The organism is Chitinophaga skermanii (assembly GCF_003259335.1).
In the GTDB taxonomy this organism is placed as follows: domain Bacteria; phylum Bacteroidota; class Bacteroidia; order Chitinophagales; family Chitinophagaceae; genus Chitinophaga; species Chitinophaga skermanii.
On record NZ_QLLL01000006.1, the window covers coordinates 519,042 to 565,127 of the forward strand.

At 42.6% G+C, this 46,086-nt stretch carries 43 protein-coding genes (1 of these 43 cut by a window edge); 26 read left to right on the forward strand and 17 right to left on the reverse strand.

Annotation, left to right across the window (positions count from 1 at the left end):
• From LX64_RS17910 to LX64_RS17935, 6 genes are all read right to left on the reverse strand, one after another.
• On the reverse strand, positions 1 to 456 hold the start of the coding sequence (locus LX64_RS17910) for an HAL/PAL/TAL family ammonia-lyase (protein WP_111599046.1). The gene continues 1,080 nt to the left of window position 1, outside the view; only the first 456 of its 1,536 coding nucleotides appear in the window; the start codon lies at positions 454 to 456; its stop codon lies beyond the left edge, outside the window.
• A gap of 273 nt (positions 457 to 729) precedes the next feature.
• Positions 730 to 2,016 carry a hemolysin family protein gene (locus tag LX64_RS17915; RefSeq protein ID WP_111599047.1) on the reverse strand — a complete coding sequence of 429 codons (1,287 nt, stop codon included), beginning with the start codon at positions 2,014 to 2,016 and terminating at the stop codon, positions 730 to 732.
• Positions 2,017 to 2,042: 26 nt separating this feature from the next.
• Positions 2,043 to 2,774 carry a ZIP family metal transporter gene (locus LX64_RS17920; protein WP_111599048.1) on the reverse strand — a complete coding sequence of 244 codons (732 nt, stop codon included), beginning with the start codon at positions 2,772 to 2,774 and terminating at the stop codon, positions 2,043 to 2,045.
• Positions 2,771 to 3,349, reverse strand: a complete 579-nt coding sequence (locus LX64_RS17925; protein ID WP_111599049.1) for a phosphatase PAP2 family protein — start codon at positions 3,347 to 3,349, stop codon at positions 2,771 to 2,773. Before LX64_RS17925 ends, LX64_RS17920 begins: the two co-directional genes overlap by 4 nt.
• A gap of 6 nt (positions 3,350 to 3,355) precedes the next feature.
• On the reverse strand, positions 3,356 to 4,096 hold the full coding sequence (locus LX64_RS17930; protein WP_111599050.1) for a class I SAM-dependent methyltransferase: 741 nt from the start codon (positions 4,094 to 4,096) through the stop codon (positions 3,356 to 3,358).
• Between the two features lie 57 nt (positions 4,097 to 4,153).
• Positions 4,154 to 6,163, reverse strand: a complete 2,010-nt coding sequence (locus LX64_RS17935) for an LTA synthase family protein (protein ID WP_111599051.1) — start codon at positions 6,161 to 6,163, stop codon at positions 4,154 to 4,156.
• Between the two features lie 188 nt (positions 6,164 to 6,351).
• Here LX64_RS17935 and glmM point away from each other — a divergent pair, with 188 nt between their 5' ends.
• Complete coding sequence (glmM, locus tag LX64_RS17940; protein WP_111599052.1) at positions 6,352 to 7,737, forward strand: phosphoglucosamine mutase; 1,386 nt, start codon at positions 6,352 to 6,354, stop codon at positions 7,735 to 7,737.
• Between the two features lie 718 nt (positions 7,738 to 8,455).
• Positions 8,456 to 9,580 (forward strand): cysteine desulfurase family protein, encoded by a 1,125-nt coding sequence (locus LX64_RS17945; RefSeq protein WP_111599053.1) that lies wholly within the window; start codon positions 8,456 to 8,458, stop codon positions 9,578 to 9,580.
• A 527-nt stretch (positions 9,581 to 10,107) separates the two neighbouring features.
• Here LX64_RS17945 and LX64_RS17950 read toward each other — a convergent pair.
• From LX64_RS17950 to LX64_RS17965, 4 genes are all read right to left on the reverse strand, one after another.
• Positions 10,108 to 10,812 (reverse strand): LytR/AlgR family response regulator transcription factor, encoded by a 705-nt coding sequence (locus LX64_RS17950; RefSeq protein ID WP_111599054.1) that lies wholly within the window; start codon positions 10,810 to 10,812, stop codon positions 10,108 to 10,110.
• Positions 10,805 to 12,109: a sensor histidine kinase gene (locus LX64_RS17955; protein ID WP_158538663.1), complete on the reverse strand. Its 1,305-nt coding sequence runs from the start codon at positions 12,107 to 12,109 to the stop codon at positions 10,805 to 10,807. The genes LX64_RS17950 and LX64_RS17955 overlap by 8 nt, the downstream gene beginning before the upstream one ends.
• 150 nt (positions 12,110 to 12,259) lie before the next feature.
• Positions 12,260 to 12,604, reverse strand: coding sequence for a DUF4907 domain-containing protein (locus tag LX64_RS17960; protein ID WP_158538664.1), 345 nt, complete (start codon positions 12,602 to 12,604; stop codon positions 12,260 to 12,262).
• On the reverse strand, positions 12,597 to 13,586 hold the full coding sequence (locus LX64_RS17965; protein ID WP_158538665.1) for a Kelch repeat-containing protein: 990 nt from the start codon (positions 13,584 to 13,586) through the stop codon (positions 12,597 to 12,599). The genes LX64_RS17960 and LX64_RS17965 overlap by 8 nt, the downstream gene beginning before the upstream one ends.
• A 248-nt stretch (positions 13,587 to 13,834) precedes the next feature.
• Between LX64_RS17965 and LX64_RS17970 the strand changes: the two genes are divergently transcribed.
• Both LX64_RS17970 and LX64_RS17975 read left to right on the forward strand, forming a co-directional pair.
• A complete protein-coding gene (locus tag LX64_RS17970) occupies positions 13,835 to 15,169 on the forward strand; it encodes a DUF4270 family protein (protein ID WP_111599058.1) in 1,335 nt (444 codons plus the stop codon).
• Between the two features lie 25 nt (positions 15,170 to 15,194).
• Positions 15,195 to 16,439, forward strand: coding sequence for a hypothetical protein (locus tag LX64_RS17975; RefSeq protein WP_111599059.1), 1,245 nt, complete (start codon positions 15,195 to 15,197; stop codon positions 16,437 to 16,439).
• Positions 16,440 to 16,509: 70 nt separating this feature from the next.
• Here LX64_RS17975 and LX64_RS17980 read toward each other — a convergent pair whose 3' ends face one another.
• The 3 genes from LX64_RS17980 to LX64_RS17990 form a co-directional block, all read right to left on the reverse strand.
• On the reverse strand, positions 16,510 to 17,571 hold the full coding sequence (locus tag LX64_RS17980; RefSeq protein ID WP_148707367.1) for a serine hydrolase domain-containing protein: 1,062 nt from the start codon (positions 17,569 to 17,571) through the stop codon (positions 16,510 to 16,512).
• A gap of 112 nt (positions 17,572 to 17,683) precedes the next feature.
• Positions 17,684 to 17,923: a hypothetical protein gene (locus LX64_RS17985; RefSeq protein WP_111599061.1), complete on the reverse strand. Its 240-nt coding sequence runs from the start codon at positions 17,921 to 17,923 to the stop codon at positions 17,684 to 17,686.
• A 307-nt stretch (positions 17,924 to 18,230) separates the two neighbouring features.
• Positions 18,231 to 19,589: a GH1 family beta-glucosidase gene (locus tag LX64_RS17990; RefSeq protein ID WP_111599062.1), complete on the reverse strand. Its 1,359-nt coding sequence runs from the start codon at positions 19,587 to 19,589 to the stop codon at positions 18,231 to 18,233.
• A gap of 121 nt (positions 19,590 to 19,710) precedes the next feature.
• Here LX64_RS17990 and LX64_RS17995 point away from each other — a divergent pair, with 121 nt between their 5' ends.
• A complete protein-coding gene (locus tag LX64_RS17995) occupies positions 19,711 to 20,775 on the forward strand; it encodes a formylglycine-generating enzyme family protein (protein ID WP_245952721.1) in 1,065 nt (354 codons plus the stop codon).
• Between the two features lie 39 nt (positions 20,776 to 20,814).
• Positions 20,815 to 21,519, forward strand: a complete 705-nt coding sequence (locus LX64_RS18000) for a hypothetical protein (protein WP_148707368.1) — start codon at positions 20,815 to 20,817, stop codon at positions 21,517 to 21,519.
• 74 nt (positions 21,520 to 21,593) lie between these two features.
• On the opposite strand, the gene LX64_RS18005 is transcribed toward LX64_RS18000, so the two are convergent.
• The 4 genes from LX64_RS18005 to LX64_RS18020 all read right to left on the reverse strand — a co-directional run bounded on the left by LX64_RS18005 (position 21,594) and on the right by LX64_RS18020 (position 26,780).
• Positions 21,594 to 23,846, reverse strand: a complete 2,253-nt coding sequence (locus LX64_RS18005; RefSeq protein ID WP_111599064.1) for a M56 family metallopeptidase — start codon at positions 23,844 to 23,846, stop codon at positions 21,594 to 21,596.
• 6 nt (positions 23,847 to 23,852) lie between these two features.
• A complete protein-coding gene (locus LX64_RS18010) occupies positions 23,853 to 24,212 on the reverse strand; it encodes a BlaI/MecI/CopY family transcriptional regulator (RefSeq protein WP_111599065.1) in 360 nt (119 codons plus the stop codon).
• A gap of 28 nt (positions 24,213 to 24,240) precedes the next feature.
• Positions 24,241 to 25,440, reverse strand: a complete 1,200-nt coding sequence (locus LX64_RS18015; RefSeq protein WP_111599066.1) for a carboxypeptidase-like regulatory domain-containing protein — start codon at positions 25,438 to 25,440, stop codon at positions 24,241 to 24,243.
• 143 nt (positions 25,441 to 25,583) lie between these two features.
• Positions 25,584 to 26,780, reverse strand: a complete 1,197-nt coding sequence (locus LX64_RS18020; RefSeq protein ID WP_111599113.1) for an NAD(P)/FAD-dependent oxidoreductase — start codon at positions 26,778 to 26,780, stop codon at positions 25,584 to 25,586.
• Between the two features lie 286 nt (positions 26,781 to 27,066).
• Between LX64_RS18020 and LX64_RS18025 the strand changes: the two genes are divergently transcribed.
• From LX64_RS18025 to LX64_RS18125, 20 genes are all read left to right on the forward strand, one after another.
• The gene (locus LX64_RS18025) at positions 27,067 to 27,561 is read left to right on the forward strand and encodes a hypothetical protein (protein WP_111599067.1); all 495 of its coding nucleotides are present in this window, start codon (positions 27,067 to 27,069) and stop codon (positions 27,559 to 27,561) included.
• Positions 27,562 to 27,565: 4 nt separating this feature from the next.
• Positions 27,566 to 28,339, forward strand: a complete 774-nt coding sequence (locus tag LX64_RS18030; RefSeq protein WP_111599068.1) for an SOS response-associated peptidase — start codon at positions 27,566 to 27,568, stop codon at positions 28,337 to 28,339.
• Positions 28,340 to 28,611: 272 nt separating this feature from the next.
• The gene (gene hisG, locus LX64_RS18035; RefSeq protein WP_111599069.1) at positions 28,612 to 29,469 is read left to right on the forward strand and encodes an ATP phosphoribosyltransferase; all 858 of its coding nucleotides are present in this window, start codon (positions 28,612 to 28,614) and stop codon (positions 29,467 to 29,469) included.
• An 11-nt stretch (positions 29,470 to 29,480) separates the two neighbouring features.
• Complete coding sequence (gene hisD, locus LX64_RS18040; RefSeq protein ID WP_111599070.1) at positions 29,481 to 30,761, forward strand: histidinol dehydrogenase; 1,281 nt, start codon at positions 29,481 to 29,483, stop codon at positions 30,759 to 30,761.
• Between the two features lie 2 nt (positions 30,762 to 30,763).
• Positions 30,764 to 31,816: a histidinol-phosphate transaminase gene (hisC, locus tag LX64_RS18045; RefSeq protein ID WP_111599071.1), complete on the forward strand. Its 1,053-nt coding sequence runs from the start codon at positions 30,764 to 30,766 to the stop codon at positions 31,814 to 31,816.
• Between the two features lie 233 nt (positions 31,817 to 32,049).
• Positions 32,050 to 33,183 carry a bifunctional histidinol-phosphatase/imidazoleglycerol-phosphate dehydratase HisB gene (hisB, locus tag LX64_RS18055; protein WP_111599073.1) on the forward strand — a complete coding sequence of 378 codons (1,134 nt, stop codon included), beginning with the start codon at positions 32,050 to 32,052 and terminating at the stop codon, positions 33,181 to 33,183.
• Positions 33,184 to 33,556: 373 nt separating this feature from the next.
• A complete protein-coding gene (locus LX64_RS18060; protein WP_111599074.1) occupies positions 33,557 to 34,972 on the forward strand; it encodes an anthranilate synthase component I family protein in 1,416 nt (471 codons plus the stop codon).
• Entirely contained in the window at positions 34,969 to 35,538 is a 570-nt protein-coding gene (locus LX64_RS18065) for an anthranilate synthase component II (RefSeq protein WP_111599075.1), read from the forward strand. Before LX64_RS18060 ends, LX64_RS18065 begins: the two co-directional genes overlap by 4 nt.
• A gap of 52 nt (positions 35,539 to 35,590) precedes the next feature.
• The gene (trpD, locus tag LX64_RS18070) at positions 35,591 to 36,586 is read left to right on the forward strand and encodes an anthranilate phosphoribosyltransferase (protein ID WP_111599076.1); all 996 of its coding nucleotides are present in this window, start codon (positions 35,591 to 35,593) and stop codon (positions 36,584 to 36,586) included.
• Between the two features lie 13 nt (positions 36,587 to 36,599).
• Positions 36,600 to 37,403: an indole-3-glycerol phosphate synthase TrpC gene (gene trpC, locus LX64_RS18075; RefSeq protein WP_111599077.1), complete on the forward strand. Its 804-nt coding sequence runs from the start codon at positions 36,600 to 36,602 to the stop codon at positions 37,401 to 37,403.
• On the forward strand, positions 37,400 to 38,035 hold the full coding sequence (locus LX64_RS18080; protein ID WP_111599078.1) for a phosphoribosylanthranilate isomerase: 636 nt from the start codon (positions 37,400 to 37,402) through the stop codon (positions 38,033 to 38,035). The genes trpC and LX64_RS18080 overlap by 4 nt, the downstream gene beginning before the upstream one ends.
• Positions 38,036 to 38,046: 11 nt before the next feature.
• A complete protein-coding gene (gene trpB, locus LX64_RS18085) occupies positions 38,047 to 39,252 on the forward strand; it encodes a tryptophan synthase subunit beta (RefSeq protein ID WP_111599079.1) in 1,206 nt (401 codons plus the stop codon).
• Between the two features lie 4 nt (positions 39,253 to 39,256).
• Positions 39,257 to 40,042 carry a tryptophan synthase subunit alpha gene (gene trpA, locus LX64_RS18090; protein ID WP_111599080.1) on the forward strand — a complete coding sequence of 262 codons (786 nt, stop codon included), beginning with the start codon at positions 39,257 to 39,259 and terminating at the stop codon, positions 40,040 to 40,042.
• A 6-nt stretch (positions 40,043 to 40,048) separates the two neighbouring features.
• Positions 40,049 to 40,642, forward strand: a complete 594-nt coding sequence (gene hisH, locus LX64_RS18095) for an imidazole glycerol phosphate synthase subunit HisH (RefSeq protein ID WP_111599081.1) — start codon at positions 40,049 to 40,051, stop codon at positions 40,640 to 40,642.
• 1 nt (position 40,643) lies between these two features.
• Positions 40,644 to 41,813 (forward strand): 1-(5-phosphoribosyl)-5-[(5-phosphoribosylamino)methylideneamino]imidazole-4-carboxamide isomerase, encoded by a 1,170-nt coding sequence (hisA, locus tag LX64_RS18100; RefSeq protein WP_245952722.1) that lies wholly within the window; start codon positions 40,644 to 40,646, stop codon positions 41,811 to 41,813.
• 39 nt (positions 41,814 to 41,852) lie between these two features.
• On the forward strand, positions 41,853 to 42,608 hold the full coding sequence (gene hisF, locus LX64_RS18105; protein WP_111599082.1) for an imidazole glycerol phosphate synthase subunit HisF: 756 nt from the start codon (positions 41,853 to 41,855) through the stop codon (positions 42,606 to 42,608).
• 11 nt (positions 42,609 to 42,619) lie between these two features.
• Positions 42,620 to 43,216: a bifunctional phosphoribosyl-AMP cyclohydrolase/phosphoribosyl-ATP diphosphatase HisIE gene (gene hisIE, locus LX64_RS18110; RefSeq protein ID WP_111599083.1), complete on the forward strand. Its 597-nt coding sequence runs from the start codon at positions 42,620 to 42,622 to the stop codon at positions 43,214 to 43,216.
• A complete protein-coding gene (locus LX64_RS18115) occupies positions 43,216 to 44,313 on the forward strand; it encodes a TlpA disulfide reductase family protein (protein WP_111599084.1) in 1,098 nt (365 codons plus the stop codon). The genes hisIE and LX64_RS18115 overlap by 1 nt, the downstream gene beginning before the upstream one ends.
• A 78-nt stretch (positions 44,314 to 44,391) precedes the next feature.
• Positions 44,392 to 45,546 (forward strand): TlpA disulfide reductase family protein, encoded by a 1,155-nt coding sequence (locus tag LX64_RS18120; protein WP_111599085.1) that lies wholly within the window; start codon positions 44,392 to 44,394, stop codon positions 45,544 to 45,546.
• Between the two features lie 258 nt (positions 45,547 to 45,804).
• Positions 45,805 to 46,086, forward strand: a 282-nt coding sequence (locus tag LX64_RS18125) for a transposase (RefSeq protein WP_158538667.1), incomplete at its 3' end; no start/stop codon positions are given.

Sequence of the window (46,086 nt, forward strand, 5' to 3'; positions counted from 1 at the left end):
ATGCGCCAAATGGGCAAGTTGCACTAAATCGCCGCTGGCACCAACGCCACCGTGTTCAAACACGATGGGAAGAATATCGTGGTTGATCATACCTGCGAGTAATTCAACAGCATCGGGATGAATACCGGAAAAGCCTTGCATGAAGCTATTTAAGCGAGCAATCATTAACGCCTTTGCGAAAAGAGGAGCTAAAGGTTTACCTGCACCGGAGCTATGACTCCTAATGAGGTTATATTGGAGTTGTAATTTATCTTCTTCACTAATACGGTATTGCGCCATTGGCCCAAAACCGGTATTAATACCATAGATCAATTTTTTAGCAGAGAATGTCTCTAGGAATTCGAAATTATCTTTAACGTTCTGTACAGCGGTGGGGTCTAAAGTTAATTTTTCACCCCCGAACAATACCTTATGCACTTCATCTAAGGAAAGAACCTTACTTCCTAAAACAACCATTTTTTTATTCCGTGTTAAATGTGTAAGAAAAAAGCGCTCAAAATTAGTATAAAGATGGATTTATCCCATACCCCCTAAAAAAAATATTTTAGCGGTTCAGGATCAAGGTCTTGAACACCACGACTGATGTTTTGCAGTGCTTGTTGTAGGTCCTTTGTGTTAATCTGTTACACTTCTCCATTCCGGTTTTTAGCCGGGCGCTTATGCTATATCATGTGGGGAACTTCCCCCAAAGTTGGCTGTAATTACATGGTTTTGGGCCAACACAATCGATTAATCCTCGATTGTGCTGGGTGGATGTACAAGGATTTTATCGATCCTATGGGCATCCATATCAACTATTTCGAACGTAAAATCACGCCACTCGAACTTCTCCCCTGTTTGCGGGATATGTTCCAAGTTATGTAATATAAAACCTGCTAATGTATCGAATTCTTGTTCAAATTCCGCCATCCAGTCTTCTTTATCGAATTCGCTGAGGAAGTCGTAGAAAGGAATTTGGGCATCCACAAGATAAGATCCATCATCGCGGCGAACCATTTCATAATCGTCTTGCCCCGTTTCTGGCATATCGCCTACGATGGCTTCGAGGATATCGTTCAAGGTAATCATCCCGAGGAATGTACCATACTCATCCACGATGAAAGCTGCATGTACTTGGGTTTCTTTGAACTTTTCAAGTACTTGGTAAGCAGAGTTATTTTCGGGGATAAAGAGTGGCTTTCTCATTACATCGGCCAATTTCACATCGCTGCTAGCGGCGTATAGGTCTTTAATAAGAATGATCCCTTTTACATTATCGATTTGATTGCTGCACACCGGGTAAACGGAATGCACGCCATTCGATTTAATCTTTGGCTTGTACATGGAGGCATCTTCGTTAATGTCGAGCCACACAATATCAGTACGGTGCGTCATCAAAGAGGTAATATTTCTATCACCTAAGTGGAAAACGCGTTCGATAATTTCTTGTTCAGTTTCTTCGATGGCGCCGGAGTTGGTGCCTTCGTTGATAATGGCTTTGATCTCTTCCTCCGTTACCATCGTGTCCGATGTTTTTTTCAGGTTGAAGACCTTCACCAAGAAGTTGGTAGAAATGCTTAATAACCAAATGAACGGGAAGGTAACGCGACTTAAGAAGTGCATTGGACCTGCTACGTTTTTGGCAATAGTTTCAGGGTTGGCAAGACCGATCCTTTTGGGAACGAGTTCACCCAGGACGAGTGAAAGATAAGTAATGACAATTACGATCAGTGAAGTAGCAACAGCACTGCTGTATGGCCTTAACACTTCGAATTGACTAACGAAATCCTGGATATCTACTTTCAGTTTTTCACCGGAGTACACACCCGTTAAGATACCGATGAGGGTAATACCGATTTGAACCGTAGACAAGAATGTGTCTGGATTGTTTGCGAGCTTTAACGCAGTTTTTGCTTTCTCATCTCCTTTATTGGCTGCATTCTCCAGCCGCACTTTTCGTGCTGACACAAGGGCAATTTCCGACATCGAAAATATACCGTTGAGCAAAATAAGGATGAGGATAATGACGACTTCCATAATAATACAAGCCTAAAAATAAAAAATTATTCAAATATTAAAGTAAGAATTGCTAAGCCGATGCCTAAAGCAATGGCCGCTACCTTCTTTTTACTGAGTTCGTGGTGTTTAGTGCCACTTTCGTAGAAGATGGTAGTGGAAATATGCAAGAAGGCGCCGATGACCATCGCAACGATGTATAATAGTGCGTGGTTAACAGTTTCCGATTTATTACCTACAAAATACGCAATCACAGCCGATAAAGGCGTAATACATGCAAAGATGATTAAAATTCGCCATAAGCGAGCTTTGGGCAAATGGGCATGCATCATTACTGTCATTAATGTAAGTGCTTCAGGAATTTTGTGTGCGGCAACACCTATTACCAGCGAAGGCAAGGTGGATTGATCGTCGTAATGGAAGCTTAACGGGATACCTTCCATAAAAGCGTGCACCGACAAGCCAAAAACGAGCGGAAACACGGCAATATTGTGGTGGTGTTCTCCAGGGATATGGGTATGCCCGTGCTCCATCCCGTGCGACAATTGTTGCAGGAATACCTGTAAAAAGAACCCAATTACAATATACACCCCGGCTGTATGCCCTAAATCGTGGTATACTTCCGGCAAAAGGTGCGTAATGGTTACCCCGAACAGGAAGGCACCCGTGAAGGCCAGCAAATAAATGGAAAAGTTAGGCGATACTCGTTTCACGAACATCGGCACCAAACCGCCACCCAATGTGGCCAATAATACAATTAAGAGGAGAAACCAGTTCATGTTAAATTATCAAGTTCCAACCGAATATGGCGCTGAAATACGCCCGATGTTACCAAACCAATTGCGATGCCCAATACCGCGCCGCCTAATACGTCGCCGGGATAATGCACACCTACATATACTTGCGAATACCCAATAATCGCCGCCCATGCGAAGAATAGCCAGGTATATCCTTTAAAAATCTTCCGCATGGTAAAGAAACAAAACGTAGCCACGGAAAAGTGGTTCGCTGCATGGGAAGAAGTGAAACTACCGCTGCGTGGGCAGTAATTCACCAAAACACGTACATAGTCGGCAAGGAACGGGTCGCGGCAAGGACGGATTCGCTCAAAATAGTTCTTAAAGAACATACTGGTTTGATCGCTGATGGCGAACGTAATGAGGAAAAAAGCGATCCAGAAGAAGCCGCGCCATTTGTAGTTTAAGATCGGGAAAACGATCAAAAACAGGTATAATGGTGCCCAGAATAGCGGTTCACGCATCCAAGGCAAGAAATTATCGAAAAATGAGTTGGTCCATTGACCATTTATTCTAAAAAAGAGTTGTAAATCCAGTCTTTTGATTTGCTCTAGCATAGGCCATTATTTTTGGGCTACCAGGATCAGCCTGGGCGATTGTTTTTCATTGAATTCATTGAAGTGATAGTCGCCAAATACATCAATTATTTTCAAACCTTGCTTGGCAAACATTCTCTCAAAGTCCTCGCGGGTAAATGCATTTACGCTTTCCGTATACTGGCTGCGCTGCAATTTTACTTGGTCGAGGATATTGATTTCCTTCAAAAACTTCTTGTTACATACGGCCCTGTGAATATCAAACACCACCCCGTCTCTTTCTTTCACTTCGCTTTCCACGAGATGTTCGGTTACATACACGCTATTCAAATAATCGAGCACAACACGGCCGCCCGGCTTCATAGCTTGCGCTATCGTGCGTAAGGCATTGTCGTTCTCGCGTTGGGTGCTGAAGTAGCCAAAACTGGTGAAAAAGTTGAACACCACGTCGAAGTAGTTCACGTAAAATGGTAAACGCATATCGTGCTGGAAGAAATGGAGGTTATCCATTTCCATATGGCGAGCTTGGCGAATGCTTTCTTCAGACAGATCGATGCCTGTAACATCAAAACCCTTGTCGGCAAGGTATTTCGAATGCCTACCACGACCACAAGCTACATCTAACATCGATGCACCGGGCTGTGGTTTGAGGTAATCGATCAGTTTGTCCAAAAAGGCAGCAGCTTCCTGTTCGTTGCGATTACTATACAATAGATGGTAATACGACGAATTAAACCAATCTTTAAACCACTGTTTTACTACTTCCATGGCGATAATACTTCCTTTGTGCTTGTTGCTTTTTTAGTTCGGGTGATGAAAAATATACTAGTGTTTCTTATTATTAAACATCAAATATCGGGTGCTTTCATAAAAAGCACGCGTTAAATTATCCAGGTATTTTGCTGTATCGGGGTACTCAGCAGCCACGTTCTTCAACGGGTCGCCTTTTAAATCGAACAAAGCCGTTTTGTTAGTGGCTTTATTGATCTCGAACAAATATTGTTCGCCCACGAGCGCCATCCTGTCTTGTGGATAAATAGTAAACGCGTAATGCGATGTGCGGGTTGAATCCAGTAAATCTACGCCCAAGGTATAATTTTTATATGGCATACCCACCATGCCGGCAACCGTTGGGTATACGTCGAGCAAGCTACCTGCGCGCGTAACTACTTGAGGTTGTAGCGTTTTGGGGTTGTAAATAATACATGGCACATGCGTTTCAAACATTCCAATTTCATATTCCGGCACCGGCATAAACTTGTAAGGATTTAAGCGGGCACTGTGGTCGCCGAAGAAAACGAAGATGGTATTCTCCAAGTAGCCGTCCTTTTTCGCCATATCCATCAAATGCTTGATGTTATAGTCCAAGTAACGCAAGGCATTAAACTGGCCGATCGACAAAAACCCAGCTTTTTTGAAAGCATTCATGTCGATTTCCTTTTCAGTTAACGGTTTAAAATCGCCTGCACCAGGTGTTGTTGTATATGGCTCGTGGTTATCGGCTGTTTGTAAGAAGGCTATAAACGGTTTCTTCTGATCGTTCGATGCTTTGAAGATGGCACTGGCTTCGGTAATTAAATCATAATCCGATACCCCCCAAACATCTGCTTTACCGGCTTTATAGTATCCTTCTTCGAAGATCTTAATGCCATCGATATTATTGGAAAATACGGCTCTAATGTTCGCCCAGTTAGTATTTCCCCCTAATAAATAGTATTTATCGTAGCCATCAAACTGGTCCATAATCACCCGTTGATCAACGATGTTCGGGTGGCGACTGGCCGTTTTATTGATGGTAATATCTGGCAGGCCTGTTGTTACGCCGAATACCGTACGGGCGGTACTCATGGCCGGTACGTAAAAGTTTTTGAACAATACACCCTGGTTAGCAAGCTGTTGCATGTTAGGGGTAGCGTTCATGGGATTGTCGAACATGCTTGTCATGCTGGCGCCTAGGGATTCACACATCACAATTATCACATTCTGACGTGGTTTCTCCGGGTTCGCAGGCACAGTACGCACAAAATCCAAGTTCTGCACATCTTTCTTATCTACCTTCAAATAATCGGCGATATAAGGATAATATTTTTGCGTGGCTTCTTTATCGTATGTATCGTCGTTTACAGAAAAGTTATTCACAAAATAGAGAACAGGGTTTAACGATAAGCTTGTAATACCGTTATCGCGGGTAAACATGGCCTGGCTCCAACGTAATGGGAAGTACGCTAAGTTGGCGTAAATACCTGCCGCGAAGAGAAATACCAGTCCTATCACCCAAAAAGTAAATGGCCATGCCTTAATATGACTTTCCGGTTTGCGTGCATACGATTTGTATAACTTACTCAATCCGAAGTAGATAAGTCCTAAGAACACAGCAATCGCCAGTAAACCTTTGATCACTGGGTAGCTTTGCCATACCATCTTAGCATTGGTCATGCGTTCGCCGGAAGCAAGGAACCGGGTAATGGACGGGTCGATCCGGATACCCAAGTAGCTGTAATGCCCCAGGTCGATCACGTAAAACCAAGTCAGTAAGAAGTATAAAAGGAACAAATACACGTAATTCACTGTTTTCCAAGCTTTGGAGCTAAAGAAGCGGTTACGGGCAATGGTTATAAGAATAGCCAACGGTGCAAGGCTGATCAAAGCCAGGCGCATATCGAACTTTAAGCCCAAATGCCATGCTTTAGATACGGCCGAGGGGTCGGTAACGGTCGTTTTAAAGAAGAAAAAGTAGAAGATCACCCTAAACAGAACCAAAAACGCGAACAAGCAAACGGCTTGCAAAAGAATATAGCGGGTGTACTTGGGAATGCGTGTCCAGAAAGACTTCATTGTTATTATATACGAGCTGTTTAAAAAAGCGTAGCTGCAAATATAATTGAAAAATGCCAAGCACCACCGGAATTAGCAATTCCCATTTCATTCAATGTGAATAACTTGGCCGCACGGGGATGTAAAACTGTCATTAGGAAACCTGGTCATGTTTTATTTATCTTTGCCTTCTTAAAAAATCAACGATTGTGGCACTGATTAAATCAATTTCTGGTATTCGCGGAACGATTGGCGGTAAACCCGGCGAAGGCTTAAGCCCGCTCGACGTGGTAAAATTTACGGCTGCGTATGGCACATGGTTGCTTCGTAACAACGGCGAAAACAAAAAAGTGGTCATCGGTAGAGATGCGCGTATCTCTGGCGAAATGGTGAGCAACTTAGTAGTTTCTACATTAATTGGTTTAGGGATCGACGTGGTAGACCTTGGTTTGTCTACAACGCCAACCGTTGAAATTGCCGTAACTGCAGAAGCAGCTGCCGGTGGTATCATTTTAACGGCTAGTCATAATCCACGTGAATGGAATGCTTTGAAATTGCTCAATGCGAAAGGTGAATTTATTTCCGGCGCAGATGGTGCGGAAGTATTGGAACTCGCGGCGAATGAAGATTTTAATTTCGCAGATGTGAATAAGTTGGGTACTTACCGTACCGATGACACTTATTTACAAAAGCACATTGATATGATCGTGAACTATCCATTAGTGGATGTACCGGCGATCAAAAAGCGCAATTTTAAAGTGGTAGTAGATGCGGTGAATTCAACGGGCGCTATTTTCGTACCGGCTTTATTACGCGCATTGGGTGTAACAGACATTACTGTTTTATTTGAAGAAGTAAACGGTAAATTCGGTCATAACCCAGAACCACTTCCTAGCAATTTAACAGCTTTATCGAACGAGGTAAATAAATCGCAAGCCGATTTCGGTATCGCGGTAGACCCGGATGTTGACCGTTTGTGTTTCGTAAACGAAGATGGTAGCATGTTCGGTGAAGAATATACCTTGGTAGCGGTGGCTGATTATATCTTGAAGAAAAGAAAAGGTAATGCTGTATCGAACCTTTCTTCTACCCAAGCATTGAAAGATATTACGTTGAAACATGGTGGCGAATACTTCCCTTCCGCGGTAGGTGAAGTAAACGTTGTTACCAAAATGAAAGACGTACAGGCGGTGATTGGTGGTGAAGGTAACGGTGGTATTATTGTTCCGGATTTCCATTATGGTCGTGATGCATTGATTGGCATTGGTTTGTTCTTGAGTCATCTTGCACATTCCAAGAAGAATATGGTGGCATTGCGTAACTCATATCCCGACTATTTCATCTCTAAGAATAAGATTGAATTGGATAAAGATGTGGATGTGAAAACGATCTTCGAGAAAATCAAAGACAAGTATAAGAACCAGCCTATTAATACGGAAGATGGTTTGAAGATTGAATTTGATAAAGATTGGGTACACTTACGTACATCGAATACGGAACCAATTATCCGTATTTATTCTGAATCACAAAACGAAACGACGGCTGATAATGTTGCGAAGCGCATTATGCAAGATATCCGTGAGTTTATGTTGTAGTGATGTAAAAGCAGGAATTACTTTTTAGATATAAGAAAGGTTGTCTCGTTTGAGACGACCTTTTTTTATTATTGGCTGATTTGATTTATTAAGCATTATAAAAATGCGTGGGGAATTCTCACTATGCAACTTATACTCAAATTTTATCATTTTATAAATTTTCAACATCCAATCTTTTCCTTCTTTCGTATGTAATAGAAAATAATAACCCTACATAACCAGTTGTTATATAAATCTTTCGATTGTTGCGGCCGGGTATTGGTTATTGGTTCTTACAAATGATACAATATAACCGGTATGTAAACATCGATTTTGGTAAAGAGAAATCGCCCGGTGTATTTACGCTGGGCGTTTTGTTTGTAAAAATGGTGTGTTTGTTGTGTCGATTAGAGGATGCATAGTTGGTATATTTTATAAAGGATGATCCTTCAAAACCCGCATCACCAGTTATCCTAGAGAAAAAGTGCACTAAGGATTTTTTGGCAAAAAACAAAGAAAAATGGGCGCAAAAAGAGAAAAAATGTCGCTCGTTTGTAAAATAATTTTCGTGGCTGTAATGCGCCAAAACGTAGGTGTAGCATGGAACCCGCTATAGTTAGCGCTTTCGAAGGGTGCCACTCAACCTTATTAATCGCCTGTTACTGAGCGGCTATCGCTGGGTTTTTGATAAAATTTATTGAACTTTGCGAAGCATTTTTTATCAAAAACCACCACGACATTGGAAAGAATATATTTTGACAATGCAGCCACCACACCTCTTGACCCAACAGTTTTAGAGGCTATGCTGCCCTATATGACGGAAAGGTTCGGGAACCCATCATCGATTTATTCCTATGGCCGCGAAAGCAGGTTGGGTATTGAAAACGCACGTAAATCAGTTGCCAAAATCTTAGGCGCTAATCCAGGTGAAATTTTCTTTACATCGGGTGGAACCGAAAGTAGCAATACTGCTATTAATGCAGCTATTACTGATTTGGGATGTCGTCACATCATCTCATCCCCTATCGAACACCACGCCACTTTACACACCGTAGAACATTTACATGGCGATAAAGTAAAATTATCGTTCGTGAAATTATTGCCCAATGGTCACGTGGATCTAGCAGATTTAGAGAACTTACTCGCTAATTCTGCTGAAAAATCACTCGTTACGTTAATGCATGCCAACAACGAAATCGGTAACTTACTCGATATGCAAGCTGTAGGCGAATTGTGCAAAAAGTACGACGCAATTTTCCATAGCGATACCGTGCAAACTGTTGGTCACTATAACTTCGACCTTCGTAATACACCTGTTCACTTCATTACAGGTGCCGGTCATAAATTCCATGGCCCGAAAGGTGTTGGTATCTTGTATATCAACGAAAACGTAAAAATTAAACCATTCATTCAAGGTGGTTCTCAAGAACGTAACATGCGTGCCGGTACAGAAAACTTGTACGGTATTGTAGGTTTTGCGAAAGCATTGGAATTGGCTACTGCTAATATGGAAGAGCATAGCACGCACATCAACGATTTGCGCATGTACATGGCCGACCAATTGGTAGAAAGCATTCCGGGCGTAAGCTTTAACGGCGATTTAAGAGGCAAAAGTTTGTACACTGTATTGAACGTATCTTTCCCTAAATCGGAAAAAAGTGAAATGTTGTTGTTTAACTTAGACATCAACGGTATTTGCGCTTCTGGGGGTTCTGCTTGTACTTCTGGTGCAAACGCTGGTTCTCACGTTATCCGTGCTTTAAGCAACGATCCGAACCAAGTAGCCGTTCGTTTCTCTTTCAGCAAACAAAACACGAAAGAGGAAGTAGACAAAGTAGTAGCAAAATTGAAAGAATTGATCTAATACCATCAAACTCCTTCATAACGAGGCCCATCTCATACCGAGATGGGCCTTTTTTATTGTAAATGAAGGTATTATCATCTCCCACCTCATTACCGCCTTTGCTAAATAGCTGGTTTACAATTCTCACACCTATATCAAGCCATCTTTAAGGTACAAGTAAGGTCAAACCAACTATTCACCAAGGGGAAAGCCGACCGAATATCGATGTAACATCGAACACCTATCGATGGAATATCGATGTAGTTACATGGAATTACATGGATTTTACATGGAAACTACTTGGATTTTACATGGAAACTACTTGGAATTTACATGGAAACTACTGAGAAGGTACAAGTAAGCTAGCGAAGATAAATATAGTTGGTATTGGGAATACTTGGGAGCGTTAAAGGCCTCATTATCATTACTTCAATATTAAATAAGCCCTCATTTAGATAAAGATAAGGCATATCCTGGTATCAAAAAACGTCGCCTAATGAATAGTACGACGTCTTTTTCCAAATTATAAACTGCTTGCTTTAAATGTATTAGGAATTCCGGGTGATGAGCTCATAGAACTTATCACGGTAACCTTCGCTGATTGGTATTGATTGATTAGCAATCAAAACCGTGTTCTTCTCTACTGCCGATATTTTATTTAACGACACGAGGAAGGAACGGTGTACCCGGATGAACTTATCCTTCGGTAAACGTGACTCGAAGGACTTTAAACTCTTCAATGTCAATATTTTCTGTTGATGCGTGTAGATTTTGATATAGTCTTTCAACGCTTCTATATACAAAATGTCTTCCAAGTCGATTTTAATAATCTTGTATTCCGTTTTCACGAAAATATAATCACTAACCGTACCCGATTCTGCTTGTTTGCCTTCTTTCACGCTAATATACTCTTCCGCCTTTGTTACAGCTTTTAAAAAGCGATCAAAAGGAATCGGTTTCAACAAGTAATCTACAACGTCTAGGTCATAGCCATCCATCGCGTATTCTTGGAACGCGGTGGTAAGTATCACAGCCGGAGGGTTCTTTAGGGAACGTAAGAACTCGATACCGGTAATATCCGGCATTTTAATGTCGAGAAAAATGAGGTCAACTTGTTCATCACGTAAAAAGCGTAATGCGTGGGCGGCACTCTCAAACTTCTTCACTAAGGTGAGAAAGGGCACCCGTTTTACAAAGTCTTCAATAATTTCGAGCGCGAGCGGCTCATCATCTACAGCAATACACCTAATCATTTTTCAAGTTAATTTTCAGATCTACAATAAATTGGTGTTCGTGCTCTTCGATCTTCAGTTCATGGTCACCCTCATACAGCAGTTCCAATCGTTTTACGACGTTCGTTAGTCCTATTCCACCCTTCTCTGCCACGCGTTGCTTAAACAGGCTATTTTTCACCTTTAAATGCACCGTGGTTTGATAGATGTTTATATCGATATCTATAAAAGAACGTTCTGTATAACTAATGCCGTGTTTATAGGCATTCTCAACAAATGGAATCAATAACATGGGCTCTATGCGTAGGTTACCCGCTTCGCCGCTGATTTTATAGGTGATAGGTACTTCTTTGCTCACGCGAAAGCGTTGTATGGAAATATAATCTTCCAAGTAGCGGAGTTCGCTTTTCAATAGCACGGTTTCTTCGTTCGCATGGTAAATCATGTAACGCATGATCGACGATAATTTTACGAGGGCTCCTTCTGTTTCGTCGGATCGTTTATGTGCTAATGAATAAATGGTATTTAAGCTATTAAATAGAAAATGTGGGTTGATTTGTGATTTCAAGAAGCGCAATTCTGCGTTCAAGTTTGCTACTTTTAAAGCTTCCCGTTGCTTCTCACTTTTAAACCACTCGAGCACGATCTTTATAAAGCCGCTCATGAACAGCATAAGTAAAGTGAACAAGAAAGATCGGCGCATTACTTCGGGCCAGAATATGCGGTTAAAAATGGCAAATTCGCCCATTGGGTACGCGGGTGATAAAGAAGCTGGTACTGCCGGTACAAACATAGCATTTTGTGGTCCTGGGGCAGTTACGGGATGCCATTCTCCATCATCTGCCGGGCGCGCTTGTGTTACAACCGGCTGCATGGGTTGCACATCTCGTGGCGAAGCAAATGCATCGCTCATACCATGGAAACGATTGTGGTGAGGTCTTCCTGTTCTCCATCCTGCAGGTTGTATTACAATAGGTCGACCTGCGCTATCTACCCAAATACGCTTAGCACCCGGTGGTAGTTGACGTGTTTTGGGGTTGATGTAATACACTTCATCTTTTTCAGGTAAACGCATTGCCATCAAACGTGGCCGCACACCACGTGTACCAAAGAAATAGTAATCTACTAACGATTGCTGAATCATCACGAACATCACAATCGCCACGATACTTCCAATATATTGTTTGAACTTTTTAAAGGCAAGAAAGCGGGGAATAAGTACATACATGTGTAAGTAGAATAATCCCACCATAAAGCTCATATTAATGGCTTCGCGGATGAAGAAAGAAGTTTCGGGTAATTGTACCCTAAAAAACAAAAAAGGAAATAAAAAGACGCACAACCAGGCAAGAATATGCATGGCGATAACGACTAAGCGGTTCCGAAATATAGTTTTGATTCTTTCCATCCAGTTACAGGCTCCAAAAGTAAGTAGGTGCAGGTTAAGCAAGTGTTAAAGTGAATCCTGTTAACGATTTTTAACAATCTGCATAGAATCCAATTCCGCCGTACTGATACGTGGACTTTCACTTCGCATCAATTTTTGCACCACTAAGGTGCCTGTTTGTATAGCGGCGGTTTTTGTGGTAAAAGCAACATTGCCTTCTACAGCAGGAATTCTATCCTGGTAGATAAAGGTTTTTCCATCCACAGCTATTTTGTATCCCCAACCGTTTGCTTGCGGTACGGGAATTACATCTATCTTATGTTGACTACTTGCTGCTACAGGTGAAGGTTTCCGGTTACTCACATAGGCAAGCGCTGCTAGTAGCAGCGCGCCTATTGTGATATTGATGATAATTCTTTTAGTCATTTTTATTGTATTCTGCTGAAGGATCAAATTCCCACAGATCATCAAATTGTTGACTTAAGCTGTTACCTAAGGCTACATATCCCCTATTGTTCAAAGTGAATGCTACAGCTCCACTACGGGCAACACCTTCGAAAGAAGTTTTAGTATCCCATAAATCGTTGATCGGATCGTATTCCCATACATCAGAAGCCAAACCAGATTTACTACCTAATGTTACATACCCTTTGTTGTTCATTACAAAAGCGATAGCGCCATTACGAGGAATGTCGTAAGAGTTATCATAATCATCGTCGCTCACGTTTGTAATTTTACGTTTCTCCGTCCATGCACTACCATCAAATACCCAGAGGTCGTTTACATTCTGGCCATTGTTGCTACCAGTAACGAGGTACGCTTTATTATCGATAACGAAAGCCACGGCATCTGTACGTTTTGTACCGCCCATACTTTCGCGTTTTGTCCAAACATTCGTGGTGGGTTCAAACTCATAGAAATCCTTCAAATAATTACCATCGTAACCGCAGGTGATATAACCTTTGTTGTTGATAGCAAACGCCGTGGCACCGTAACGGCCAGAGCCGGTGAAATCAGCTTTCTTTTCCCAAGCGTTGGTAGTAGGATTGTACTCGTAGAAATCGGCCAATTTATTGGTACCATCGTAACCAGTACCGATGTAACCTTTGGAACCAATGGCCATGCCGATGGCGCTACTTCTTGCTGCGCCGGGGAAATCGGCTTTTTGCGACCAGTAGTTGCTGGCTTGATCGTACATCCAAAAATCTTTCAACCTGTTTTCCCCATCGAAACCTGTACCCACGTAGGCTTTGTTATCGATTACGAATGACACTGCTTCATTTCGTGCAACACCTTCAAACTCGCTCCGTTTGATCCAGTTGCCGTTAGTTTCGGTAGAGTCGGAGCTCTTTTGGCAAGCTGCCAATGCAACCAATAATACCATCCAATAATTGCTGACATAGCGCATAAGCATATTTTTTTTAAACGGTTCCAAAATTATCCGTGCAAGTGTTAGCATGAATATAAAATAGATGGTTGCTATTGTTTGCCTGATGAATAAGGGCATTTAATCTACGAACAGGCATTTTGGCTATAATTGGCCATAGTAAAGGATTTATAGCGCTAAAAGATAAAAAAACTACATTCATCGATAAAAATGGGTGGTTGGCATATTCCACGGTGGAAGCTATGGTTGCGTAACTAAAATTGCGCTCCATGTTTTATGTTATGTTAGATAAACGGAATAAAATGCGCCTTTGCCTACTTGTAGTTTTTGCGGCGGTTGTTTCCTTGGTGTCGTGCGACAAAGAAGGATTCAGTTACCAAAACGCCGCAAATCCCAATGAATCAAATTACCTATTGCTCGACACGCTTACCGTGAATATGAGTACCATACAACTCGATTCCTTCACCACAAATAGTAGTGGTGTAGCGCTTGTAGGTAAATACACCGATCCTGCATTTGGTAAAATCGAAGCATACACGAACTATCATGTTGGCGTTCCTACAGAAAAAACATTAGCCAGCAAAGCTTTGTATGATTCCATTGAAATCATCCTGAAACCCAATGGCTATTACTATGGCGATTCTACTTTGCCACAAACATTCCAAGTGTATAAACTGGCCGATAAAATTAGTATCCCAAAGGAGCAATACAGTTTATTCAACACCACCACTACTGCTACAGAAAGTACACCAGTAGCTGTTTCGCAACAATTAATTCGTCCTTCTGAAAAGAAAGCAGTGCGCATTATTCTACCCAATACAATAGGTAATGAATTGTTCGAGATGATCAAAAACAATAAGCAAGAAGTATCGACCAACGAACACTTCTTGAACTACTTCAAAGGTTTAAGCATTCGAGGTGGAATAAATAACAGCATGTTGTTATCGTACCTGGCCACCGATTCAGGTATGGTAATGCGTTTGCATTACCACGAGAACAACCAAGAATTAGAACGTAAGCATTTCGATTTCCCTTTAACAGGTTCGGGTTTGCAGTACAATCATATATCGTACGACAGGAGCGGCACACCGCTAACTGCCTTTACTAGGGAGAACAAGGTGATATCATCCACCGCCTTGGATAATGTAGCTTATTTACAAAGCTTTACAGGATTAGTAACGCGCTTAGACATACCTGCCTTGCGGGATCTTCCGAAAATGGGCAAGTTCGGAAAGATTATGGCAGCCGAGTTACAATTACGACCAGTGGCCGGTACATACGACCTGCTTAGTTTGCCGGAAAGTATTACACTTTGCGGAGCCGACCGGTTGAATAACGTAACCGATTCGTTGGTAAATACGCTCGATGGATCTATTCAACACGGAAGCCTAACCATCGATAAACTGTACCACGAGAATACGAAATATACGTATGATGTAACAAGCTATTGTACGTTCCAAACCACCGCTACCGACTTAACATCGAAAGGTTTGTTGTTGTATCCCAATGGTCATAATGTAATGGCCAACCGCGCTGTATTAGGCGATACAAAGAATAAACTGAACCGGGTAAGTTTGAAAGTTTATTACCTGCTTTACAAATAACATTTATCATCATTATCCATATACCATGCGCAAAGGATTCAGCATATTGGTTTTTATCGTTTTTAGCGTGATGTTGGCGCAACGTTCTTATGCACAGAATGGTTTGAATAACTTCTATTCAGCCTTCGGCATTGGCGATCTTGAAGAAAAAGATTTTACCCGCAACTTCGGTACAGGTTCGGCCGGTATGGCGCGGAAATCTGCCAATTACTTAAACGAATTAAATCCAGCTTCCTACTCTGCCTTACCGATGAAGCAATTCATTTTCGACGTTTCATTAGGTGGGAAAACGGTAACCTATTCAGGTACAAATATTAATCAAAGTGCGTTTGATTTGAATGTGAAACGCTTAGCTGTGGGTACGAAAATTCTTGATTGGTGGGGTGCTAGTGTTGGCTTTACACCGTTCTCTACAATTGACTATAAACTATTAAACACAAAATATATCGCGGGTACGAATACCGGCTTCCTAAGTGCAATAGAAGGTTCCGGCGGTTTGAATAAATTGTATTTCTCCAATGGTTTCAAACTGAATAAAAATTTCTCCGTGGGTGTGTCTACTTCATTTTTGTTCGGGAATGTTACAACCGCCGATAGCTTAGGTAGTAACGGCTCTTCAGAGGCCGTTTATACTGAAAACCGTCGTTATATGTACAATGGGAATGTTACCGGCGGTATTCAATATGAAGGCAAGATCGGAAATTATACATTGGGCATTGCAGGTACTTACCGCATGGAAACAAAGTTCAAATCCAGCGAAACAGTAACTATTTTAAACACCAGCCAAGACGAGTTATACAAAGAAACCATTGCCAAGCATAATTATGTATTGCCTGCGCAATACGGTGCGGGTATATCCATTTCGAATGGCGAGCTTACAGCTGTAGCCGATTATAAGTATACCGATTGGTCGAATAAAAATGAGAATGGCTTAGACTTTAAATACGCCAAAACGCATAAAATTGGTGGCGGGGTGGAATATGCGTTCATGCGTGATTCGTACCGTGGTAAATACGAAGGGTACGTAGTGCAGTTGGGATATAATTACCAAGAGTCGTATATGCAAATCAAGAACCAACCGATTATCGATCGTGGCTTTACAATTGGGGCTTCGGCACCAAGTAGAAGTAATAATATTCGGTATTATGTAGGACTAGAGTTTGGAACACGGGGTACTACAACAAATGGGTTAATCAAAGAAAATTATGTGAATATGTTGTTCAACTTCAACTTAAAAGATATTTGGTTTTTAAAACGAAAAGAGTATTGAGTACTAAGTTGATACTTGATAGTAAAATGGGTCCGAAAAGGGGTGCTTTGGAGAAGGCACCCTTTTTCATTTATTCCCCGTATTGATCGATGAGTTGTAGTAGTAGGTTGTTGATACTGTTAAGCGCTACATTAGATTGCTTATTAATGAAGATGAAATAAGCCCGGTTCGCTCCTGGTACAACATACACTTGTGATAAAAACTTCCCTGGATTACCGGTATTGTAGGCTACTTTATGCCCTTTGTTGTTCACTTTCCAGAACCAGCCTAGCGAAAATTCCCCTTTCCCGAAGTACAAATACTCCATCATACTGGGCGTAAATATGGTATTGTTACTACGAAAACTTTTTAATTGGTTTTGAAGGAAGTGTGTATACCCAGCTACGCTAACATCTAAGTTACCTGCTGCTTCCAACCAATTCAATTTTACGCGTAATGTGGCTGTATCGATATTTACTTCATCTCCATAGCCATTAACCGTTCTAGTATCGTTGGCTATTTCAAAATCTGCCTGCATGATAGTGTTTAATTCTTTTACTAATTGCGCATACGGTTTTTGGGCTACTTTTTCTAACATTAGCCCGGCTAGTACATACCCCGCATTGGTAAGGTATAATGCTCCTGTTGTAGGTTGCGGAGGTTGTAGTAGTATCCATTGTGCAAATTGAAGTCTTTGCGTGGCAGCGTCGCCTTGGAATTGCGACGTAGCGGGCTCAGTATTGGAATATGTGAAAGGTGGTAAGGGAGCGCGGAAGCTGAGCAGATCTTCGAGTGTAAGTGTACTGTATGCCTTTCTGCTGCCAGCTTTTAAACCTGGGAATATCGTGAAGAAGTTTGTGCTCCATTGGATTTTTTGCTGTTGAACGAGCATGGCAGCGATTTGGGATGTGATCGCTTTTGTATTCGATCCAATTTTGAAACGGCTCTGCTCGTCTATTATGGAGGATGCCAAGTAACTTGGCGACCCGTAGGTTTTACATTCTAATACGCTATCTGCGCTAACAACAGCATATGCTAAAGCAGAGGCCCCTGCCGCATGAAGAATGTCGAATGCCCTTTTGTTAAATTGTTGGGCTGAAGTTGTTACTTTAAAAAGGAAGAAAAATAGGGCAAGGGTAATTAGGCGTTTCATATCGAAAAAGTACACATAATTTCTATGGATTTCTCGCTGTGTCTATAAAAAGCAAAAAGGGCGTTTCTTTTGATCGAAACACCCTTTTACTGTAAGCATAGCTCCCACTTTCTCACATGCCTTCCATGTTGTTAAGCGCTGCGTCTTTAATAGTAGGCCCGTGATGTTTCCAATAATAATCTACGAGACCGTTTAACGCATCTGTTTTCGAGAGGCGTAAAACATCGCATATTAAACTTAATTTTCTCTGCTGTTCACCCCCAAGAAAAAAGCTAGTTCCCGATGAGTTTAAACGTACTTCTCCCGAAGCAAGTTCTTTTCTCAATAAGACAATTTGTTGCTCGATGTTCATCCACGAATTAGTTTATGATGGTCAAAACAATGTCTAAAACCGTGCATATGTATATGCATCGATATGCGACGAATTTAAAAGTAATTACAACAAAAATACGCAGTTGTTAACCTATAGTTAAAGGAATTTTCAACACCATAGAATACAATACCATGAAGGATTACAGCAGATTAAAATATTTCTATTTTTCAATTATTTGATATATCAATTATCATATTTTAACGACAATATGTATACCACTAAAGAACAAAAAATATATCTATTTATATAAAGCGATATTGTTATAAAACGTTTGAGAATGGAGATATTATTTTGCGTGTAAAAAATGCGTGAACCATTTGCCGGAGGATTTTAAGGTGCGTTGTTGCGTGGTAAAGTCGACATGTACTAATCCAAATTTCGCTTTGTACCCTTCAGCCCATTCGAAATTATCGGTAAGCGTCCATACATAATATCCCGTTAGGTTAATACCTTCTTCTTTTGCTTTGAGTGCACCTTGCAAATATTCTTGGAAATACTGGATACGGTCGTGATCATCCACCGCATCTTCATGCAATAAATCGGGGAAAGCAGCCCCACTTTCTGTTACTACTAGCTCTTTCACTCCTGCATAAGCAGCAAATTGTTTAATAACCTGGTACATACCATCACCGCTAATTTCCCATCCCAGCGCTGTTGTTGGCACATTGCGCGCTTTGGGTTTCACCTCGGAAATACCAATAATCGGCATAAAGGGATTATGTTTTACTACAAGCGGGAAGTAATTCTGTAAACCGATAAAGTCGAAATCAAACGCCAATTTATCCCAATCACGCCACATAGCATACCTACGCTCAATGCGACCTAATAAAGGAAATGCATCTACCGGGTACCCCATGCCTAAAGCGGGTTCAATAAAAAGACGGTTAAATAAAGCATCTGCTTTTCGGCGTGCTTTTTCATCATTTTCATTATTGGTAAACGGGATAATATGACTACAAGAAAGCGCCGTACCAATTTTAGCATCTTTCACCTCGCTGCGTAATACTCTACCACCTTCTGCTTGCGCCAAGGCTACGTGGTGTACGGCCGGTAAAAAGTACGATAACCCAAATTTACCAGGGGCATGAACACCCAGCATATAGCCAAGCGAGGTAAAGCCAAAAGGCTCGTTTACAACAATCCATTGTTTTACTCGGTCGCCGAAGGCTTGTGCACAAACACGTACGTATTCTTCAAAGGCAAATACAATTCCACGATGTGCCCAGCCACCTTTTTGTTGTAAACTATGGGGTAAATCCCAATGGTACAAGGTTACACAAGGAGCAAGACCGTATGCTAAACAAGTATCAATAACGCGGTTATAGAAATCAATCCCGGCAGCATTAATTTCACCGGTGCCTTTGGGCATAATACGGGCCCAAGCAATGGAAAAACGAAATACGTTGAAGCCCATTCGTTTGGCAAGGAGAATATCGTCGGTATAACGGTAATAAAATTCGCAAGCTTGTTGGGCGTGACTTTTATCTTTGATCTTTCCTTTCCGGGATGAAAATTCATCCCAAATAGAGCGACCTTTGCCGTCGATATCGTGTGCACCTTCGTTTTGAAAAGATGAAATAACAACGCCCCATTGAAAATCCGGGCCAAATTGTGCCCTTGTGAGGGCGCTTTTGAAGGAGTTCATAAAGAAAAAACGAAAATTACTGGATCGAGTTTGAATACGCAATTATGAAATTGTTAATTTCGCCCCGCTGCTGCTTGGTGAAAGTGCAACCCGGATAAGCCTACTTTATTATTTTTATGCCATGAAATCAACTTTCTTTGCCAACATGTCTCCTGCCCTTGCATGCGCGTTGATCGTATTGTTTACGCAATGTGGACAAGGTTCTGTTAAGCATAACAACAGTGAACAAACAGCTGATTCTATCCAACTCCGCGATACTGCTACAATGGTGTTAGTTCCCGGTGGCTCCTTTCAAATGGGAGCTGCGGGTGAACATGCCAATGCAGATGAACAGCCTGTGCATACTGTGCAATTGAATACTTTTTATTTGGATGAACATGAAGTAACAAATGCGCAATTTGCAGCATTTGTAGCTGCAACAGGGTATGTAACAACTGCTGAAAAATATATCGACAAAGCAGAATTGATGTCACAACTACCGGCAGGCTCTCCTGAGCCGGATAGTAGCGCTTTACTGCCCGGTTCTTTGGTATTTACGCCGCCCAGCCATGCCGTGGATTTAAATGATATTACGCAATGGTGGAGTTTTGTACCTGGCGCTAGTTGGCAGCATCCTTGGGGTCCAACATCTGACCTTACAGGATTAGAAAATCACCCAGTAGTACATATTTCCTATTTCGATGCCCAAGCTTATGCACAATGGGCCGGCAAAAGGTTACCAACTGAAGCAGAATGGGAATACGCGTCGCGTGGTGGATTATTGAACCAACCTTTTTCTTGGGGTAGTGAATTATTAACCCAAGGCGTGCCGAAAGCGAATACCTGGAATGGAAACTTCCCTTATCACAATACCGAAACCGATCACTTCAAATATACAGCTCCCGTTAAATCGTACCCCGCAAATGCTTATCAACTCTTTGATATGGCCGGCAATGTATGGGAGTGGTGTGCAGATTGGTATGATACCAACTATTACAAATCTTTAGGCAACAACAGCCATAACCCAAACGGCCCTGCTCAAGCGTTCGACGCCGATGATCCCAGCACACCTAAACGCGTGATGCGTGGCGGATCATTTATGTGTAGCGATGAATATTGTCGAGGCTACCGTGTTTCTGCGCGGATGAAATCGTCGCCGGAATCGGGATTATCCAACGTAGGCTTTCGTTGTGCCCGAAACAAATAAACAACCGATTAGACCCTTTACCAAAACCGCATGTACACCATGAAACCCGCAACTTTTCGTAGGTTCAGCACAATCGAAGAACGCGACGCCGTCGCCGATCTATTGGAAATGCACGGCATCCAAAGTATTAAAAAAGGCAATGCTCCTTTGTTAGACAGTAATTTCATCGGGCAGAATTTCGACAATGCATTCATTTTACAATTATCGCCTGCCGATTTTACCAAAGCCAATGAAGTGTTACAAACAGCAGCACAAGCCCTGCTAAACGAGGTAGAAGACGATTACTACCTGTTATCCTTTACGAATGAAGAGTTACTAGACGTTGTACGCAATCAAGATGAATGGGGAGAATTTGATTATGTATTAGCATTAAAACTGTTGGGAGAACGTGGTGTAAGCCTATCTTCCGAGAACATGGATTCGATTCAAAAAATGCGTTACGAAAAACTTACCAAGCCCGTAGCTACACCCGTAGCATGGTTAATTGCAAGCTATTTAGCCGTGATTTGCAGCCCGATCCTACTTCGTTATGCCGTTATTTACTGGATACCGATGGTGGCCATTGTGTCGGCTCTGTATATTTTATTCGGTAAGAAAACCTTACCCGACGGGCAAAAAATTTATCCTTACACACAACAAACACGCACACACGCAATCATCATTATTTTGCTAGGCGTATTGTTCTATGTGTATTATCTATTCCTCCTATTCTCGAATAGCGTATACGATGCTAGTCCTCTCTAAAAGAATTAAAAAAGCCTTTCCTACTTTATTCGGAAAGGCTTTTTGCTTTGCAATATGAAAATTTAGAATGGCTGCTACTTTTTTGTTTTGATAACCACTACCCCATTTTTCGCTTTGTCGCCATATAAGGCCACCGCGTTCGCATCTTTCAATATAGAAATCGATTCGATTGTTTCCGGATCAATTTCACTAATCTCGTCAATTTCTTGCCCATTTAAGATGTATAAAGGCGCATTTTCTGGCGTTTTACTACCACGTAAAACAAGTGGTTTGCCTTTCTTAGAAGTAATCACAATGTTGCTAACATTACCGGTAATACCGCTAGCACCTGCTTCGGCTTTGGAACGAGCCACTACAACATTGCTTGGTCGTGCATAACCCATTACGGTTACTTCTTCTCTCTTAGCATCTTCCACTTTAACACCTTCTACTACTGTTACGCCATTGGCAGATCTTAATCTTACCGGCTTACCATCTACTACTACCACATCATTGCTGCTTAAAGTGATGGTACCATTACCGTTTTTAGTTTTCGACGGTTTACCTTCTACAATTACAACGTCATTGTTATTAGTAGACGCAATAGATACACCGCTCACTTTACCCACCAGCTTATTTACTTGTGATGAAGTAAGATTACTTTCTGTTACATATACATCACCGCTACCTGGAGTGAAAACATTTACATCATTCGTGCTGACTTTATGTTTTCCATTTTTCTTCAAGTATTCGTGTGTGTACAAATAAAGGGCACCTCCATCTTTTTCACTATCTCTTTGTACATGTACTGTACCAATTACATTCGCTTGTTGTTGCTCTACTTGCTCCTTCGTTACTTTTTTCCCATCGATATAAAACTCCTTTATATCGTCGGTTGCACTGATCTTAAACTTGCCGTTTTTCACCAAAGGACCTGCCATTGGTTTTGGTGGAGGCGGTGGTGGCGGAGGAGGACCAGGATTTGTTGAAGGTGGTTTTGGTGCTTGTGGAGCCGCAGCATCCTTCAATGGACGGGTAGTCTTTGGAGGAGGTGGCGGTGGTGGCGCAGGTACGCCTGCACTACTTGGTGGCGGAGGAGGAGCTAAAGGTGCTGGTGGAGGGAAAGGAACTGGGAAGTTCATCAGCTTCGTATTTCCTTTGTTGCTGGTAACAATTACAGCCCCCATTTCAGCAGCATCGCCATAAATAGGCATTGCATCAGCCGCTTTTACGATTTTGATTTCGTAATGGTTTTCGTCGCTATGCGCGGCGTAATATTTATTCCATTCGTCTTTCGTGAGTGTTTTGCCATCAACTACATATAAAGGCGGTTTTTCGGTATCGATATGATGTATACCGAACCAGCCGGAATTGATCTTCACATTTCCTTGTGCATCGGGTTTAACGATGACACCTGGAATAGAATCATTATCGTGGGAGAATGATAAAGTAAGTGAAGTAAGATTATGTTTTAGTGGATTGGCGTTACTGTAGTTGAGAGTGAGCAATACCCCGCTCACAATACCTCCAAGTACAACATAACGGATAACTTGGTAGCGAGATGACTTTTGCTTATTCATCATCATAATTCGTTTTTTCAGGTGAGAGAAGTTAAAGTTGTTTGCGATGGCCGTCGCATATGGAGCTCCACTGACATTCAATAAACTATACTGGTAAGCTTTTGCATCAACGCCTGAGCGAAGGATGCGCCTATCCGTGATAAATTCCAAGTTCTCCCGGATGGCTGTTTTCATAAGCCAAGCGCCGGGGTTGAACCAATAAAAAATGTTATTTAATTCACCCATCAGCACATCTGCAGAGTGCCATTCTTTCACGTGTATACGTTCGTGTTGAAGGATGGCTGCAAGCTCTGCGTCGCTATGCATCGTGGGATTGAGATAGATGTTAGAGAAGAAAGAAAATGGGTTGACTGCCTTATTCACCACGCGTACTTGTTCATTCATTACATGACCGGGTTTTGTGCCGCGGTGTAAGCGGAGTAATGAATACAATTGGATCCCCAATCGTACTAACATCACCATTACACCTACCCAAAATATACCGGCTAGGATATTCCATGCGAGGCTAGGTGTAGGCTTTTCCATCGTAGCTTGCAGGGTGGCAAAATCTGGAACGTAGATAATTACGTTCTGGGCCAAGCTGCTATGCCGCGAGTAAAAGTCTTGCACATCTACCAGTGGAAAGATCGATGAAAACACGATCCCGCTGAGCAAGAAAAACCTGTTCAAGGTGTAAAAAGTAAGCCTGCGTAAAGCAAACCTGTACACCAAGTAAAACAAACACAACGCGATGTTTGCTTTCAGTAAATAGATGAATAATACAGGCATATGTTCCTATTTCTTTTCTTCAATCATGCGAATAATTTCTTGTAATTCGCCTTTACTTATCTCCTGGTTTTTCGCGAAAAAGCTCACCAATTCTTTATACGAGTTTTCGAAATAATCTTTCACAAACCCGCTCATGAATTGTTGCTTGTAATCTTCTTCCGCGATCGACGGTTTATATTCATACACATTGCCAATCTTCACACTATCGATATACCCTTTCTTCTCCAAATTCTTGATGGTGGAAGCTAGCGTTGTATATGGCGGTTGCGGCTCTGCGTGTACTTCTAGGAAATCTTTCACAAACCCTTTCCCTGCTTTCCAAATAGCCTGCATGGCCGCTTCTTCTTGTTTGGTTAATTTTTCCATACTTATTTTCTGTTACTATTTTTTTAATCTATTTTTTTGGGGTGGCCGGTCGGTAATCTAAAGGTAACATTTCGGCCTGCTTTTGCCAGCCCCAATATCCTTCAAATAAAGAAGCTGTTGGATTGGCTAAGTTACCATTGTTATCAAAGACTGCTTCGGGCTCTAACAGGTAAAACAAAGATGTTTGTTTCATGGAAATACGCGGATCAAATCCTTGGTATTCCAAATACTCCCTGCTCTCTGTTCCGTTTTTATATATCACGCGAAGAATATTCTTCACAATCAATGTATCCATTTCTCCTTTTGCACCGGCACGGTATATACTATCATACGGCACCTGGCCTGGATATAAATAATCTACCGTTTTTGTTGATAATAAGCGGTTCGAGCGCCTATTTAACATCTTACCACCATCATCAACCGGCGGGCTACCAATAAACCCGGGTTTGCGTTCCTTCCGAACAATTTTTTCGGCAAGAAACCCCTCTTCTACCAAGGTATTACTATGCAAACTACGGAAAAAGTGCATGCTAGACCCATAATATGCTTCCTCCCTATTCTTTTCCCATCTACGTTGCTGCCGCGCGTTTTTGGGTTTTAACGGTTCGAAATATGGGTTGCCGTAGTACATCGTATATCCATTCCGGCGATCGTCGATAAATCCTTCCAAGAGGAACTTCAATTTATATCCCAAATAAGGGTTGATGATCTCCAAAAAATCTTGCGAGGTGGCTGTTAACGTACGCTCGCGTTCATTGTATGAAAAATCTATCAATTCTTCGTTCGTAATAACGCAACGCTTCGCTGCACTACTCCTTCCTAAGAAATTTGCCTTGAAAACATCCATCCAGGCTGCCCTATTAGGATCTATTGTTCGTTTTACTACCACTTCCTTCAAAGCACTTACCGAAGGTTCCAACTCTAGTAACAGTTGTAAATCCTCATTTTTCACTTCGATAGATGCCAAGAACCTTTGGTAGCCTACATATTGTACTACTAAATCGTACTTACCCACCGGTACATTATCAATTCTAAATGCCCCGCTCTTTTCTAAAGTTTGTGATCCAAGGGTGGTCTGACTTAAAAAAACACTCGCAAAGGGCAGCGCTTCCCGTGTTTTTTTATTAATCACCTTCCCCGTGATGGTGAAATTTTGGGCAGATAGCTTTCCTCCCCCCAACAATAACACACATAGCCAAACTAAGGTCAACCGGACATTCAAATTCATAACAGCCAATGATTAGTACGAAACTTTCGTAAATCTACGAACATTTCGTAATTAAACAAATTTTTTACGCAGTTTTGTTAAGATAATTTTTCTTGGGGGGAAAGAAGAGAATATTGGATAAACGGGTGTATTGTACACACAGCTTACCTACCGAAGCTATACATCTCGGTATTTTTCAATGGCTTACCGCTTAATGTACCGGCAATAATATTGGCAGCAATTTGGCTGAATGTGATGCCGTTCCCTCCAAAACCCAAAGCAAAGAATGTTCTCGCCATCCGCGGGTACTCGCCAATATAGGGCAACCCATCAGTTGTCATCCCAAATGTGCCTGTCCAACTGAACTCCGGGATAAAGGTTTCCCCGGGGAATTTCCGTTGGAAATCCTGCACCAATTGTTTCGATTTCTGGGCAATTAACCGGTCACGCCGGGTAGGGTTATAAAATTCTTCATCACGGCCGCCGATTAATATCCTATTATTGGCAGCCGACCGGATATAATGATATGGCTCTTTTGTTTCCCACACTACATAATGATCAAATACAGATGCATGGGAATTACTTTCACTGATAACAGCATAAGTGGATAATAACTGTACAATATGCTCGCGGATATAATTAACCGACTCGTACCCCGTAGCCATCACAAGATATTGTGCTTTTACTTTGTAACCTTTGTTGGTCAATATTTCAACACCTTTACGCGATGTATGAATTTTTTCTGCTTTCGTGCGATCGTATACTTGCGCGCCATGTTTACAATTATATTGATGTAAAGCATGCGTAAACATGTAAGCATCTGTTTGGGCGGCATCCGTAGAACAAATGGCAGCAGGGGCATCGGTTTGCAAGTGTAATTGTAGTTGTGCTTCTTCCCACCATTCCACTTTTAATCCCGCGGCTTTCCTTGCTGCGAATTCCTTCTCCAACATTCCTACATCCTTTTTATAACTGGCGACATACACACTTTCCTTGCGATCGAATTGTGCGCAATGAACTGTTTTACAAATTTTCTCGAGTTGATCGATCGAGGCTTTACATTGTTGATAGGCTTGTTGCGCATTTTTCTCACCAATTTTCTCTATCAACTTATGTAATGGCACATCTATTTCATATTGTAACAATGATGTGCTAGCACAAGTACTTCCTAACCCCACCGTTCGCCCATCCAATACCACGCAAGGTATACCGGCTTGCACCAAGGCGTATGCCGTTAGTGCCCCCGAAATACCCGCACCCACTATTATTACACTCGTTTTCAGATCACTTTCCAAAGCAGGGTAAACATACGGTAAGCCGTTCTTGATAAGTGAATAAGGGAAGCCCGATTTTAAGTCCATTTTCGTATAACGGTTTTGCTTTAACAATGGTTCTTTTGCAAAACAACTATCATGCCTCCCGTTATAAAATTTATCTATGAGATTTATATGTGCAATGCGATAATTTTTCAAGCAATGCTATTATCTTTGCAGTACAACTCTAAACTACCCCAACCCAAACGTCTTTTTGTACAAAACAATCCTTTAAACCAAAACTTACCCAAACAAACGTAGGACAGGAAATGTGCGTTATTGCCGTGCGCAATAGCGAACGATCGTTTATGAGTATTTTAATTCCCTACGGCCAATGTACAATCCATTGACATTGCTAACTACTTCCGTATTGCACGACTTAATCGGCAACGGGCATAGTTATTTTATTCGACAGTCGTACCCGCGTGGAAAAGACGACCACGACAAAGCATTCCGACATGCTTTTTTAATTACGCAATACAGCAACTGGCACGACGCGGTGTGCCATTATGTTGCCATTAGCAGCGATCCTTTCAAGCATTGCTACGATATTGCGCATACGTTTGAGAAAGAGAAGTTATTTATTGCGGCTTCTCAACCGGGTGGTTACCGGGTTTTCGTAAATTTGTTACACCAGAAAAGCTGGGAGCTTCCACGCGAATTGGAGTTACAAGTAAAACGGTACATTCATGTAAGGCTGAGTTGGTTACCCCGGAACGGGGAAAATATCAACATGCAACTCGAAGTTCACCACGGCGAACTTTTCCTTACCTTGAAGTTCCGATTATTACAAACGACGGTCCGTTTGGCCGACATCGAAAAATACTAGCATCATGTGTTACGATCTTGCCTTATCTGATATTAAACTAGTGTACACCCGCTTCCCGGAGCTGAAAGATGGTCCTTTTGCCCCCTTTCAACCCACCTTCCATAAAATAGCACAATCGTACCCTAAGTGGCCCGTGGTGCTTAACCCTGGAGAGAAGAAGCTGCAAACATTCGAATGGGGCGTTATTCCCAATTATATGCGTACACCGGAAGAAATCACAAAAGGCAGGAAGTACATGGTGAACGCACGCAGCGAAAAAGTAACCGATCCAAAGGCTTATTGGCACAAAATCCGCCATCAACGCTGCCTTGTACCGGCCACCGGCTTCTTCGAACACCGCGAAGTACCGGGGTTTAAAAACAAAATCCCCTACTTCATTCATACGAAAGACCAACCCTTGCTACTCATTGCAGGCTTATATACCTATTCGCACATTCCAAATCCCGAAACGGGCGAATTGCCAGGTACTTTCACCGTGCTAACGAGGGCCGCCAACGAGGTAATGTCGAAAATCCATAATGGAGGCGACAATGCCGGCCGTATGCCGCTAATGCTCAATGAAGCAATGCAAGAAAAATGGCTATCCCCGGGTTTAAATGATGCCGACATTGCCAGCGTATTACAATACGAGGAACCGCCAAGTAATTTGGAGTATTGGACTGTAAACCCCGTTCGCCGCCCGCAGGCCGATGACTTCCATATAATAGAACCCCGGGCGTATGATAATTTGCCGGATTTGGATGGTAAAGGAGCGAGATCGCAGGGGTCGCTTTTTTGATTTTAAAATTGAAACGCTTACTGGTATTGGGTTTTAGTAATTAATATAAAATTAAGTTTGATTTTTCGATTTAGTTATTACTTTTGTACCGTTATTATGATTATCAACGTACATATCCATCATCATCATACTTGCCAAAACGGCGAGCTGGGATGATATTGTGTATATCCAAAATATTCAAACATCATTAAAAGGCTTGCCGGTTCCCGGTGAGCCTTTTTCTTTTTCGGCTACCGGCAAACAAAAAAAGGTAAGCACAAAACAAGCTCAACATGCAAAAACTAAGAATCGCTATCCAGAAATCAGGCCGTTTACACGACGATTCCATCAAGCTGTTAAAAGAATGCGGCATTGACATAAACAATGGTGTTAACAAGTTGAAAACCGAGGCCAGTAACTTTCCTTTGGAAGTTTTCTTTTTGCGCGATGATGATATTCCTCAATACGTAGAAGATGGCGTAGCGGATATTGGTATCGTGGGTGAAAACGTTGTACTAGAAAAGAATCGCCCATTTACCGCGATAGAAAAATTGGGATTTGGTAAATGCCGCCTTTCTATTGCTGTAGCTAAAACAGCAGACTATAAAGGTGTGCAAGATTTACAAGGTCAGCGTATTGCTACCAGCTACCCCGTTATTGTAGAGAAATTCCTCCGCGACAACAACGTACAAGCCGATATCCACGAGATCAGCGGTTCAGTAGAAATTGCCCCGGGCATTGGTTTAGCAGAAGCGATTTGCGACTTAGTAAGTAGTGGTTCTACTTTGTTTATGAATGGTTTGAAAGAAGTAGAAACCGTGTTGAAATCGGAAGCTATCTTAATTGCCAACGGTGCGCTCAACGAGGAACAACAAGTATTATTACGTAAATTACAGTTCCGCATCCAAGCTGTTAAAAAAGCGAAGAACAATAAATACGTTCTACTCAACGCCCCCAACGATAACCTCGCAGAAATCATCAAATTGTTACCAGGTATGAAAAGCCCAACCGTATTGCCATTGGCAGAGGAAGGTTGGAGTTCTGTACACTCGGTATTAACAGAAAGCGATTTCTGGGATATCATCGAAAACTTGAAAGCAGCAGGCGCACAAGGCATCTTGGTAGTGCCAATTGAAAAGATGATTGTTTAAAAAATTGGAGTATGCAGATTATACGTTTCCCGGAAAGACATACATGGGCTGAAATATTACAACGACCAACATTCGACCATACAGCATTGGAAGCCCAAGTAGGCGAAATGCTCAACGATATTAAAGCAAACGGCGATGCTGCCGTAAAAAAATATGCCGAGCAGTTCGACAAAGTACAACTCGACACACTCGAAGTTCCTTATAGCGAACTCCGCGATGCTGCAGAACAAATCAGCGAAGAACTAAAAGCGGCTATTAAGCAAGCGAAACAGAATATCGAGTTATTCCACGCAAGGCAAATTACCCAAGAAAACATCGTACAAACCATGCCCGGTGTACAATGCTGGCGCAAGGTAGTGCCTATCGAGAAAGTAGGCCTGTACATTCCTGGTGGCACGGCTCCTTTATTCTCTACGATTCTTATGTTAGCCGTACCGGCAAAAATCGCGGCATGTAAAGAAATCGTGCTATGTACCCCTACAGGCAAAGACGGTAAAATTCCGCCGGTGGTGTTGTACACAGCTTTTATTACCGGCATTACGAAAGTGTTTAAAATCGGTGGTGTACAAGCGATTGGTGCAATGGCCTATGGCACAGCATCTGTACCACAAGTATATAAAATCTTCGGCCCGGGTAATCAATATGTTACCTGTGCTAAACAACTGGTGAACAAAGCCGGTGTTGCCATCGATATGCCTGCCGGTCCATCGGAAGTGGCTGTTTTTGCCGATGAATCTTGCGTACCGGGATATGTTGCAGCCGATTTATTGTCGCAATGTGAACACGGTACCGATAGCCAAGCAGTACTGGTAACTACTTCTGAAGAAGTATTGGTTGCTGTTGAATCTGCTGTATTAGAGCAACTGGAACAATTACCAAGAAAAGATATCGCCGCGGAATCATTGAAAAACAGCAAGCTTATTCTCATAGAAAATAAACGCGTAGCGATGGATATGCTGAATGAATACGCACCCGAACACTTGATTATTGCTTGCAGCAACGATACCGAGTTAGCCGACCAAGTCATTAACGCAGGGTCTGTATTCCTCGGTAACTATTCGCCGGAAAGTGCGGGCGATTATGCTTCTGGTACAAACCATACTTTGCCAACGAATGGCCATGCGAAAGCTTATAGCGGCGTATCATACGATTCGTTTGTGAAGAAGATTACCTACCAACGCTTATCGCAAAGCGGTTTACAAAACCTCGCACAAACCATTGAAGTAATGGCCGCCGCAGAAGGTTTAGATGCACACAAAAACGCGGTTTCTATCAGGATTCAAAACAAGTAACAATGTTCAATTTAGATAACTTACTAAGGGATAATATTAAAAGATTGGTGCCATACTCTTCGGCACGCGACGAATTCAAAGGAGAAGCAATGATTTCGCTGGATGCGAATGAAAACAGTCATGGTTCGCCGTTATCAACGAACTACAATCGCTACCCCGATCCCATGCAATGGAAAATCAAGTATAAACTCGCCGACATCAAAGGCGTGCCGCCACAGAATATTTTCCTTGGCAACGGTAGCGACGAAGCCATCGACATTCTTTATAGAGCATTTTGCAGGCCGGGTATCGATAACGTGATTCTTTGCCCTCCTACCTACGGCATGTACGAAGTAAGCGCGAATATTAACGATGTAACCATTCGTAAAGTAAGCCTTACCGAGAACTTCCAGTTAGATTTGGCGGCTTTAGAAACAGCTATCGACGAAAACACAAAAATGATTTTCGTTTGCTCTCCGAACAACCCAACAGGCAATGATCTCGATCGTGAAGACATAGAAGCACTCCTCAATAACTTCGATGGTATTGTAGTAATTGACGAAGCCTATATTAACTTCTCCCGCCAACGTTCCTTCATCCAAGAGTTAACGGAATACCCCAACCTCGTTATTTTACAAACATTATCGAAAGCCTGGGGCCTCGCGGCTTTACGCGTAGGAATGGCATTCGCTTCAGAAGACATTATCAACGTCTTCAACAAAGTAAAACCACCTTACAACATCAACGAAGCTTCTCAACAACTCACTTTAGAAGCCTTGGAGAATACCACGCAAGTAAACGAATGGATTAAAGACACGGTGATCGAAAGAGGCAACTTGATTCAACAATTAGCTGCCTTACCGATTGTGCAAAAGATTTACCCTACCGACGCTAACTTCTTCCTCGTGAAAGTGACCGACGCAAAAGGTATTTACAATGCCTTAGCTGAGAAAGGAATTATTGTGCGCGATCGTTCGAAGGTAGAATTATGCGCCGGGTGCTTACGTATTACCGTGGGTACTAAAGATGAAAACGCGGCGTTATTAGCTGAACTTAAACAATATACACCTGCATAATGAACCGTACTATCAAATATGCCGCTTACTTTTTGCTGGCCTGGGTTTGCCTTTTATCAGTGATCGATTTTATCGTTTTCCAGAAGCCATTAAATATAGAAAACTTCTGGACAATCCTTTGGAAAGGCCTGCTATTAGGCGTATTGATAGCATTAACCAGGCTGTGGCTTTACCGTAAAAAAAATACGAAATAACCGGTGTAAAAGATCGGTTCAACCAATATCTACACAAACATGAAAAGAGTTTTATTTATAGATAGGGACGGTACTTTGATTAAAGAACCGGCGGATTACCAAGTCGACAGTTTAGACAAAGTAGAGTTTTACCCCAAGGTATTCCAATACTTATCGAAGATTGCGGCGGAATTGGATTACGAATTGGCCATTGTTACCAACCAGGATGGATTAGGAACAGCCTCTTTCCCAGAAGACACCTTCTGGCCGGCACAAAACTTCGTAATGAAAGCATTGGAAAACGAAGGCATTAAATTCGACGAAGTATTTATAGATCGCACGTTTGCGAAGGATAATATGCCAACCCGTAAACCCAATACCGGCCTACTCACCAAGTATTTAAATGGTGGGTACGACCTCGCCAACTCTTATGTAATTGGCGACCGTATTACCGACGTAAAACTCGCTCGTAACCTAGGTGCAAAAGCCATTTGGATCAACGAAGGCACAGGATTAGGGTCAGCGGAAATCGCCGAAGATGCAGCTGCATTAGCGCCTGTAATTGCTTTGGAAACAACCGACTGGCAAAAGATTTACGAATATTTGAAGCTGGGATTCCGCGCTGTAAAGCATGAACGCAATACAAAAGAAACCCGCATCAGCATAGAACTCAATTTAGACGGTACCGGCAAAGCCAATATAACTACAGGCTTAGGCTTCTTCGACCACATGCTCGACCAGATTGCCCGCCATGGTAATATCGATCTAAACATTACCACCAAAGGCGACCTCCACATCGACGAGCACCATACCATAGAAGATACGGGCATTGCCTTGGGTGAAGCCTTTGCCATTGCTTTATCCGATAAAATGGGCATTGAACGCTACGGCTATGCTTTGCCGATGGACGATTGCACCGCGCAAGTATCGCTCGACTTCGGTGGTAGAAACTGGATTATTTGGGATGCCGAGTTCAAACGCGAGAAAATTGGAGAAATGCCTACCGAGATGTTTTTCCACTTCTTTAAGTCGTTCAGCGATGCTTCCAAGTGCAACTTAGCCATACAAGCTACGGGCGACAACGAGCATCACAAGATAGAAGCCATCTTCAAAGCCTTCGCTAAAGCCATAAAAATGGCCGTAAAACGCGACGCAGCCCATATGCGTTTGCCTAGCACGAAAGGTTTATTGTAAGAATAGAAAAATTTCTTTCACCGGGAAATAAGGCGTGATGGAGGTTTAAGCTCTTGGAAATAAAAAATAACGCGGGTTGAGCGGGTAAATATTTGTAGTTTCGGAAAATAGTTCCCATATTTGTGGCAAGAACATGAAAACGAATTTTACATACAAACATTGGTGGCACGTAATCAACATATCGTCGATTACAGCGTACTAATGCCATATATGTAACTATACAAATAAATTCTTCTCGGAAGGCTCGCTGTACAACGGCGGGCCTTTCGTCTTTTTACCCTGTTCCAAACCGGCGTTTATAACACTTTTTATCGCGATACTTGTTATGCACGCTTTTCGAAACAGGTAGATTTTAAAAAAATCACATTACACAATGCGTACCATTTCAGTTAAAACAACATGTAAGAAAATGCTAGCCGATGTATTCACACCGGTAAGCATATACTTGCGTATCAGGGATAAATTTCCAGGCTCTATCTTAATGGAGAGTACCGACTCGCACGCCGGTGAAAACAGCTATTCCATCATCGGTATTAAACCCGTTGGCGGCATAGAAGTAACTTCTACCAATACGTTTGAATTCAAATACCCAGGCCTCGCTCCTGAACGAAAAGAGCTGAAAAGCAAGTCGGCTGTATTAAAAGAAGTAGAGAACTTCCTCGGCGCTTTTAAATACGAAGAAAAACCGGCTATCCCCTTTGCAGCAGGCCTTTTCGGTTATAGCACCTACGACGCGGTTCAGTTCTTCGAGAACATCTCGTTCGAACAACGACCTACCAGTGGAAGTACTATCCCGTTGATGCGCTACCGGTTCTACCAATACGTAATCGCTATCAACCATTTCAAAGATGAAATGTACCTCTGCGAAAACTTGGTCGACGGTGAAGAAAGCGAACTTTCCTTGGTAGAATCGCTGATTAGGATCAAAGATTTCCCCACTTATCCTTTCCAGTTAACCGCCGAAGAAACCAGCAATATGGACGACCAAGGCTACATGGATATGGTGGAAAAAGGAAAACAACACTGCTTTAGAGGCGACGTTTTCCAAATAGTATTATCCAGATCCTTCCAACAACCCTTCGCAGGCGACGAATTCAATGTATACCGCACCCTTCGCTCTGTTAATCCTTCTCCTTATTTATTCTATTTCGATTACGGTGATTATAAGTTAATGGGTTCCTCCCCCGAATCCCAAATCCTTATTCAAAACAATCTAGCCACCATACACCCCATCGCCGGCACGTTCCGCAGAACAGGTAACGACGAGCAAGATAAGCTACTGGCCGACCAGCTCCTCGAAGACCCGAAAGAAAATGCAGAACACGTGATGCTGGTCGACTTGGCACGTAACGACCTCAGCCGCCACGCGAAAGATGTTACCGTTACCCAGTACCGCCAAGTAAAATATTATTCGCACGTGATTCACATGGTAAGCGAAGTAACAGGTAAACTCCCTGCTAACACGCCACCATTCAATATCCTAGCGGACACTTTCCCTGCAGGTACTTTATCGGGCGCCCCCAAATACAAAGCCATGGAGTTAATCGATCAATACGAACCCACGGCACGCAGTTTCTACGGCGGATGTATCGGCTTCGTTGGTTTCAACGGCGATTTCGTACATGCAATCATTATCCGTTCTATGCTAAGTAAAATGAACACATTGTACTACCAAGCTGGCGCAGGCATCGTAGCGAAATCCGATCCGAAAATGGAACTTCAAGAAGTGAACAACAAATTAAACGCCCTCAAAACCGCCATCCAATTGGCTCAAACTGCAATCATATGAACATCTTAGTATTCGATAACTACGATTCATTCACATATAACCTCGTACACCTTGTAGAGAAAATCATCGATGGTAAAGTAACTGTTTACCGTAACGATGAAATTGATTTGGATAAAGTGGACGAGTTCGATAAAATTATTCTATCGCCAGGCCCCGGCATTCCCAACGAAGCTGGTTTGCTATTGCCATTGATCAAACGCTACGCCCCTACAAAATCTATTTTCGGCGTATGCTTAGGTCAACAAGCTATTGGTGAAGCTTTCGGCGCATCACTCACCAACCTTTCAGAAGTTTACCACGGCGTAGCCACTCCCGTAAACATCACCTCCCGTAGCGGCGAATTATTCAACGGCTTACCCGATGAAATAGAAGTTGGTCGTTACCACTCTTGGGTAGTAGATGAAAAAACATTGCCGGCAGAACTAGAAATCACAGCCCGCGATGAAAACGGTTTTATTATGGCACTCCAACACCGCGAATACGACGTTTGCGGCGTACAATTCCACCCAGAAAGCGTTTTAACGCCAGAAGGAGAACAGATTATACGCAACTGGCTCAGGAAATAATGCTTTCCTATAGCGAATCAACAGTGACGTATAACCGAAAAAAATGTAAACAATGAAAAAGATTTTAAACTACTTATTCGAACATAAAACCTTCACCCGTCAAGGTGCAAAAGACATCTTGATCGATATTTCTAATGGCACTTACAACGATAGTGAACTTGCAGCTTTCATGACGGTTTTCCTCATGCGCAGTATCACTATCGAAGAACTACTCGGCTTCCGCGATGCATTGTTGGAACTGTGTGTGCCAGTGAATTTAAATGACCATAAAGTACTCGACATTGTAGGTACAGGAGGCGATGGTAAAAATACGTTCAACATCTCTACACTCTCTTGTTTTATCGTAGCGGGTGCAGGCGCCAAAGTATCGAAACATGGTAACTACGGCGTTTCGTCGATCAGCGGTGCATCGAACGTAATGGAAACATTAGGGTATAAATTCAAGAACGATCAAGTGGCACTGAATAAGGAATTGGAAGAAGCCGGTATCTGTTTCTTACACGCTCCCCTCTTCCACCCTGCATTAAAAAAAGTAGCACCCATTCGTAAGCAATTAGGGATTCGTACTTTCTTCAATATGCTAGGCCCCTTGGTGAACCCCGCTTTCGCACAACACCAATTAATTGGTGTATATAACTTGGAAATGGCAAGAATCTATAACTACCTTTTCCAACAAACCGATAAGCAATTCGCAATCGTGCATAGCTTAGATGGTTATGATGAAATTTCATTGACTTCCGATACTAAGATTATCACAAATAAAGGCGAACAAAACATGACGCCCGAGCAACTGGGTAAACGTAAAGTGCATGCCTTAGATATCCACGGCGGTAATAGTGTAGAAGAAGCCGCGAAGATCTTCATGAAAGTATTGAAAGCCGAAGGTACATGGGCCCAAAACGCCGTTGTAGTAGCTAATGCGGCAATGGGCTTATACTGTTTAGGTACGTTTGATAATTATGAAGATTGTTACCAAGCAGCACTTACTTCTTTAGAATCGGGCAAGGCATACGACTCATTTAAAAAATTAATCAGCTTACAAGCATAAACCTTCTCTTAACATGGCAAATATTTTAGCGGAAATAGTCGCACACAAACATATTGAAGTTGGAGAGAGAAAGAAATTCCGTTCCGCTCAATCGCTCGAACAATCGCAGCTTTTCCAACGCAGCGTTTATTCTATGCGCGCTTTCCTAAAAGCCCCTGGTAAAACAGGTATTATCGCGGAATTTAAAAGAAAATCACCATCGAAAGGCATTATCAACGATAAAGTAACCGTAGAACAAGTAACTACGGCCTATGCAAAATTCGGCGCTTCTGCCTTGTCGGTGTTAACAGATACGAACTATTTCGGTGGCTCAACCGACGATGTATTGCAAGCACGGAATGTGAATAACATTCCCATTTTGCGGAAAGATTTCATCGTTGACGAGTACCAAATTATTGAAGCACGCGCCATGGGTGCCGATGTGATCCTTCTCATAGCTGAATGTTTAACCAAAGCAGAAATCGACCAGTTTTCTACCTTGGCCAATAACCTCGGCATGGAAGTATTATTGGAAGTACATAGCGCTACACAATTGGAAAAAATCACGGAGCACGTACATCTCGTAGGTGTAAACAACCGCGATTTAACCACTTTTACCGTCGATATTAACCGCTCTTTCGAACTAGCGAAGCTGATCCCAAGCAGCAAGTATAAAGTAGCTGAAAGCGGTATTACCGGCACCAACGAAATTGTGCAATTAAAACAAGCGGGCTTCGATGGTTTCCTTATCGGGGAAAACTTTATGAAAAATGCCAACCCGGCACAAGCATTCGAAGCATTCAGCCATGCATTAACACAACAACTCGCCACCGTATGAAAATAAAAGTTTGCGGAATCACACGCGAAGCCGATTTACAAGCACTGGTAGCAGCTGGAGCCGATTATGCAGGTTTTATCTTCTACGAAAAATCGCCCCGGTTTGTAGGCGGTAAGTTGGCTGCTGATGTAGTGAAATCCGTAGGCGCCGGCATTCAGAAAGTAGGGGTGTTTGTAAACGCGGAATCGAATACTGTGCAACAAGCTATTAAAAACTACGGGCTCGATGCCGTACAACTACATGGCGATGAAGGGGTTACTTTCTGTCAAAACATCCGCTTGCAGGTACCTGTTATTAAAGCATTCCGGGTAGGCGATGGTAGTACTTTCTTGCACGATGCAGCGCCCTTTTTGCCCGTTGTAGATTATTTCTTATTCGACACGGCTCATAAAGGTGCTTACGGCGGAACAGGCGAGCAATTCAATTGGGAGGTATTGCAACAGTTTACGCTCGATAAACCGTTCTTTCTGAGTGGAGGAATTGGTGAAGCAGATGTGAAAACTTTGGCAAAGTTCCGACACCCGCAACTATTCGCCGTTGATGTGAACAGCAAATTCGAAACAGCACCCGGTGAAAAAGACATGGTGCGCGTAGCGAAGTTCATTCAAGCGATTAAAACACAAAACATTTAAATCATTCTAACATGAACATAGCCATCAATACAAGCGGTTCTGCTTATCACGTTGATAGCAAAGGTTACTTCGGTAAGTTCGGCGGTGCCTACATTCCTGAAATGTTGTACCCCAATGTGGAAGAATTGCAAGAGAACTATTTACGTATTATGTCGGAACCATCGTTCCAACAAGAGTTCGAAGCATTGTTGAAAGATTATGTAGGCCGTCCTAGCCCACTCTATTACGCGAAAAGATTATCAGGAAAATATAATACCAATATTTACCTCAAACGTGAAGATCTAAACCATACAGGGGCCCACAAGGTGAATAACACCATCGGTCAAATCTTGTTGGCGAAGCGTTTAGGCAAGAAAAGAATTATTGCAGAAACAGGTGCCGGTCAGCATGGCGTAGCCACCGCTACTGTATGTGCCCTAATGGGATTGGAATGCGTGGTATATATGGGGAAGATCGATATCCAACGCCAAGCGCCAAACGTTGCCCGTATGAAGATGTTGGGCGCTACCGTGGTTCCTGCCACCAGCGGCTCTCAAACCTTGAAAGATGCGACCAACGAAGCTATCCGCGATTGGATTAACAATCCCGTTGATACGCACTACATTATTGGTTCAGTGGTAGGCCCGCACCCTTACCCCGACATGGTCGCACGTTTTCAATCCGTTATTAGCGAAGAAATTCGCTTGCAACTGCAAGAGAAAACAGGCAATCCCCTACCCGATTATGCCATCGCTTGTGTAGGTGGTGGTAGTAATGCTGCCGGTACTTTCTTCCATTTTATGGACGAGCCTAGCGTGAAGCTGGTAGCGGTAGAAGCAGCAGGTAAAGGTGTCGACTCTGGCTTTTCGGCAGCTACGACTGTACTGGGCTCATTAGGCGTAATTCACGGTAGTAAAACCTTGCTCATGCAAACCGACGATGGACAGATTGTTGAACCGCATAGTATTTCCGCAGGTTTGGATTACCCAGGTGTTGGTCCTGTTCATGCGCATTTGTTTGATAGTAAGCGCGGTATTGTAATGAGTGCCACCGACGATGAAGCGTTAGCTGCAGCATATGAACTAACGCGCTTAGAAGGGATTATTCCTGCTTTGGAATCGAGCCACGCTTTAGCGAAATTAAAAGACATCAACTTTAAACCTTCTGATGTAGTGGTAGTATGCCTTTCGGGAAGAGGTGATAAAGATCTTGAAACATATATCCAACATTTAAAGTAAGCATATGAACAGGATAGATCAATTGTTTGCGAAAAAGCAGCACAACATTCTCAATATATACTGCACAGCGGGTTACCCACAACTCGATGATACCCTTACCGTTCTTGAAACCCTTCAAGCAAGTGGTGTAGATATGATCGAACTAGGTATGCCCTTCTCCGATCCATTGGCCGATGGTCCTGTTATCCAAGATAGCAGCACCCAAGCCATCAAAAACGGCATGAAACTAAGTGTACTCTTCCAACAACTCGCTCATTTCCGCAACCACATTTCCGTACCGGTTATTCTCATGGGCTATTTAAACCCCGTGTTGCAATACGGCATAGAAAACTTCGTGAAAAAATGTGCTGAAGTAGGTATCGATGGGCTTATCATCCCAGATTTACCCATGGCAGAGTATGAGGCAGAATACAAATCACTATTCGAGCAACACAATTTGCACAATATTTTCCTCGTAACACCGGAAACCAGCGAAGCACGCATCCGTAAAATCGACAGCATCAGCAAAGGTTTTATTTATGCCGTTTCATCCAGCAGTACAACGGGTAACAACAAAAGTGTTGACTTACAACAAGCCTATTTCCAAAAGCTGGAAGGCATGCAGCTAAGCAACCCCGTGTTGGTTGGATTCGGTATCCGCGATAAAGCCACCTTTACCTCCGCCTGCGAACATACCAATGGCGCCATCATTGGCACTGCATTTGTGCAAGCAATTGCACAGCCGGGCGAGCTTTCCGAGAAAATCACCTCGTTTGTGCAAAACGTGCGGCCCATTCCCCAACAAGCATAATTGTATATGAAAACTGTAATTATAAAATACAATGCAGGTAACACGCGCTCGGTGCAGTTTGCACTCGAGCGCTTGGGCGTTACTGGCATTGTTACCGACGATGAAGCCGAAATTCGTTCGGCCGATAAAGTTATCTTCCCCGGCGTGGGCGAAGCCAGCACTGCTATGAACTACTTGCGCAATAAAGGTTTGGATAAAGTAATTACTACTTTGGAACAACCTGTATTGGGTATCTGCCTGGGCATGCAACTGCTTTGCAAACACTCCGAAGAAAACAATACCGACTGCCTTGGTGTGTTCGATTTAGCCGTTAAGAAGTTCGAATCGCCCGTGGAAAACATGCTCAAAATCCCGCAAATTGGCTGGAACAATATTACCGGCCTACACAGCACCATCTTTGAACACGTTCCCGAGAATTCGTACATGTACTTTGTGCACAGCTATTACGCAGCCTTAGGTCCCGAAACCGTGGCCACAGCCAATTACGTAATTAACTACAGCGCAGCATTACAGAAAAATAACTTCTATGCCGTGCAATTCCACCCCGAGAAATCGGCCGATGTTGGTGGAAACATTCTCGAAAGCTTTCTGAAATTGTAAAATGATGTTGACCAGGGCACAAATTCGTATCATACAAGCTACCGACACGCTGCAATTACGGCGTGATGTGTTGTACCCCTCGTTGTCGATCTTAGAAGTACAAGTAGAACACGATGCGGAAGGCTTGCATTTCGGGGTGTATTTCGACGACCAATTAGTAACCGTAGTATCGCTATTTGAAAACGATGGCATAGCACAGTTCCGCAAGTTTGCTACGGCGAAAGATATGCAAGGACGCGGCTTAGGTAGTTTGCTGCTGCAACATATTTACCAATTTTGTCAACAGAAAAATATACATACGCTCTGGTGCAATGCCCGTACCAGTGCCATGGGCTTCTATTTGCGCCATCATTTCCGCACGGTAGGACAAGTATTTTATAAGAACAACCTTGCCTTCATCAGGATGGAAATAAACATACCTTCTCAAAAAAGTACGCAAACCAACATGAAAATTATTCCTGCCATCGACATCATCGATGGAAAATGTGTGCGCCTCACGCAAGGCGATTATGCACAGAAGAAAGTGTATAACGAACATCCCTTAGAAGTAGCGAAAGAATTTGAAGATGCAGGTATCGAAAGATTACATCTCGTAGATTTAGACGGTGCGAAAAAAGGCGCCGTAGTGAACTGGAAAGTGTTGGAAGCCATCGCCGGTAAAACAAAGTTAGTGATCGATTTCGGTGGCGGTATTAAACGCAACGAAGACATTAATATCGTATTTGAAAGCGGCGCCGCATTGGCTACCGTTGGTAGTATTGCTGTTAAAGACCCAGCTCTCTTTGCCAGTTGGGTAGAACAGTATGGTGCCGATAAGATTTTCTTAGGTGCCGATGTGAAAGATGAAAAAATAGCGGTAGGCGGATGGTTAGAAACAACCGATGTAAGTATTTACGACTTCTTAGCCGAGAAAGCAAAGATTGGCGTTACGCAAGTATTTTGCACGGATATTGCGAAAGACGGGTTGTTACAAGGACCATCTACCGAATTATATAAAAAGATCATTGCACAGTTCCCGCAAATGCAACTTGTAGCCAGTGGTGGTGTTAGTAATATGGATGACTTGTATGAACTACAAGCAGCCGGCTGCACAGGCGCTATCGTGGGGAAAGCTATTTATGAAGGAAAAATTAGCATCGCTGAATTAAAAGCCTTCATGCAAAACAAGTAATCAACGAAATAATATTGCGTAGCAACTTAAATAAAGAGCATGCTCACAAAAAGAATTATTCCTTGCCTCGATATTAAAGATGGCAGAACAGTGAAAGGTGTGAACTTCGAGAACATTCGCGATGCAGGCGATCCTATTGAACTAGGCGCCCTGTATGCACAACAAGGTGCCGACGAATTAGTGTTCCTCGATATCACCGCCACGAACGAACGTCGTAAAACCTTATCAGAACTTGTTACCCGCATCGCCCAGCATGTGAACATCCCTTTCACAGTAGGGGGCGGTATTGCTTCTGTTGAAGATGTAAGTGTACTACTGAATAGCGGGGCCGATAAAATCTCCGTTAACACTGCCGCATTCAAACGCCCGGAATTGCTGAATGAACTAAGCCGCGAATTTGGTAGTCAATGCGTTGTATTGGCGATTGATACGCGTTTCGAGAATGGCGATTGGTACGTTTACCTCAATGGCGGCCGAGTGGCAACTACTACTAAAACCATCGACTGGGCAAAAGAAGCAGCAGAAAGAGGTGCAGGAGAAATATTGCTGACATCGATGAACAACGATGGTACCAAGCAAGGGTTTGCATTGGATATTACCGCTCAATTATCTCAATCACTTAATATCCCGGTTATTGCCAGCGGCGGTGCCGGTACCATGGAACATTTCGCGGATGTATTCACGAAAGGCCAAGCCGACGCAGCTTTAGCAGCCAGCATTTTCCACTATAAAGAAATGGAAATCCCGGAGCTGAAAACATATTTATACAACAAGGGCATCCAAATGCGCTTCTAATCTCATTTATAATGCAAGTAGATTTTTCAAAATCACCCGACGGCTTAGTACCAGCTATTATCCAAGATGCTATTACGCGAAAAGTATTGATGCTCGGGTATATGAACCAAGCAGCATTGGATAAAACCATCGCTGAAAATAAAGTGACCTTCTTCAGTCGCTCTAAAAATAGGCTATGGACAAAAGGAGAAGAATCCGGTAACTTTTTACATGTGAATAACATTAAAGTAGATTGTGATGACGACACCCTCCTCATCCAAGCTACGCCAGTAGGCCCAGTTTGTCATACCGGTGCAGATACATGCTGGGACGACACCAATACGGGTACCGATTTCTTACAAACCTTGGAGAAAATCATTAGTAACCGTAAATTGAACCCTACATCAGAATCCTATACCGCGAAATTATTTGCCAAAGGCATTAATAAAATCGCGCAGAAAGTAGGGGAAGAAGCAGTAGAGATCGTAATCGAAGCGAAAGACGATAACAATGAATTGTTCTTGAATGAAGCAGCCGATTTGTTGTTCCATTACTTGATTCTATTGCAAGCGAAAAACTTCACCTTGGAAGATGTAATAGCGATCTTAAAAGAAAGACATAATAAATAATGAAGCACTTGAAACACACGTTCTTAGTTGGCATTTTGACGATATTGGGCCTTGCAGCGAACGCGCAATTCAATATCCATGGCACCATTACAGGCGCAGACGGGAAGATGATTTACTTATTTGATGATGAAGATAATTATGCAGATGATTCTGTTTTCATCAAAAACAATCAATTCAACTTCACCATTAAAAAACCCAATAAAGAACGTGTGTATGCGCTTATTTTAGGCGAGAATCAATACCCGATGCTCCTCATCCCAGGCAGCGATCCGGCCCTAACATTCACGGCTACCGAAGCCGAATTCCCCATTGCTCAAAGCCTTACAACAAATGAGCAAACCCAAGCAATGCAAACTTACCAAAAGCTATTCCGCCCACTGGTAAACCGTGCCCTCAACCTCAATATTGAAGCCGCCCGCATTGATAGTGCCGACGAATCTGGCAAAGAAGCTTTCCGTGAAAAAGCACGCGTATTCTCACAAGACGTTGCCTCCACCGGCAAAGCTTTTATTAAACAACACCCGAAAGCTATTGCAAGCGTTTGGATGCTCCTTAACGAGCTCCGTAACCGCTTAGAACCCGACGATTTTATGGCGACCTTCTATAGCTTAGATAAAAGCGTGCAAGACAGTCGCTATGGCCAAATGGCTAAAAACTACATTGCCCAATTGCAAGGCAATGCCCTCAATGTTACAGCCCCCGATTTTACACAAGATGATGTAAAAGGTAAACCGGTAAAATTGAGCCAATTCCGTGGCAAATACGTACTTGTGGACTTCTGGGCTAGCTGGTGCGGACCATGCAGACAGGAAAACCCGAATGTTGTAAAAGCCTACGAAAAGTATAAAAACAAAAACTTCACCATCCTCGGCGTTTCCCTCGACCAAGACAAAAACCGCTGGATAGGCGCCATCCGTCAAGATGGCCTCAACTGGACACAAGTATCTGATTTACAAGGCTGGAACAACGAAGTAGCAAGACAATACGGTATTAACTCCATCCCGGCAAACTTCCTCGTGTCGCCCGACGGCAAGATTATTGCCAGGAATTTGCGCGGTGCACAGCTTGAAAAAGCCTTGGAGAGCTTGATAAAATAAGCACCGTTTATCACATTTGCATTGGCAGTCCGTAAGGGTTTTGCCAATTTTGTTGTAGAAAACCAATTGTCAAAAAAGATGATGAAATTGATCTTAGCGGGGGCGTTATTGGCGCCAATGGCGTTGTTTGCGCAGGATAAGAAATCCCAACAAGCTGGTGTTCCCTATAAAATTGAAGGCACTTACAAAAATAGTACAGCTCCCAATACTTTTTATATCCGCTACCGTGCTAACGGCAGCGTTGTAATTGATAGCGCTGTATCCGATATGAACGGTAAATTCTCTTTCCAAGGTACTGTAGTAGAACCTACCATGGCCACTTTCCAAGTATGGAAAGACCAAGAGGAAGCAAACAATATTCCGTTTGAAAAAGGATACCGTGGCTACCAACAATTTGTGATCGATAAAGGTACTACCAGCATTACGGTCACAAATTTACACATCAAGCCTACCATCGAAGGTACAGCTGCACAAACCCAATTACTCAATATCAACAAGCTAACAGCAGCAGTTGACCAACAAATAGAAAACCTTTCTAGCGAATACATGAAAGCCCGCGAAGCGAAAGATCAAAACGCGATGGATAGCCTGGAAGGACAATATGAACACCTCGATTCTGTTAAAACCGGTATTTACCGCGCTTACTTACGCAAAAACCCTAAAACCCCGATTGGCATTTATGTTATTTCGGAGGCCGTTGGGTACGATATTGATCCCGCTATTGCAGAACCGCTCTACGAAAACTTAGCAGCACAAGTAAAGGAAAGTCCTAGTGGTATAGCATTTGCCAAACGCTTAGATGTAGCGAAGAAAACGGCTATCGGTCAGCCCGCCATCCCTTTCTCTCAAAACGATAAAGATGACGAACCCATTAGCCTAGAAAGCTTCAAAGGAAAATATGTACTGGTCGATTTTTGGGCAAGCTGGTGCGGTCCATGCCGACAAGAAAACCCGAACGTTGTAAAAGCTTTCGAAAAGTATAAAGATCAAGGCTTTACCATTTTCGGTGTATCGCTCGATAAATCAAAAGAAAAGTGGCTCCAAGCCATTGAAAAAGATAACCTTCATTGGGCACAAGTTTCCGATTTAAAAGGTTGGGGTAACGAAGTAGCAGCCCTTTATGGCGTAACTGCTATTCCCCAGAACTTTTTGATCGACCCGAACGGCGTGATCATTGGTAAGAACTTACGTGGAGAAGCCTTAGAAAAGAAATTAGCAGAAATCTTCGAATAGCCAGTCGAAGATCTTCGAGATAATCTACAAGGGTCTGTATGTCAATTACAGGCCCTTCTTTTTTTGTTGCATATTGCTGCCAGTCATTATAACCTACCAGTGCGCAAACATATTTCATCTTTCACTCCAGTGATGAATCAACCTTCTTTCTAGCATTACCTGGCTATTTACCCATAGCGCATCTACTGCATTCTTACATTATGTTAAGTTAATTTCTGTCTAGTCCTACAAAAAGTTTACACCCACAAATGAAAAATGATGAAAAGAAGCAAATTATTTGGACTAAAAGGTCTTGGGGGTGGTCAATCGAGTTATGATGATTCATTTAGGCGCATGGTGGTGCGTGACTACGAAACTGGTAATTTAAGTGTATCGCAGCTAGCCGTTAAATACGGCATAAAGAATCATGATGTAAAAAATTGGAAAAAGCGGTTTAGGGGCGATATTGCGGTAATTACCACAATAAATGAAATAGCCATGACACCAGAAGAGCAAAAGGATCAAGCAGCGCTTAAGAAGGAGCTTGCAGCGCTTAAAAAA

Coding starts and splice junctions, on each gene's coding strand:
- LX64_RS18060 (WP_111599074.1), top strand. CDS start 33,557: ATGCGTACCATTTCAGTTAAAACAACATGTAAGAAAATGCTAGCCGAT.
- hisH (WP_111599081.1), top strand. CDS start 40,049: ATGAAAACTGTAATTATAAAATACAATGCAGGTAACACGCGCTCGGTG.
- hisIE (WP_111599083.1), top strand. CDS start 42,620: ATGCAAGTAGATTTTTCAAAATCACCCGACGGCTTAGTACCAGCTATT.
- LX64_RS18005 (WP_111599064.1), bottom strand. CDS start 23,846: ATGCCTGTATTATTCATCTATTTACTGAAAGCAAACATCGCGTTGTGT.
- LX64_RS17935 (WP_111599051.1), bottom strand. CDS start 6,163: ATGAAGTCTTTCTGGACACGCATTCCCAAGTACACCCGCTATATTCTT.
- LX64_RS17925 (WP_111599049.1), bottom strand. CDS start 3,349: ATGCTAGAGCAAATCAAAAGACTGGATTTACAACTCTTTTTTAGAATA.
- trpD (WP_111599076.1), top strand. CDS start 35,591: ATGAAAAAGATTTTAAACTACTTATTCGAACATAAAACCTTCACCCGT.
- LX64_RS17985 (WP_111599061.1), bottom strand. CDS start 17,923: ATGAACATCGAGCAACAAATTGTCTTATTGAGAAAAGAACTTGCTTCG.
- hisD (WP_111599070.1), top strand. CDS start 29,481: ATGCAGATTATACGTTTCCCGGAAAGACATACATGGGCTGAAATATTA.
- LX64_RS17970 (WP_111599058.1), top strand. CDS start 13,835: ATGTTTTATGTTATGTTAGATAAACGGAATAAAATGCGCCTTTGCCTA.
- LX64_RS17950 (WP_111599054.1), bottom strand. CDS start 10,812: ATGATTAGGTGTATTGCTGTAGATGATGAGCCGCTCGCGCTCGAAATT.
- trpB (WP_111599079.1), top strand. CDS start 38,047: ATGAACATAGCCATCAATACAAGCGGTTCTGCTTATCACGTTGATAGC.
- LX64_RS18115 (WP_111599084.1), top strand. CDS start 43,216: ATGAAGCACTTGAAACACACGTTCTTAGTTGGCATTTTGACGATATTG.
- LX64_RS18020 (WP_111599113.1), bottom strand. CDS start 26,780: ATGGACTTAAAATCGGGCTTCCCTTATTCACTTATCAAGAACGGCTTA.
- LX64_RS17930 (WP_111599050.1), bottom strand. CDS start 4,096: ATGGAAGTAGTAAAACAGTGGTTTAAAGATTGGTTTAATTCGTCGTAT.
- LX64_RS18065 (WP_111599075.1), top strand. CDS start 34,969: ATGAACATCTTAGTATTCGATAACTACGATTCATTCACATATAACCTC.
- trpC (WP_111599077.1), top strand. CDS start 36,600: ATGGCAAATATTTTAGCGGAAATAGTCGCACACAAACATATTGAAGTT.
- hisC (WP_111599071.1), top strand. CDS start 30,764: ATGTTCAATTTAGATAACTTACTAAGGGATAATATTAAAAGATTGGTG.
- LX64_RS17975 (WP_111599059.1), top strand. CDS start 15,195: ATGCGCAAAGGATTCAGCATATTGGTTTTTATCGTTTTTAGCGTGATG.
- LX64_RS18025 (WP_111599067.1), top strand. CDS start 27,067: ATGTACAATCCATTGACATTGCTAACTACTTCCGTATTGCACGACTTA.
- LX64_RS17960 (WP_158538664.1), bottom strand. CDS start 12,604: ATGACTAAAAGAATTATCATCAATATCACAATAGGCGCGCTGCTACTA.
- LX64_RS17995 (WP_245952721.1), top strand. CDS start 19,711: ATGAAATCAACTTTCTTTGCCAACATGTCTCCTGCCCTTGCATGCGCG.
- hisA (WP_245952722.1), top strand. CDS start 40,644: ATGATGTTGACCAGGGCACAAATTCGTATCATACAAGCTACCGACACG.
- LX64_RS18030 (WP_111599068.1), top strand. CDS start 27,566: ATGTGTTACGATCTTGCCTTATCTGATATTAAACTAGTGTACACCCGC.
- LX64_RS18015 (WP_111599066.1), bottom strand. CDS start 25,440: ATGAATTTGAATGTCCGGTTGACCTTAGTTTGGCTATGTGTGTTATTG.
- LX64_RS17980 (WP_148707367.1), bottom strand. CDS start 17,571: ATGAAACGCCTAATTACCCTTGCCCTATTTTTCTTCCTTTTTAAAGTA.
- LX64_RS17920 (WP_111599048.1), bottom strand. CDS start 2,774: ATGAACTGGTTTCTCCTCTTAATTGTATTATTGGCCACATTGGGTGGC.
- LX64_RS18080 (WP_111599078.1), top strand. CDS start 37,400: ATGAAAATAAAAGTTTGCGGAATCACACGCGAAGCCGATTTACAAGCA.
- LX64_RS17990 (WP_111599062.1), bottom strand. CDS start 19,589: ATGAACTCCTTCAAAAGCGCCCTCACAAGGGCACAATTTGGCCCGGAT.
- hisG (WP_111599069.1), top strand. CDS start 28,612: ATGCAAAAACTAAGAATCGCTATCCAGAAATCAGGCCGTTTACACGAC.
- hisF (WP_111599082.1), top strand. CDS start 41,853: ATGCTCACAAAAAGAATTATTCCTTGCCTCGATATTAAAGATGGCAGA.
- LX64_RS18120 (WP_111599085.1), top strand. CDS start 44,392: ATGATGAAATTGATCTTAGCGGGGGCGTTATTGGCGCCAATGGCGTTG.
- LX64_RS17965 (WP_158538665.1), bottom strand. CDS start 13,586: ATGCGCTATGTCAGCAATTATTGGATGGTATTATTGGTTGCATTGGCA.
- LX64_RS18010 (WP_111599065.1), bottom strand. CDS start 24,212: ATGGAAAAATTAACCAAACAAGAAGAAGCGGCCATGCAGGCTATTTGG.
- hisB (WP_111599073.1), top strand. CDS start 32,050: ATGAAAAGAGTTTTATTTATAGATAGGGACGGTACTTTGATTAAAGAA.
- LX64_RS18000 (WP_148707368.1), top strand. CDS start 20,815: ATGAAACCCGCAACTTTTCGTAGGTTCAGCACAATCGAAGAACGCGAC.
- LX64_RS17915 (WP_111599047.1), bottom strand. CDS start 2,016: ATGGAAGTCGTCATTATCCTCATCCTTATTTTGCTCAACGGTATATTT.
- trpA (WP_111599080.1), top strand. CDS start 39,257: ATGAACAGGATAGATCAATTGTTTGCGAAAAAGCAGCACAACATTCTC.